54 protein-coding genes and 1 pseudogene (2 of these 55 cut by a window edge) are annotated in these 56,695 nt (G+C 74.4%); 43 read left to right on the top strand and 12 right to left on the bottom strand.

Translation table 11 applies throughout. The annotated features are described in order from the left end of the window. Positions 1-210 carry the final stretch of a CinA family protein gene (locus tag AA0005_RS12845; protein WP_413450562.1) on the top strand. 282 nt of this gene lie to the left of the window's left edge, so 210 of the gene's 492 nt are visible here — the last part of the coding sequence; its start codon lies off the left edge, out of view; it ends in the stop codon at positions 208-210. Between the two features lie 149 nt (positions 211-359). Next, entirely contained in the window at positions 360-668 is a 309-nt protein-coding gene (locus tag AA0005_RS12840; protein ID WP_110852306.1) for a helix-turn-helix domain-containing protein, read from the top strand. Between the two features lie 61 nt (positions 669-729). Here the strand turns inward: AA0005_RS12840 and AA0005_RS12835 are convergent, their stop codons facing one another. Both AA0005_RS12835 and AA0005_RS12830 read right to left on the bottom strand, forming a co-directional pair. Further along, complete coding sequence (locus tag AA0005_RS12835; RefSeq protein WP_413450561.1) at positions 730-1,509, bottom strand: DNA-formamidopyrimidine glycosylase family protein; 780 nt, start codon at positions 1,507-1,509, stop codon at positions 730-732. Continuing rightward, a complete protein-coding gene (locus tag AA0005_RS12830; RefSeq protein ID WP_413450560.1) occupies positions 1,496-6,205 on the bottom strand; it encodes a DEAD/DEAH box helicase in 4,710 nt (1,569 codons plus the stop codon). The genes AA0005_RS12835 and AA0005_RS12830 overlap by 14 nt, the downstream gene beginning before the upstream one ends. A gap of 82 nt (positions 6,206-6,287) precedes the next feature. On the opposite strand from AA0005_RS12830, the gene AA0005_RS12825 reads away from it, so the two are divergent. From AA0005_RS12825 to AA0005_RS12810, 4 genes and pseudogenes are all read left to right on the top strand, one after another. Continuing rightward, positions 6,288-6,518, top strand: coding sequence for a DUF3046 domain-containing protein (locus tag AA0005_RS12825; protein WP_413450559.1), 231 nt, complete (start codon positions 6,288-6,290; stop codon positions 6,516-6,518). Between the two features lie 233 nt (positions 6,519-6,751). Next, positions 6,752-7,792 (top strand): recombinase RecA, encoded by a 1,041-nt coding sequence (gene recA / locus AA0005_RS12820; RefSeq protein ID WP_413450558.1) that lies wholly within the window; start codon positions 6,752-6,754, stop codon positions 7,790-7,792. Then, positions 7,789-7,950 (top strand): annotated as a pseudogene (locus AA0005_RS12815) (recombination regulator RecX); the annotation flags it as partial. The gene recA and the pseudogene AA0005_RS12815, both read left to right, overlap by 4 nt. 102 nt (positions 7,951-8,052) lie before the next feature. Next, positions 8,053-8,376 carry a regulatory protein RecX gene (locus tag AA0005_RS12810; protein ID WP_413450557.1) on the top strand — a complete coding sequence of 108 codons (324 nt, stop codon included), beginning with the start codon at positions 8,053-8,055 and terminating at the stop codon, positions 8,374-8,376. A gap of 16 nt (positions 8,377-8,392) precedes the next feature. On the opposite strand, the gene AA0005_RS12805 is transcribed toward AA0005_RS12810, so the two are convergent. The 4 genes from AA0005_RS12805 to AA0005_RS12790 all read right to left on the bottom strand — a co-directional run bounded on the left by AA0005_RS12805 (position 8,393) and on the right by AA0005_RS12790 (position 11,731). After that, positions 8,393-9,280 carry an amino acid ABC transporter permease gene (locus tag AA0005_RS12805; RefSeq protein WP_413450556.1) on the bottom strand — a complete coding sequence of 296 codons (888 nt, stop codon included), beginning with the start codon at positions 9,278-9,280 and terminating at the stop codon, positions 8,393-8,395. After that, on the bottom strand, positions 9,277-9,951 hold the full coding sequence (locus AA0005_RS12800; RefSeq protein WP_413450555.1) for an amino acid ABC transporter permease: 675 nt from the start codon (positions 9,949-9,951) through the stop codon (positions 9,277-9,279). The genes AA0005_RS12805 and AA0005_RS12800 overlap by 4 nt, the downstream gene beginning before the upstream one ends. Positions 9,952-10,048: 97 nt before the next feature. Next, positions 10,049-10,933, bottom strand: a complete 885-nt coding sequence (locus AA0005_RS12795; protein WP_413450554.1) for a glutamate ABC transporter substrate-binding protein — start codon at positions 10,931-10,933, stop codon at positions 10,049-10,051. A gap of 45 nt (positions 10,934-10,978) precedes the next feature. Continuing rightward, complete coding sequence (locus AA0005_RS12790; protein ID WP_413450553.1) at positions 10,979-11,731, bottom strand: amino acid ABC transporter ATP-binding protein; 753 nt, start codon at positions 11,729-11,731, stop codon at positions 10,979-10,981. 113 nt (positions 11,732-11,844) lie between these two features. Between AA0005_RS12790 and miaB the strand changes: the two genes are divergently transcribed. From miaB to dapF, 3 genes are all read left to right on the top strand, one after another. Next, complete coding sequence (gene miaB, locus AA0005_RS12785) at positions 11,845-13,362, top strand: tRNA (N6-isopentenyl adenosine(37)-C2)-methylthiotransferase MiaB (protein WP_413450552.1); 1,518 nt, start codon at positions 11,845-11,847, stop codon at positions 13,360-13,362. Positions 13,363-13,488: 126 nt separating this feature from the next. Next, complete coding sequence (gene miaA, locus AA0005_RS12780; RefSeq protein ID WP_413450551.1) at positions 13,489-14,412, top strand: tRNA (adenosine(37)-N6)-dimethylallyltransferase MiaA; 924 nt, start codon at positions 13,489-13,491, stop codon at positions 14,410-14,412. Between the two features lie 10 nt (positions 14,413-14,422). Continuing rightward, positions 14,423-15,334 (top strand): diaminopimelate epimerase, encoded by a 912-nt coding sequence (gene dapF / locus AA0005_RS12775; RefSeq protein ID WP_413450550.1) that lies wholly within the window; start codon positions 14,423-14,425, stop codon positions 15,332-15,334. Here the strand turns inward: dapF and AA0005_RS12770 are convergent. Then, positions 15,331-15,939: a class I SAM-dependent methyltransferase gene (locus AA0005_RS12770; protein ID WP_413450549.1), complete on the bottom strand. Its 609-nt coding sequence runs from the start codon at positions 15,937-15,939 to the stop codon at positions 15,331-15,333. The two genes, dapF and AA0005_RS12770, sit on opposite strands and share 4 nt — an antisense overlap. Before the next feature lie 88 nt (positions 15,940-16,027). Between AA0005_RS12770 and hflX the strand changes: the two genes are divergently transcribed. The 3 genes from hflX to AA0005_RS12755 are packed head-to-tail and all read left to right on the top strand — an operon-like array spanning position 16,028 to position 20,505. Beyond that, the gene (gene hflX, locus AA0005_RS12765) at positions 16,028-17,512 is read left to right on the top strand and encodes a GTPase HflX (RefSeq protein ID WP_413453097.1); all 1,485 of its coding nucleotides are present in this window, start codon (positions 16,028-16,030) and stop codon (positions 17,510-17,512) included. Then, a complete protein-coding gene (locus AA0005_RS12760) occupies positions 17,509-19,521 on the top strand; it encodes an ATP-dependent DNA helicase (protein WP_413450548.1) in 2,013 nt (670 codons plus the stop codon). The genes hflX and AA0005_RS12760 overlap by 4 nt, the downstream gene beginning before the upstream one ends. 30 nt (positions 19,522-19,551) lie before the next feature. Beyond that, entirely contained in the window at positions 19,552-20,505 is a 954-nt protein-coding gene (locus AA0005_RS12755; protein WP_413450547.1) for an L-lactate dehydrogenase, read from the top strand. Here AA0005_RS12755 and lexA read toward each other — a convergent pair. Further along, positions 20,502-21,209 (bottom strand): transcriptional repressor LexA, encoded by a 708-nt coding sequence (gene lexA, locus AA0005_RS12750; protein ID WP_413450546.1) that lies wholly within the window; start codon positions 21,207-21,209, stop codon positions 20,502-20,504. The two genes, AA0005_RS12755 and lexA, sit on opposite strands and share 4 nt — an antisense overlap. Positions 21,210-21,378: 169 nt before the next feature. Between lexA and AA0005_RS12745 the strand changes: the two genes are divergently transcribed. Both AA0005_RS12745 and nrdR read left to right on the top strand, forming a co-directional pair. Next, a complete protein-coding gene (locus AA0005_RS12745; RefSeq protein WP_413450545.1) occupies positions 21,379-21,825 on the top strand; it encodes a LysM peptidoglycan-binding domain-containing protein in 447 nt (148 codons plus the stop codon). 93 nt (positions 21,826-21,918) lie between these two features. Then, positions 21,919-22,440 carry a transcriptional regulator NrdR gene (nrdR, locus tag AA0005_RS12740; protein ID WP_413450544.1) on the top strand — a complete coding sequence of 174 codons (522 nt, stop codon included), beginning with the start codon at positions 21,919-21,921 and terminating at the stop codon, positions 22,438-22,440. A gap of 47 nt (positions 22,441-22,487) precedes the next feature. Here the strand turns inward: nrdR and mgrA are convergent, their stop codons facing one another. The 3 genes from mgrA to AA0005_RS12725 are packed head-to-tail and all read right to left on the bottom strand — an operon-like array spanning position 22,488 to position 27,035. Beyond that, the gene (gene mgrA, locus AA0005_RS12735) at positions 22,488-23,519 is read right to left on the bottom strand and encodes an L-glyceraldehyde 3-phosphate reductase (protein WP_413450543.1); all 1,032 of its coding nucleotides are present in this window, start codon (positions 23,517-23,519) and stop codon (positions 22,488-22,490) included. Between the two features lie 38 nt (positions 23,520-23,557). Further along, positions 23,558-24,766 (bottom strand): phosphoglycerate dehydrogenase, encoded by a 1,209-nt coding sequence (gene serA, locus AA0005_RS12730; protein ID WP_413450542.1) that lies wholly within the window; start codon positions 24,764-24,766, stop codon positions 23,558-23,560. Positions 24,767-24,824: 58 nt separating this feature from the next. After that, a complete protein-coding gene (locus AA0005_RS12725; RefSeq protein ID WP_413450541.1) occupies positions 24,825-27,035 on the bottom strand; it encodes a HelD family protein in 2,211 nt (736 codons plus the stop codon). Positions 27,036-27,152: 117 nt separating this feature from the next. On the opposite strand from AA0005_RS12725, the gene AA0005_RS12720 reads away from it, so the two are divergent. The 5 genes from AA0005_RS12720 (at position 27,153) to AA0005_RS12700 (ending at position 31,759) form a co-directional block, all read left to right on the top strand. Beyond that, complete coding sequence (locus AA0005_RS12720; RefSeq protein WP_413450540.1) at positions 27,153-28,274, top strand: SpoIIE family protein phosphatase; 1,122 nt, start codon at positions 27,153-27,155, stop codon at positions 28,272-28,274. Between the two features lie 2 nt (positions 28,275-28,276). Continuing rightward, positions 28,277-29,884, top strand: coding sequence for a sensor histidine kinase (locus tag AA0005_RS12715; RefSeq protein WP_413453096.1), 1,608 nt, complete (start codon positions 28,277-28,279; stop codon positions 29,882-29,884). Beyond that, positions 29,881-30,312 (top strand): response regulator, encoded by a 432-nt coding sequence (locus AA0005_RS12710; RefSeq protein ID WP_413450539.1) that lies wholly within the window; start codon positions 29,881-29,883, stop codon positions 30,310-30,312. Before AA0005_RS12715 ends, AA0005_RS12710 begins: the two co-directional genes overlap by 4 nt. An 81-nt stretch (positions 30,313-30,393) precedes the next feature. Then, positions 30,394-31,353: a proteasome assembly chaperone family protein gene (locus AA0005_RS12705; RefSeq protein ID WP_413450538.1), complete on the top strand. Its 960-nt coding sequence runs from the start codon at positions 30,394-30,396 to the stop codon at positions 31,351-31,353. A 202-nt stretch (positions 31,354-31,555) separates the two neighbouring features. Next, positions 31,556-31,759: a cold-shock protein gene (locus AA0005_RS12700; protein WP_284250509.1), complete on the top strand. Its 204-nt coding sequence runs from the start codon at positions 31,556-31,558 to the stop codon at positions 31,757-31,759. 52 nt (positions 31,760-31,811) lie between these two features. On the opposite strand, the gene AA0005_RS12695 is transcribed toward AA0005_RS12700, so the two are convergent. Beyond that, positions 31,812-32,687 (bottom strand): spermidine synthase, encoded by an 876-nt coding sequence (locus AA0005_RS12695; RefSeq protein ID WP_413450537.1) that lies wholly within the window; start codon positions 32,685-32,687, stop codon positions 31,812-31,814. A 26-nt stretch (positions 32,688-32,713) separates the two neighbouring features. Here AA0005_RS12695 and dinB point away from each other — a divergent pair, with 26 nt between their 5' ends. The 24 genes from dinB to AA0005_RS12575 all read left to right on the top strand — a co-directional run. After that, positions 32,714-33,988, top strand: coding sequence for a DNA polymerase IV (gene dinB, locus AA0005_RS12690; protein WP_413450536.1), 1,275 nt, complete (start codon positions 32,714-32,716; stop codon positions 33,986-33,988). 101 nt (positions 33,989-34,089) lie between these two features. Continuing rightward, entirely contained in the window at positions 34,090-34,470 is a 381-nt protein-coding gene (locus AA0005_RS12685) for a DUF3040 domain-containing protein (protein WP_413450535.1), read from the top strand. 374 nt (positions 34,471-34,844) lie between these two features. Next, positions 34,845-35,276: a division/cell wall cluster transcriptional repressor MraZ gene (gene mraZ / locus AA0005_RS12680; RefSeq protein WP_413450534.1), complete on the top strand. Its 432-nt coding sequence runs from the start codon at positions 34,845-34,847 to the stop codon at positions 35,274-35,276. A 158-nt stretch (positions 35,277-35,434) separates the two neighbouring features. Continuing rightward, positions 35,435-36,436, top strand: coding sequence for a 16S rRNA (cytosine(1402)-N(4))-methyltransferase RsmH (rsmH, locus tag AA0005_RS12675; RefSeq protein WP_413450533.1), 1,002 nt, complete (start codon positions 35,435-35,437; stop codon positions 36,434-36,436). After that, the gene (locus AA0005_RS12670) at positions 36,433-36,816 is read left to right on the top strand and encodes a hypothetical protein (protein WP_413450532.1); all 384 of its coding nucleotides are present in this window, start codon (positions 36,433-36,435) and stop codon (positions 36,814-36,816) included. Before rsmH ends, AA0005_RS12670 begins: the two co-directional genes overlap by 4 nt. Beyond that, complete coding sequence (locus AA0005_RS12665; RefSeq protein WP_413450531.1) at positions 36,813-38,564, top strand: peptidoglycan D,D-transpeptidase FtsI family protein; 1,752 nt, start codon at positions 36,813-36,815, stop codon at positions 38,562-38,564. Before AA0005_RS12670 ends, AA0005_RS12665 begins: the two co-directional genes overlap by 4 nt. A gap of 58 nt (positions 38,565-38,622) precedes the next feature. Then, positions 38,623-40,014, top strand: coding sequence for a UDP-N-acetylmuramoyl-tripeptide--D-alanyl-D-alanine ligase (locus tag AA0005_RS12660; protein ID WP_413450530.1), 1,392 nt, complete (start codon positions 38,623-38,625; stop codon positions 40,012-40,014). After that, positions 40,008-41,099 (top strand): phospho-N-acetylmuramoyl-pentapeptide-transferase, encoded by a 1,092-nt coding sequence (gene mraY / locus AA0005_RS12655; RefSeq protein WP_413450529.1) that lies wholly within the window; start codon positions 40,008-40,010, stop codon positions 41,097-41,099. Before AA0005_RS12660 ends, mraY begins: the two co-directional genes overlap by 7 nt. After that, on the top strand, positions 41,096-42,553 hold the full coding sequence (gene murD / locus AA0005_RS12650) for a UDP-N-acetylmuramoyl-L-alanine--D-glutamate ligase (protein WP_413450528.1): 1,458 nt from the start codon (positions 41,096-41,098) through the stop codon (positions 42,551-42,553). The genes mraY and murD overlap by 4 nt, the downstream gene beginning before the upstream one ends. Then, positions 42,550-43,815 carry a putative lipid II flippase FtsW gene (gene ftsW / locus AA0005_RS12645; protein ID WP_413450527.1) on the top strand — a complete coding sequence of 422 codons (1,266 nt, stop codon included), beginning with the start codon at positions 42,550-42,552 and terminating at the stop codon, positions 43,813-43,815. Before murD ends, ftsW begins: the two co-directional genes overlap by 4 nt. After that, positions 43,808-44,923, top strand: coding sequence for an undecaprenyldiphospho-muramoylpentapeptide beta-N-acetylglucosaminyltransferase (murG, locus tag AA0005_RS12640; protein ID WP_413450526.1), 1,116 nt, complete (start codon positions 43,808-43,810; stop codon positions 44,921-44,923). The genes ftsW and murG overlap by 8 nt, the downstream gene beginning before the upstream one ends. Continuing rightward, complete coding sequence (gene murC, locus AA0005_RS12635) at positions 44,920-46,281, top strand: UDP-N-acetylmuramate--L-alanine ligase (RefSeq protein ID WP_413450525.1); 1,362 nt, start codon at positions 44,920-44,922, stop codon at positions 46,279-46,281. The genes murG and murC overlap by 4 nt, the downstream gene beginning before the upstream one ends. Then, positions 46,278-47,216 (top strand): cell division protein FtsQ/DivIB, encoded by a 939-nt coding sequence (locus AA0005_RS12630; protein ID WP_413450524.1) that lies wholly within the window; start codon positions 46,278-46,280, stop codon positions 47,214-47,216. Before murC ends, AA0005_RS12630 begins: the two co-directional genes overlap by 4 nt. Before the next feature lie 268 nt (positions 47,217-47,484). After that, on the top strand, positions 47,485-48,696 hold the full coding sequence (gene ftsZ / locus AA0005_RS12625) for a cell division protein FtsZ (RefSeq protein WP_413450523.1): 1,212 nt from the start codon (positions 47,485-47,487) through the stop codon (positions 48,694-48,696). A 12-nt stretch (positions 48,697-48,708) separates the two neighbouring features. Continuing rightward, a complete protein-coding gene (locus AA0005_RS12620; RefSeq protein ID WP_413450522.1) occupies positions 48,709-49,458 on the top strand; it encodes a polyphenol oxidase family protein in 750 nt (249 codons plus the stop codon). 124 nt (positions 49,459-49,582) lie between these two features. Then, positions 49,583-50,056, top strand: a complete 474-nt coding sequence (locus AA0005_RS12615; protein WP_413450521.1) for a cell division protein SepF — start codon at positions 49,583-49,585, stop codon at positions 50,054-50,056. Positions 50,057-50,059: 3 nt separating this feature from the next. Further along, positions 50,060-50,353: a YggT family protein gene (locus AA0005_RS12610; RefSeq protein ID WP_413450520.1), complete on the top strand. Its 294-nt coding sequence runs from the start codon at positions 50,060-50,062 to the stop codon at positions 50,351-50,353. Positions 50,354-50,460: 107 nt separating this feature from the next. Further along, a complete protein-coding gene (locus AA0005_RS12605) occupies positions 50,461-51,132 on the top strand; it encodes a DivIVA domain-containing protein (RefSeq protein ID WP_413450519.1) in 672 nt (223 codons plus the stop codon). A gap of 65 nt (positions 51,133-51,197) precedes the next feature. Beyond that, positions 51,198-51,998 (top strand): signal peptidase II, encoded by an 801-nt coding sequence (locus tag AA0005_RS12600; RefSeq protein WP_413450518.1) that lies wholly within the window; start codon positions 51,198-51,200, stop codon positions 51,996-51,998. Next, positions 51,991-52,917, top strand: a complete 927-nt coding sequence (locus AA0005_RS12595; RefSeq protein ID WP_413450517.1) for an RluA family pseudouridine synthase — start codon at positions 51,991-51,993, stop codon at positions 52,915-52,917. The genes AA0005_RS12600 and AA0005_RS12595 overlap by 8 nt, the downstream gene beginning before the upstream one ends. Continuing rightward, the gene (locus AA0005_RS12590) at positions 52,914-53,387 is read left to right on the top strand and encodes a GNAT family N-acetyltransferase (RefSeq protein WP_413450516.1); all 474 of its coding nucleotides are present in this window, start codon (positions 52,914-52,916) and stop codon (positions 53,385-53,387) included. The genes AA0005_RS12595 and AA0005_RS12590 overlap by 4 nt, the downstream gene beginning before the upstream one ends. 38 nt (positions 53,388-53,425) lie before the next feature. After that, positions 53,426-55,024, top strand: a complete 1,599-nt coding sequence (locus AA0005_RS12585; RefSeq protein WP_413450515.1) for a LuxR C-terminal-related transcriptional regulator — start codon at positions 53,426-53,428, stop codon at positions 55,022-55,024. A gap of 119 nt (positions 55,025-55,143) precedes the next feature. Further along, positions 55,144-56,226 (top strand): flavin-containing monooxygenase, encoded by a 1,083-nt coding sequence (locus AA0005_RS12580; protein ID WP_413450514.1) that lies wholly within the window; start codon positions 55,144-55,146, stop codon positions 56,224-56,226. Between the two features lie 117 nt (positions 56,227-56,343). Then, positions 56,344-56,695, top strand: partial view of an FAD-dependent monooxygenase gene (locus AA0005_RS12575; protein ID WP_413450513.1) — the beginning only. The gene runs 830 nt beyond the window's last position; 352 of the gene's 1,182 nt are visible here — the first part of the coding sequence; it begins with the start codon at positions 56,344-56,346; the stop codon falls past the right edge of the window.

The following is a 56,695-nucleotide window of genomic DNA, read 5'->3' as shown; positions in this document are numbered from 1 at the left end:
ACCACCGGCGTGGCCGGGCCCGGTCCGGCCGACGGCGCCCCCGCGGGCACGGCCTTCGTCGCCGCGAGCCTCGCCGGCACGGTGCGGGTCCGCCGGCTGGTGGTCGCCGGAACCCGGCCGGCCGTGCGCCGTGCGGCGGTGGGGGCCGGGCTCGCCCTCCTCCTCGGGCTGCTGGAGGACCGGGAACAAAGTGGTGCGCCCGCCCGTTGACCACACTGATGACGACGAACAGTGTTCCGGGCCGCACCGAGGTGCGACCGACACGCCGCCCTGTGGGACGGCGCCCCGCCCGACCCGCGCCCTCGCCCGGGTCGGGGTACGGTAAGACGACTTTCGGCGAGCGACAGGAGGTGGCCCCGGTGATCGTCCTACGACGCGAGATCGGTGATGTGCTCCGGACGGTGCGCCAGCACCAGGGCCGGACGCTGCGTGAGGTCTCCTCCGCGGCCCGTGTGTCCCTCGGCTACCTCAGCGAGGTGGAACGCGGTCAGAAGGAGGCCTCCTCGGAGCTGCTCGCCTCGATCTGCACCGCACTCAACATCCCCATGTCCTTCGTGCTGCGCAAGGTCAGCGACCGGATCGCGGTCGCGGAGGGCGTCCACGTGCCCGACACCGTGCCCGAGGAGCTCGTCTCCTCGCTCCGTGAGGAGCTTGCCGGCGTCGCCTGACACGCGTCCCAGCACTGCCCGCACCCCCGACGGCCGACCGGCCGGCGGGGGTGTGGTCGTTCTAGGCCGGCTGGCAGTGCGGGCAGAAGAAGGCCGGCCGCTCCTGGCCGGGCGGGCCGACCTGGATCTCGACGATCGGCGTGCCGCAGCGCCGGCACGGTCGTCCGCGCCGGCCGTGGACGTGGCTGCCGCGTCCGGGCCCGGTCTCCCCGGTGGCCGTGGGCAGCGGGGCGTCGGCCGAGCGCAGCATGAGGTGGCGGGCGGTGGCGCACACCGGCTCGGTGACGTCCCGCGCGGGGCGCAGCGGGTGGACGCCGTGGGCCCACAGGGACTCGGCGAGGTAGAGCGTGCCGATGCCGGCGACGACGGTCTGGTCGAGGAGGACCGCACCGATCGGGCGGTCACCCTGGGCGCGGACCCGCTCGCCGCACTCCTCGAGGTCGACGTCGTCGGCCAGCAGGTCCGGTCCCAGGTGCCCGACGACGAGGTGCTCGTCGCGGGTGCGGACGAGGTCGACCATGCCGAGCAGCCGGCCGATGCACGTCCACCGCTCGGTGCCGAGCACGGCTCGCACCCGGTGGGCACGGTCGGCTCCGCGCTCCTGCCCGGCGCGGGTGATCCACCAGCTGCCGTCCATGCGCAGGTGGGTGTGGAGGGTGCGGCCGTCGTCGAGCCGGGTGAGCAGGTGCTTGCCCACGGGGTGGTTGCCGAGGACGACGGCGCCCGCGAGGTCGGTGTCGCCCAGCCGGCCCCAGCGCAGCTCGCCGCGCACGAGCCGCTGGCCGGCGAGGGCGGCGTCCATCCGCCGGGCGACCCGCAGGACGATGTCACCCTCGGGCACGGGTGGCCCCCTCCGCGGCCCGGCGCGCCGGGCCGTCCTCCCGCAGCCGCAACCCGCGCGGGGTGGCGAAGAAGCCGGCGGCCTCGAGCGCCTCGCGCGCCGGGCTCCCCGCGCTGAGCGCCGGCTCGCCGTCGATCCGCTGGAGGGTGAGGCGGCCCAGCGTCCCGCCCGCGGCCGTGGCGGCGAGCTGCTGCGCGGCCGCCGCGAGCCGGCCGGGATCGGCGGTGAAGGACAGGAGGGTGCGCCTGCCCCGTTCGACGTACAGGCACAGCTCGCCGCCGACGAGGACGACGACGGCGCCCGCCGCCCGCCGCGGGCGCGCCCCCTCGGTCGTGGTCTCGGGCCACGGGAGGGCGGCGCCGTAGGGGTTGGCCGGGTCGGTGGCGGCGAGGAGGAGGGCGGAGGGGTCCTCCCGGCGGACGGCGTCGCGCAGGAGGTCGACGCACTCGGGCAGGGCGAACTGGGCGGCGCCCAGCCCCTCGACGAGGTACCCGCGGCGGACCTTGCCGGCGTCCTCGAGCCGGGTGAGGACGGGGTAGGCGGTCCCGAAGCCGCCCGGGAGGTCCTCCAGTCCCGCGGCGCCGCGGGTGAGGACGCCGTGGCGCTCGAGGAGCGCGGCCACCTGGGCGAGCAGCGCGGTCGACGTGTCGCCGCCACGCGCGACGAGCGACCAGCGCCCGGCCGCGGCGGGCGGCTGCGGGCCTCCGGGGCGGGAGCCGGCGGCGGCCATGAGCGAACGACGGCGGGAGAGGGCGCCGTTCGCGCGGGGCGGGCGCCGCGCGGAGTGGTGGGCCGGCCGGCCGCCGGAGAGCCGGGCTCGGACCGGGCCGAGGGAGTCGTTGGTGACGTGCCCGCCCCAGGCCAGCTCCCACAGGGCGTCGAGCACCCGCTCGGTGCTCGCGAGGGCGTCCTCCTCGCGGCAGGCGGCGAGGAGGTCGCGGAAGAACTGCCCGCCGCCGGCGAGCGCCTCGAGGATCGTGTGCTGGAGGGGGTCCTCGGGCACCTCCTGCGGCGGGGGCAGGAGCTCGGGGCTGTCGGCCGGGGCGAGCACGAGGTAGCCGTCGACCCCCGGCAGCGCGCCGGCGCCGCACCACACGACCTCACCGGCGGTGGTGAGCTCGTCGAGCAGGGCGGGCCGGTAGCCGCTCACCCGGGCGGGCAGGACGAGCGACTCGAGCGCGGAGGCGGGCACGCGGGCACCGGCCAGCTGGTCGACCACCGAGCTCAGCGCGGCCGTGCCCGAGCCGGCGGTGCCGACCTGCTGCCAGCGCGGCAGGAAGGTCCCCAGCGTGGCGGCCGGCACCGCCTCGACCTCGGCACGCAGGACCGCGAGACTGCGCCGGCGGATGCGGCGCAGCACCTCGGCGTCGCAGTACTCGTCGCCGGACTCCGAACCGGGGCGCAGCCGCCCGGTGACGAGGGCCGCCGCGGACGTGAGCCGCCGCAGCACCGGCGCGAGCGCGGCCGTGCCCAGGCCCAGGTGGGCGGCGAGCTCCTCGGCGCGGAAGGGCCCGTGGGTGCGGGCGTAGCGCCGCACGAGGTCCCCGAGCGGGTCGGGGACCGGCTCGAGGACGTCCTCGGGCAGCCCGACCGGCAGGGCCACGCCGAGCGCGTCGCGCAGCCGCCCGGCGTCCTCGAGCACCGCCCAGCGCACGCCGCCGGCGACCGTGACCCGGATGACGCGCCGGGCCGCCTCGAGCTCCTCGAGCCACCCCTCGACGGCGGTGGGCGGGTCGCAGCGGGTGGCGAGCTCCGCCGTCGTCGCGGGGCCGAGGCGGCGGACGAGGTCGGCCAGCGCCTCGACGTCCTGCGCGGGGTAGCGGCGCAGGGCGACCTCGGCCTCGATCTCGGCCAGCGCGCCGGCGTCGAGGAGGTCGGCGAGCTCGGTGGCGCCGGGCCCGATGAGCTCGGCGAGGAGGCGGGGGTCGAGGGTGAGGGCGGCGGCGCGGCGCTCGGCCGCGGGGGCGTCGCCGTCGTAGAGGAACTGGCCGACGTAGCCCATGAGGAGGCTGCGCGCGAAGGGCGACGGCGTGGGGGTGGCGACCTCGACGACGCGCAGCTCGCGCCGTGCGACCTGCCCCATGAGCTCGGCGAGGGCCGGGGTGTCGAAGTCGTCCTGCAGGCACTCGCGCACGGCCTCGAGGACGATGGGGAAGTCGGGGTGGTCGACCGCGACGCCGAGCAGCTGGGCCGCGCGGTGGCGCTGCTGCCACAGCGGCTGGCGGCGGTCGGGGCGACGGCGCGGCAGGAGCAGCGCACGGGCGGCGGCCTCGCGGAAGCGCGAGGCGAAGTGCGCGGAGCCGGCCAGCGCGTCGACCACCTGTCCGGTGAGCTCGTCGGGGTCGAGGAGGAGGTCCTCGGCGCTGACGGGCAGCTCCCCGCCCTCGGAGCCGACGTCGGGCAGCCGCATGACGATGCCGTCGTCGGCGGGCATCGCGGCGACGTCCATGCCGAGCTGCTCGCGCAGCCGGGCGGCCAGGACGAGTGCCCACGGCGTGTGGACGCGCGAGCCGAAGGGGGAGTGGATGACGAGCCGCCAGTCCCCGAGCTCGTCGCGGAAACGCTCGAGGACGATCGTGCGGTCGTCGCTGAGGTGGGCGTGCTCGCGCTGCTCGTGGAGGTAGCCGAGGAGGTTGTCCCGGGCCCACTCGTCCAGGCCCTGCTCGGCGAGCCGCTCGTGCGCCTGCTCGGGCGGCAGGGTCGCGGTGGTGCGGACGAAGGCGCCGAGCGCCCGGCCGAGCTCCACCGGGCGGCCGGGGGAGTCGCCCTTCCAGAAGGGCAGCCGCCCGGGCTGCCCCGGGGCGGGGGAGACGAGGACGCGGTCGGGGGTGATGTCCTCGATCCGCCACGTGCTCGAGCCGAGGGTGAAGGTGTCCCCGACGCGGGACTCGAAGACCATCTCTTCGTCGAGCTCGCCGACGCGGCGCCCGCCGCGGCCGGCGGAGGTGACGCCGTCGTCGGCGCTCGCACCCGCGGCGAGGAAGACGCCGTACAGGCCGCGGTCGGGGATCGTGCCGCCGCTCGTCGTCGCCAGGCGCACCGCGCCGGGCCGGGCGCTGAGGGTGCCGGCGGCGCGGTCCCACACGAGGCGCGGGCGCAGCTCGGCGAAGTCCTCGCTGGGGTAGCGGCCGGAGAGCATGTCGAGGACGGCGTGCAGGGAGGCGTCGCCGAGGGACTCGAAGGGCGCGCTACGCCGGACGAGGGCGGCGAGCTCGTCGACCGACCAGTCCTCGACGGCGAGCATGGCGACGACCTGCTGGGCGAGGACGTCGAGCGGGTTGGCGACGACCTGAAGCGCCTCGATCGCGCCCTCCTGCGCGCGCACGGAGGTGACGGAGGCGGCGAGGAGGTCCCCGCGGTGGGTGGGCAGGACGACGCCGCGGGACAGCGCCCCGACCTGGTGGCCGGCCCGGCCGATCCGCTGGAGGGCGGAGGCGACCGACGGCGGGGAGCCGACCTGGACGACGAGGTCGACGGCGCCCATGTCGATGCCGAGCTCGAGGGTGGAGGTGGCGATGACGGCGGGCAGCGTCCCCGACTTCAGGGCCGACTCGATCCGGGTGCGCTCCTCGCGGCTCATCGAGCCGTGGTGGGCGCGGGCGAGCTCGCCGTCCGCGGCGGGGGAGGCCGTCCCGGACTGGCCCGGCACCTGCGCCGCCCAGCCCGGGGACGACGACGGCGCGGACGTGGCGGCCTCGTCGTCCGCGGGTCGGGTGCGCTCGGCCCACACCTCGTTGACGCGGGCGGCGAGCCGCTCGGCCCCGCGGCGGGAGTTGGCGAAGACGATGGTCGAGCGGTGGGAGGTGATGAGGTCGACGAGCCGCTCCTCGACGTGCGGCCAGATCGAGGCGCGGTGCTGGGCGGGCAGGCGGCCCGCGGCGCTGCCGGACAGGTCCTCCTCGGCGGCCGTCTGCTCGCGGCCGGGCGCGTCGGGCAGGTCGGAGAGGTCGGGGACCGGGACGACGACGTCGACCTGGAGCTCCTTGGCGATGTCCGGGCGCACGACGCGGACCGGCCGCCCGCCGTCCTCCGGTGCCCGGGCGCCCCCGAGGAAGCGTGCGACGGCCTCGACGGGCCGCACCGTGGCCGAGAGCCCGACCCGCTGGGCGGGCCGGGGCAGGAGGGCGTCGAGCCGCTCGAGCGTGACGGCCAGGTGGGCCCCGCGCTTGGTGCCGGCGACGGCGTGGACCTCGTCGAGGATGACGGTCTCCACCCCGCGCAGCCCCTCGCGCGCCGCGGAGGTGAGGACGAGGTAGAGGGACTCCGGCGTGGTGATGAGGATGTCCGGCGGGCGGGTGGCCAGGGCACGGCGCTCGGCGGGCGGCGTGTCACCGGTGCGGACGCCGACCGTGACGTCCCGCACGGGGGTGCCCGCCGAGGCGGCCGCCCGGGTGATGCCGACGAGCGGGGAGCGGAGGTTGCGCTCGACGTCCGCGGCCAGCGCCTTGAGCGGGGAGACGTAGACGACGCGGGCGCGCCGCTCGGGTGGCGGGTCCTCCCCGGTGAGCAGGCGGTCCACCGACCACAGGAACGCGGACAGCGTCTTGCCGGAGCCGGTGGGGGCGACGACGAGGGCGTGGTCCCCGGCCCGCACCGCCTCCCAGGCACCGGCCTGCGCGGCGGTGGGGGCGGCGAAGGCGCCCGAGAACCAGGCGCGCGTGGGCGCCGAGAAGCCGGCCAGCGCGTCGTCCACCATCCCGACATTGTGCAGGGCAGGTGTGACATCCACTCCTCGGCAGCGGGGGCGCTGCACGGCGTCGGCGTGGCACGCTGGTGCGGTGAAGCACTCGGAGTTCCGGCAGGCGCTGGAGGAGACCTTCGGCTCGGCGTACGGGCGCACGCTCGCGGCCGAGCTCGTCCTCGTGCCGCTCGGCAACCGCACGGCGGACGCGGCGCTCGCGGACGGCGTGCCCCCGCAGGAGGTCTGGGACGCGGTGTGCGAGGAGATGGACCTCGACGAGCGGGTGCGCTGGCGCCACCGCGGCACCCTGGACCCCAAGCGCCGCTGAGCGGCTCGGAGAACCTCCGCGTGTCGGGGGCGGACTCGAACGCCCGTTCGGTCTAGGCTGGTCCCCAGGGAAGGACGAGCCGCTGGTCTCCACAGCACGTGGGGCCCGCGACCCGGATGTCAGTGGTCGGACATAGCCTCCCCACAGGTAGCCGTCCGGAGAGGGCGGGCCCTGACAGACCAGCCCCGTCCCGCACGGCCGCGCCCCGCCGGCCACGACACAAGGAGACCCACATGGCCGCTCCCGTAGCAGACCGCAGCAAGGCCCTCGAGGCCGCGCTCAGCCAGATCGACCGCCAGTTCGGCAAGGGCTCGATCATGCGGCTGGGGGACGACACCCGTCCGCCCGTCGCCGTCATCCCCACCGGGTCGGTGGCCCTGGACGTCGCCCTCGGCATCGGCGGGCTGCCCCGTGGCCGCATCGTCGAGATCTACGGCCCGGAGTCCTCGGGCAAGACGACCGTCGCGCTCCACGCCGTGGCCAACGCCCAGCGCGCCGGCGGGATCGCCGCGTTCATCGACGCCGAGCACGCGCTCGACCCGGAGTACGCGAAGAAGCTCGGTGTCGACACCGACGCCCTCCTCGTCTCCCAGCCGGACACCGGTGAGCAGGCGCTGGAGATCATGGACATGCTCATCCGCTCCGGCGCGCTGGACATCGTCGTCATCGACTCCGTCGCGGCGCTCGTGCCCAAGGCCGAGATCGAGGGCGAGATGGGCGACTCCCACGTCGGTCTCCAGGCCCGCCTCATGTCCCAGGCGCTGCGCAAGATCACCGGTGCGCTGTCCGCCTCGGGCACCACGGCGATCTTCATCAACCAGCTGCGCGAGAAGATCGGCGTGTTCTTCGGCTCCCCGGAGACCACCACCGGTGGCAAGGCGCTGAAGTTCTACGCCTCCGTGCGCATCGACGTCCGCCGCATCGAGACCCTCAAGGAGGGCACCGCCGCGGTGGGTAACCGCACGCGGGCCAAGATCGTCAAGAACAAGATGGCCCCGCCCTTCAAGCAGGCCGAGTTCGACATCGTCTACGGCCAGGGCATCTCGCGCGAGGGCGGTCTCATCGACCTCGGCGTCGAGCACGGCATCGTGCGCAAGTCCGGCGCCTGGTTCACCTACGAGGGCGACCAGCTCGGGCAGGGCAAGGAGAACTCGCGCCGCTTCCTCAAGGACAACCCCGAGCTCGCCGTCGAGATCGAGAAGAAGATCCTCGACAAGCTCGGCATCGGCGCCAAGGCGGAGGACGCCGCCGACGAGGCGAAGGTCGACTTCTGAGCCCCTCGTCACGACCCGGTGGTCGGAGGCCCGCACCCGAGCCTCCGACCACCGGCGCTGCCGCCGAGGACGTCGAACCGCCCGGTGAGGAGGTCGCGCGCGCGATCCTCCTGCGCCAGCTCGCCGCCGCTCCGCGCAGCCGCGCCCAGCTCGCCGAGAAGCTCGCCGCCAAGGACGTTCCCGAGGAGGTCGCCGAGCGCCTCCTCGACCGTTTCGAGGAGGTCGGGCTCGTCGACGACACCGCCTACGCCGAGATGCTCGTGCGCACCCGCCACCAGGAGCGGGGGCTCGCGCGGCGGGCCCTGTCGCACGAGCTGCGCCGCAAGGGCGTGAGCCCCGAGGTCGCCGAGCAGGCCCTCGAGCAGATCGACGACGACGACGAGCTCACCGCCGCCCGCGAGCTCGCCGTCCGCAAGGCCCGGGCGAGCCGCGGCCTCGACCGCGACAAGCGCCGTCGCCGGCTCGCCGGCATGCTCGCCCGCAAGGGCTACTCACCCGGCGTCGCGATGCGCGCCGTCGACGAGGCCCTCGCCGCGGAGGGCGAGGAGGCCGCGGAGGGCAACCCCGACGACTATCTCGGGTGAACCCGCGTGGGCCGGCTCAGGCGGTCCCGTAGGTGGCGGTGACGTCCACCCCGCCCTTGGGCACCTCGGGGCGGTTCACCCGCGCCGAGGTCCGCCCGCCGATCCGGCGTGCCGCCCGCCCGGCGGCCCAGGCGAGCGCCGCGTTGAGCACGATGTAGATGACCGCGATGACGAAGAAGGACTGGAGCACCGGGAACGGGGCGTCCGCGCCGATGAGCCGGGCCGAGCGGAGCAGCTCGCTGTAGGTGATGATCGCGCCGAGCGCGGAGTCCTTGAGGACGACGACGAACTGGCTCACCAGGGCCGGGAGCATCGCCATGAGCGCCTGCGGCAGCTCCACGGAGCGGATCGACTGGCCGCGGGTCATCCCGATCGCCAGGGCGGCCTCGCGCTGACCGGACGGCAGGCCGTGCACACCGGAGCGCACGAGCTCGGCGATGACCGACCCGTTGTAGAGGGTCAGGCCGATGACCACGCCGAGCAGCGGGCTCAGGGACGGTGCCACCTGGAGGAACTGGGCACTGAAGAACCAGCCGCCGATCATGAGGATGAGCACCGGGACTGCCCGGAAGAACTCGACGACCACACCGCAGAACCACCGGACCACGCGCACACCGGAGAGCCGCCCCACCCCGAAGAGCAGGCCGAAGACGAGCGCGAGGACGATCGAGTAGGCCGCCGCCACCAGCGTGTTCTGCAGGCCCGGCAGGAAGTAGTACAGCCAGGTGCGCGCCTCGAGCATCGGCGCCCACAGGTCACCGGCCAGCTGGCCGTGCACGTGCAGCTGGTAGACCACGAAGACGGCGCCGGCGAGCACGAGGACGGCACCCACGACGTTCCCGACGAGGATGCGGCGTCGGGTGCGGGGCCCCGGCGCGTCGAAGAGGACGGACTGTGTGCTCATCGGGACACCGCCAGACGTCGGGAGAGGTAGGTGACGGCCAGACCGATCGGGATGACGATGACGACGAAGCCGGCTGCCACCGTGAGGAAGATCGGGATGACGTAGTTCGCGTCCCGGTCGAGCATCCCCGCCATGAGCAGGGAGATCTCGTTGACGGAGATCGCCGCCGCCACGGTGGTGTTCTTGATGAGGGCGATGAGCGTGTTGCCCAGCGGCGCGATGGCGCCCCGGAAGGCCTGCGGCATGATGACGAGCCGCGCGGCGGGCACGAAGGGCAGCCCGATCGCCCGGGCGGCCTCCGCCTGCCCCACGGGGACGGTGTTGACCCCGGAGCGGATCGACTCACAGACGAAGGAGGCCGTGTAGACCGACAGCGCCCACACCGCGAGCCAGAAGAAGTTGGCGTCGAAGCGCTCGGCGAACTGGACACCGAGCTGGGGCCAGAGCACGAACGCGGCGAACATCATCACCACGGTGAGCGGGATGTTCCGCACGAGGTTGACGTAGGTGGCCCCGGCCCACCGCAGTGAGGGGAACGGGGAGATGCGCATGAGCGCCAGGACGGTGCCGAGGGCCAGCGAGAAGACCGCAGAGAAGAACGCCAGCCGGAGGTTGGTCCAGTAGGCGCCGGCGATGTCGTAGTTCGAGAGCACCTCGAGGAAGTCACTCACGGGCATACCACCTTGGCCAGGTCAGGGGAGGGACGGGCGCGGCCGGCGGCCCGTGTGGCCACCGGCCGCACCCGGGAGGAGACGGCGCAGCTGCGGGTCAGGCGCACTCGCGGGTCTCGGGCGGGTTGAGCTCGGCGTTCGGGCTGAACCCGGTCCCCTCGGTGTTCGCGCTGATGAACTGCTCCCAGCTGCCGTCGTCGAACATCGCGTTGATGGCGTCCGTGACGTCCTGGCACATCTCCGAGCCCGGAGGCAGGCCGACCCCGTAGTTCTCCTCGGAGAACGGGTTGCCCACGACCTGCAGCTCGCCGCTCCCGTCGGCGGCGGCGAGGCCGGCGAGGATGATGTCGTCGGTGGTCACGGCGTCCACCTGGCCGCCGGCCAGGTACTGGATGCACTCGGAGTACCCGTTGAGCTCGACCAGCTGGGTGTCGGGGGAGAAGTCCTCCTTGACCCGGGCCGCGGAGGTTGACCCGGAGACCGAGCACAGGTTGCGCCCGTCGAGCACGTCGGGCCCGGTGATGGTGCCGGCGTCGTCGGAGCGGATGAGCAGGTCCTGGCCGGCCACGAAGTACGGCCCGGCGAAGTCGACGACCTCGTCGCGCTCGTCGGTGATCGAGTAGGTGGCGACGATCATGTCGACCTGCTCGTTCTGCAGCATCGTCTCTCGCTGCGGGGACGGGGACTCGACCCACTCGATCTGGTCCGCCGTGTACCCGAGCTGCTCGGCGATGTAGGTGGCGACGTCGACGTCGAAGCCGGTGTACTCGTTGCCGTCCTGGTAGCCGAGGCCCGGCTGGTCGAACTTGATGCCGATGCGGATCGAGCCCTCGCCGCCGCCACCACCATCGGTGGCGGACTCGGTCGTCGTCGCGCCGTCGTCGCCCTCCGGCTCCTCGGCGCCGGGCTCCGCCGTACAGGCGGCAAGGGTGAGGGCACCCATGGCCGCCACGGCGGCGAGTGCTGCTCGTGTCGTCTTCATCCTGGTCTCCTTCGTCGGTTACGAGGAACGTGCTGGTCGGGTGGGTCAGTGGGTGAGGATCTTGCCGAGGAAGTCCTTGGCACGGTCCGTCTCGGCGTGGGTGAAGAACTCCTCGGGCGTCTTCTCCTCGACGATCTCGCCGGCGTCCATGAACACGACGCGGTCCCCGGCGCGGCGGGCGAAGCCCATCTCGTGGGTGACGACGACCATCGTCATGCCGCTGCGGGCCAGGGAGGTCATGACGTCGAGGACCTCGTTGATCATCTCGGGGTCCAGCGCGGAGGTGGGCTCGTCGAAGAGCATGACCTTCGGCTGCATCGCCAGCGCCCGGGCGATCGCGACGCGCTGCTGCTGGCCGCCGGAGAGCTGCGCGGGCAGCTTGGAGGCCTGGTTGGCCACGCCCACCCGCTCGAGCAGGTCCATCGCGTGGTCCCGGGCCTCCTTGGCCTTCATGCCCTTGACCTTGACCGGCCCCAGGGTGACGTTGTCGAGGACCGACTTGTGGGCGAAGAGGTTGAAGGACTGGAAGACCATGCCGACGTCGGCGCGCAGGCGGGCGAGCGCCTTGCCCTCCTCGGGCAGCGGGGTGCCGTCGACGAGGATCTCACCCGAGCTGATCGTCTCGAGGCGGTTGATCGTCCGGCAGAGCGTCGACTTGCCCGACCCGGAGGGGCCGATGACGACGACGACCTCGCCGCGGTGCACCGTGAGGTCGATGTCCTTGAGGACGTGGAGGTCCCCGAAGTACTTGTTGACGCCGCGCATCTCGACGAGCGGCTCGGTGGAGGGAGGTGGCATGTCGTGCCTGCCCGGCTGACTCATAGGGGCCAACCTAACCACAGTTGTGTCGGGGGTCACGGATTTCAGGTCACGGTCGGGACACGGCGCGGCAGAACTACACTTGGCCGACGATGACTGCCACCGCGAGCGCGCCCCGCACCTACGTCGTGCGCACCATGGGCTGCCAGATGAACGTCCACGACTCCGAGCGCCTCGCCGGCATGCTCGAGAACGCCGGGTACGTGCCCGCCGAGCCCGTCGCGGGCGAGGTGCTGGGCGAGGGCGCCGACGTCGTCGTCATCAACACGTGCTCGGTGCGGGAGAACGCCGCCAGCCGCCTCTTCGGCAACCTCGGCCAGCTCGCCTCGGTCAAGCGCTCGCGGCCGGGCATGCAGATCGCCGTCGGCGGCTGCCTCGCCCAGCAGATGCGCGACGGCATCGTCGACAAGGCGCCGTGGGTCGACGTCGTCTTCGGCACCCACAACCTCGACGTCCTGCCCACCCTGCTCGAGCGCGCCCGGCACAACGCCGAGGCGCAGGTGGAGATCGAGGAGTCCCTCAAGGTCTTCCCCTCGACGCTCCCGACCAAGCGCGAGTCGCCCTACGCGGGCTGGGTGTCGATCTCCGTGGGCTGCAACAACACGTGCACCTTCTGCATCGTGCCGCACCTGCGCGGCAAGGAGCGCGACCGGCGTCCCGGTGACGTGCTCGCCGAGGTCGAGGCCGTCGTCGCGCAGGGCGCGATCGAGGTGACGCTCCTGGGCCAGAACGTCAACTCCTACGGCGTCGGCTTCGGTGACCGCGGGGCCTTCGCCAAGCTGCTGCGCGCCTGCGGCCAGGTCGAGGGCCTCGAGCGGGTGCGCTTCACCTCCCCGCACCCGGCCGCCTTCACCGACGACGTCATCGAGGCGATGGCCGAGACGCCCACGGTCATGCCCCAGCTGCACATGCCGCTGCAGTCCGGCTCGGACCGCATCCTGCGGGCGATGCGCCGCTCCTACCGCTCGGCGAAGTTCCTCGGCATCCTCGACCGCGTCCGCGCCGCCATCCCCGACGCCGCGATCAGCACCGACATCATCGTCGGCTTCCCGGGGGAGACGGAGGAGGACTTCCAGGCCACGCTCGACGTCGTCGCGGCGTCCCGCTTCGCCAGCGCCTTCACCTTCCAGTACTCCCCGCGCCCCGGTACCCCGGCCGCCGACCTGCCCGAGCAGGTCCCCGCCGACGTCGTCGCCGAGCGCTACCAGCGTCTCGTCGCCCTCCAGGAGCGGATCAGCACCGAGGAGAACGAGCGCCAGGTCGGCCGGACCGTCGAGGTGCTCGTCTCCGACGGCGGCGGCCGCAAGGACGGCGCGACCTCCCGGATCAGCGGCCGCGCCGCCGACAACCGCCTCGTCCACGTCGCCCTGCCCGACGGCGTGAGCGAGCTGCCCCGCCCCGGCGACATGGTCACCGCGACCGTGACCCACGGCGCCCCGCACCACCTCGTCGCGGACTCCCCGGCGCTCGGCGGCACCTACGCGCTGCGCCGCACCCGCGCCGGTGACGCGTGGGACCGCGCCCAGCGGGGCGACCACGACCACGGCGGCGGCGCGCCCGCGCCCGGCGGCGCGGTCACCCTCGGCATGCCGTCCCTGCGCACCCGCTGACCCCGGCCGCGGGCCTGCCGGGCGGCTTGCGTCGCACCTTGCGCTCATCCGCCGCACGTCCGCTCCGGTCCCGTGGGGCGGAAGGGGCGACCCGTCCGCCGTCGCGGGCCGCGTAGCCTGGACGCCGTGCCCCTCCCCGTCCTCGCCGTCGTCGGGCCCACCGCGACGGGCAAGTCCGAGCTCGCCCTCGACGTCATCGAGCTCCTCGGCGGCCCGGAGGCGGCCGAGGCCGTCAACGCGGACGCCATGCAGCTGTACCGCGGGATGGACGTCGGCACCGCGAAGCTGCCCGTGGCCGAGCGGCGCGGGGTGGTCCACCACCAGCTCGACGTCCTCGACGTCACCGAGGAGGCGAGCGTCGCGGCCTACCAGCGCGAGGCGCGCGCCGACCTCGCGGCCGTGGCGGCCCGCGGCCGGCGGGGCGTCCTCGTCGGCGGTTCCGGGCTCTACGTGCGCGCCGTCCTCGACGAGCTCGAGTTCCCCGGCACCGACCCGGAGGTGCGCAGCCGGCTGGAGGAGCGGGCCGAGGAGGAGGGGCCGGGGCTGCTGCACCGGGAGCTGGCGGAGCGCGACCCCGTCGCGGCCGAGCGGATCCCGCGCGGCAACCCCCGGCGCATCGTGCGCGCCCTGGAGGTCATCGAGCTGACCGGCCGGCCCTACTCGGCCACGCTCCCCGAGCACCACTACCACCTGCCCGCCGTGCAGGTCGCCATCGACGTCCCGCGCGAGGAGCTCCTCGTCCGGATCGCGGCGCGCGCCCGGGCGATGCTCGACGGCGGCCTGCTCGAGGAGACGCGCGAGCTGCTCGCCGCCGGGCTGGCGCAGGGGAGGACCGCGTCGCGCGCCGTCGGCTACGCCCAGGCGGTCGCGGTGCTCGAGGGCAGGCTCAGTGTCGAGGACGCGCACGAGGCCATCTCCGTCGCCACGCGCCAGCTCGCCCGCCGCCAGAGCCAGTGGTTCCGCCGTGACCCGCGCGTGCACTGGCTGCCGCCGTCGGCTGACCTCCCGGCACGGGTGGCCGAGCTCCTCGCCCGGCACGACGGCGCGTAGGCTCGACCGCATGTCGCCGCTCGCCCAGCTCCGAGGGGTGCCGCTCACCAAGGGGCACGCCACCGAGAACGACTTCGTGCTCCTCACCGACCCCGACGGCCGCCTCGACCTCGATCCCGCGACCGTCGCCGCGGTCTGCGACCGGCGCGCGGGCATCGGCGGGGACGGCCTGGTCCGCGCGGTCCGCTCCGCCGCCCTCGGCGCGCCCGAGGGGCGTGAGGCGGCCGCGCAGGGCGCGGAGTGGTTCATGGACTACCGCAACGCCGACGGCTCGGTCGCCGAGATGTGCGGCAACGCGGCCCGCCTCCTGGCGAGCTACCTCGTCGACGAGGGCCTCATCGCCCCTGCGGACGGGGAGCCGGTGCTCATCGGCACCCGCGGCGGCGTGCGCACCGTCACGCGCTCGGGCAGCGGCTGGACCGTCGACATGGGCCCCTGGCAGCTGCCCGGCGGCGGTGACGCCGTCACCCGCGGCTTCGACGTCGCCGTCCAGGTGCACGGCCTCGCGGGCACCCGTGCCGGGCTGCGCGTGACGATGCCCAACCCGCACACGGTCGTCGCGCTGCCTGACGAGGAGGAGCTCGCGGGCGCCGACCTCGGCCCGCTCGTCGCCGTCGACCCCGAGCCCGCCGACGGCACCAACGTGGAGATCGTCGTCCCCCTCGGCGAGACGACGACGGACGGCGAGCCCACCGGCACCGTCCGCATGCGCGTCCAGGAGCGCGGCGCGGGAGAGACGCGCTCGTGCGGGACCGGTGCCTGCGCCGTCGCCGTCGCGCTCCACGCGTGGGGCGGGGCGGGGGCACCCCGGCTGTGGCGGGTGCTCGTCCCCGGCGGCGAGCTCGGCGTGCGGCTCACCGACGACGGCCGCGCCCTGCTCACCGGCCCGGCGACGCTCGTCGGCCGCGTGACGCTGCGCTAGGCGCGCCGCACGTCGAGCACCCGGAAGCCCTTCGAGCTCGACAGCCGCTCGGTCGGCAGGCCCAGCTCGGTCTCGATCCACCGGTGCAGGGAGTCGGCGCCGAGGTTCTTGCCGACGACGAGCCGGGCACGGCCATCGGGCGCCAGGCGTCCCAGCCACGTGCGCAGCAGCTCGTGCAGGGCCTCCTTGCCGATCCGGATCGGCGGGTTGGACCACAGCTCGTCGATCCCGCCGGCGACGAGCCCGGCGGCCTGCTCCGGGTCGGCGACGACGACGTTGCCCAGTCCCAGCGCCGCCGCGTTGCGCGCGGTGAGGTCGCGGGCCCGCTCGTTGACGTCGACGGCGACCACCCGCGCCTGCGGGGCGGCGGCGGCCATCGCGAGGGTCACCGGGCCCCACCCGCAGCCCAGGTCGACGAGCGTCCCGGTGGGCACCGGGTCGGGGACGGCGTCGAGCAGCACCCGGGTGCCGATGTCGAGCCGGTCCCCGGAGAAGACGCCCGGCGCCGTGCGGACCTGGACCGCCCGGCCGCGCAGGGTGACGTCGAGGGTGCGGGTCTCGCCGGGGGAGGCCGGCTGGGCCGTGAAGTAGTGCTCGCTCACCACCGAAACCTACCGCGCGCCTGGGGATATCTGGTCGCCGCGCCAGGCCCGACGTGGGACCCTTGGAGCAGTGGACGACGACTGGGAGACCATGGCAGATCAGGACGACGCGGTGCAGGAGCGCGACCCCGCACGGGACGTCGTGGCACGGGTGCTCGCCCGCGCCGGGACGGCCCTGCAGGCGGACGACGCCGAGGGCCACGAGCTCGACGGCGAGCAGCTCGACCGCGAGGAGCGCTCCGCGCTGCGACGCGTGGGGGGCCTGTCCACCGAGCTCGAGGACGTCACCGAGGTCGAGTACCGCCAGCTGCGCCTCGAGCGCGTCGTCCTCATCGGCGTGTGGTCCGGCCCGCAGCCCGAGCTGGCCGAGGTGTCGCTGCGCGAGCTCGCCGCGCTCGCCGAGACGGCCGGCTCGGTCGTCCTGGACGCGGTGCTCCAGCGCCGCGCCACCCCGGACCCGGCCACGTACTTCGGCTCGGGCAAGGCGGCCGAGCTGGCCGAGCTCGTCGCCGAGGTCGGGGCGGACACCGTCGTCGCCGACACCGAGCTCAGCCCCTCCCAGCGCCGCGCGCTGGAGGACGTCGTCAAGGTCAAGGTCATCGACCGGACGGCCCTCATCCTCGACATCTTCGCCCAGCACGCCAAGTCCCGGGAGGGCAAGGCGCAGGTCGAGCTCGCCCAGCTGGAGTACCTGCTCCCGCGCCTGCGCGGCTGGGGCGAGTCGATGTCCCGGCAGGCCGGTGGACGCGTCGCCGGCGGTGCGGGGATCGGCTCCCGCGGCCCCGGTGAGACGAAGATCGAGCTCGACCGGCGCCGCATCCGCACCCGCATGGCGCGCCTGCGCCGCCAGATCGCCGCGATGGCGCCCTCGCGGGAGACCAAGCGGGCCTCGCGCCACCGCGCCCAGGTGCCGGCCGTCGCGATCGCCGGGTACACCAACGCCGGCAAGTCCTCCCTGCTCAACCGGCTCACCGGCGCCGGGGTGCTCGTCGAGAACGCCCTCTTCGCCACCCTCGACCCCACCGTGCGCCGCGCCGAGACGCCGGACGGGCGGGTCTACACCCTCGCCGACACCGTCGGCTTCGTCCGCTCCCTGCCCCACGAGCTCGTCGAGGCCTTCCGCTCCACCCTCGAGGAGGTCGCCGAGGCGGACCTCATCCTCCACGTCGTCGACGCCGCCCACCCCGACCCCGAGGGCCAGGTCAAGGCGGTGCGCGACGTCCTCGCCGACATCCCGGGTGCCGACGACATCCCCGAGGTCGTCGTCCTCAACAAGGCCGACCTCGCCGAGCCGGGCACGGTCGCGGCCCTGCGCACCCGCTACCCCGGCGCCGTCGCCGTCTCCGCACGCACGGGCGCGGGCATCGAGGAGCTGCGCGAGCGCATCGCCGAGCTCCTCCCGCGCCCGTCGGTGCGGGTGGAGGTGCTCGTGCCCTACTCCCGCGGCGACCTCGTCTCCCGCGCGCACGCCACGGGCGAGGTGCTGGCCGAGGAGCACACCGGTGCCGGCACCCGGCTGACGGCGCTCGTCGACCAGACCCTCGCGGCCGAGCTCACGGCCGCCGCCTCCGCGTGAGCGGCACGCCCGAGCTGCTCGCCGCCGCGGTCCGGCGCCTGGGCGGCAAGGAACGCGCGGGCCAGCTGACGATGGCCGAGGAGGTGGCCCGCACCCTGCGCGAGCCGCGAGCGCTGCTCGTCCAGGCCGGCACCGGCACCGGCAAGTCGCTCGGCTACCTCGTGCCGGTCCTCGAGCACGCCGTGCGTCACCACCAGCGCGCCGTCGTCTCCACGGCGACCCTCGCCCTCCAGCGGCAGGTGCTCGCCCATGACGTCCCGCTCGTCGCCGACGTCGTCGCCGCCTCCGGGGCACCGCGCCCGCAGGTCGCGCTCCTCAAGGGCTGGCACAACTACCTGTGCAAGCACAAGATCGCCGGGGGCTACCCCGCCGAGGACGAGCCCGGCCTCTTCGCCGTCGACGCCGCCACGCCCGACGCCGGGAGCGGCACCTCCCGCGGGCCGCTCGCCGAGCAGGTCGTCCGGCTGCGCGAGTGGGCCGAGGAGACCGACACGGGGGACCGTGACGACCTCGACCCGGGCGTCGGGGACAAGGCGTGGCGCCAGGTCTCGGTCACCAAGCTCGAGTGCCTCGGCGCGAGCTGCCCGATGCTCGAGGAGTGCTTCCCCGAGGCGGCACGGCGCGCCGCCCACGAGGCGGACGTCGTCGTGACCAACCACGCGATGCTCGGTATCGCCGCGGCCGGCTCCTCCCGGGTGCTGCCCGAGCACGAGGTCCTCGTCGTCGACGAGGCCCACGAGCTGGCCGAGCGGGTGACGGCCCAGTCGACCCTCGAGCTGTCCACCGCCGTCGTCGACCGCACCGCGCGCCTGGCCCGCAAGCACGTCGGGGTGCAGGTCGACTCCCTCGATGCGGCCGGGCGCGCGCTCGGCGCCTGGCTCGAGACCGCGCCCACGGGGCGGCTGCGCTCGGTGCCTTCCGAGCTGCTCGACGCCCTCACGCTCCTCGAGACGGGCAGTCGCGAGGCGATCAGCGCGATGCGCGGGGAGAGCGACGCCGAGGCCGGCGGGCGGCTCATGGCGCGCTCGGCGATGGTCGTCCTCCACGAGATCGCCGAGCGGCTCCTCGGCGACGGCGTGGCGCAGCGCCGCGAGGTGCTGTGGTGCGAGCGCGGGCGGACCGGCTTCGAGGCCGCGCGTCTCCACCTCGCGCCGCTCGACGTCGCCCGCCCCATCGCCACCGAGCTGCTCGCCGGCAAGGCCGCCGTCCTCACCTCCGCGACCCTCTCCCTCGGGGGCAGCTTCGCGCCCGTCGCGCGGACCCTCGGCGTCAGCCTCCTCGACCACCTCGAGCCCGACGACGACGCGCCCCGGCCCGCGCCCGGCCCGCGCTGGCACGGGGTCGACGTCGGCTCGCCCTTCGACTACGGCCGCCAGGGCATCCTCTACGTCGCCCGCCACCTGCCCGCGCCCGGGCGGGAGGGTCCGGGGGAGGGCGCGCAGCGCGAGCTCGTCGAGCTCGTCCGCGCCTCCGGTGGCGGTGCCCTCGGGCTGTTCTCCTCGCGCCGCGCCGCGGAGGAGGCCGCCGAGCTGCTCCGCGCCGAGCTCGACACCCCCGTCCTGTGCCAGGGCGAGGACCAGCTGCCCTCCCTCGTGCGGCGCTTCGCCGAGGACGAGAGCGCCACGCTCGTCGGCACCCTGTCCCTGTGGCAGGGCGTGGACGTGCCCGGACGCACCTGCCGGCTCGTCGTCATCGACCGCATCCCCTTCCCACGGCCCGACGACCCCGTCCGCTCCGCGCGCTCGGAGGTCGTCGCGGCGAGCGGCGGCAACGGCTTCATGTCCGTGGCCGCCACGCACGCCGCCCTGCTCCTCGCCCAGGGCGCCGGGCGGCTCATCCGCTCCACTGAAGACCGCGGCGTCGTCGCCGTCCTCGACTCGCGGCTCGCCACCGCCCGGTACGGCAGCTTCCTGCGCGGGTCCATGCCGCCGCTGTGGCCGACGACGGACGGCGAGGTGGCCCGTGCCGCCCTGCGCCGTCTGGCGGCGCAGCCGGCGCCGATCGCCTAGGCTCGGAGCCGTCGAGGGAGAGGAGCCGCAGTGGCACGGTCAGGTGGCAGCACGGTCGCGATCGTGGGGGCGGGCGCCGTGGGCGCGACCCTCGCCTTCGCGCTCCTCATGCAGGGCGTGGCCCGGCGGGTGGTGCTCCACGACGTCAACCGGGCGAAGGTCGAGGCCGAGGCCCTCGACCTGGCCCACGGCATCCAGTTCATGCCGCACGCCCAGATCATCGGCTCCGACGACGTCGAGGCCTGCCGCGGCGCGGACGTCGTCGTCATCACCGCGGGCGCGAAGCAGCGCCCCGGGCAGACCCGCCTCGACCTCGCCGCGAGCACGGTCGGCCTCATGCGCACCCTGGTGCCCCGCCTCACCGCCGTCGCCCCCGACGCGACCTACCTCATGGTGACCAACCCCGTCGACATCGTCACCCAGGCGGCCCTGGCGATCTCCGGGCTCCCGCGCGAGCAGCTCTTCGGCTCGGGCACCGTCCTGGACACCTCGCGGCTGCGCTACCGCATCGCCCAGGAGACGGGGATCGCGGCGTCGAACGTCCACGCCTACGTCGTCGGTGAGCACGGTGACTCCGAGCTGGTCCTGTGGAGCTCGGCGATGATCGGTGCCGTCCCGCTCCTCGACTGGAGCAGCACCCACGCGCCGCTCCTCGACGAGCCCTCCCGCGCGGCGATCGCCGAGGAGGTCGTCACCGCCGCCTACAAGATCATCGAGGGCAAGGGGGCGACGAACTACGCGGTCGCGCTCGCCGCCGTCGGCATCATCCAGGCGGTGCTGCGTGCGGAGAACCGGGTGCTGCCCGTCTCCACCCTCCTCACCGACTACGTCGGCATCTCCGACGTGTGCCTGTCGGTGCCCACGGTCGTCGGCGGCGACGGCGCCCAGGAGCGGCTGCTGCCGCCGCTGACGCCGGGCGAGCAGGCCGGGCTGCGCGCCAGTGCCGAGCACATCCGTGCGGTGGCGCGCGAGCTCGGTTTCTAGAGGCTGCGCAGCACCGACACGACGCGGCCGAGGATCTGGGCGGCGTCCCCGTCGATGGGGGAGTAGGCCTCGTTGGCGGGCATGAGCCACACGTGGCCCTCGCGCCGCTGGAGGGTCTTGACCGTGGCCTCGTCGTCGAGCAGGGCCGCGACGATCTCCCCGTTCTCCGCCACGGGCTGGCGGCGCACGACGACCCAGTCGCCGTCGCAGATCGCGGCGTCGATCATCGAGTCGCCGCGGACCTTGAGGAGGAAGAGCTCCCCGTCCCCGACGAGCTGGCGGGGGAGGGGGAAGACGTCCTCGACGGCCTGCTCGGCGAGGATCGGCCCACCCGCCGCGATCCGGCCGACGACGGGCACGAAGGTGGGTGCGGGCGCGTCGCTGGCGTCCTCGGGGCTGCCCAGCTGCGGGCCGCGGACCTCGCTGCCGACGATCTCGATCGCGCGGGGGCGCTTCGGGTCGCGGCGCAGGTAGCCCTTGCGCTCCAGGGTGGTGAGCTGGTGCTTGACCGACGAGGGGCTGGTCAGCCCGACGATCGTGCCGATCTCCCGCATCGTCGGCGGGTAGCCGCGCTCGTCGACGCTGCGCCGGATGGTGTCGAGGACGAGGCGCTGCCGCTCGGTGAGCGCACCGTCGAGCGGCTCCTGGTCCGGGAGCTCGTGCACCGTCGCACCGCTGTCGGGCTCGTCCTGGCCTGCGTTCACGGCTCGTGCTCCTCGAATGTCAGTGGTCGGTGATGGGCTCGTCCTCGACAGCGTAGAAGGCCACCGGGCCGAGATCAAACATCTGTTCGACGGCGTGTCGACAGTGTCGGTCCGAGGCGGTACGGTGTCGCACAGACGTTCGACGTACAGACGTTCGAGGGAGATGACGATGAGTGCACTAGCGATTCCCGCGGTCCCCGTCCGCGAGGTGCCCGCCCGGCGCCGTGGGCACCTCCAGCTCGTGGGCCCCGGCTTCGTGCCCGCGGGTGCCCCCGCCCGCCAGGAGGCCGTCCGACCCGTACCGGCTGCGCGGCCCGCGGTCCGGCTCACGGCGCGCGGCCGCCTCGTCCGCTCGCTGCTCGTCATGGTCCTCGCGCTGACCGCGGCGGTCGCCGGCGGCAGCTGGGTCGGCGGGCTCGTCTCCGACGCCCAGGGCTACACCGGCCCCGTCGAGCGGGTGAGCGTGTCGGCCGGGGACACCCTGTGGGGCATCGCCGCGGCCACGGCGGCGGAGGGCCAGGACGTGCGCGAGGTGGTCGACGACATCCTCGAGCTCAACGGCCTCGCCTCGGGTGACCTCGCCGCCGGCCAGCAGCTGGTCGTCCCGGCCGGTTGAGCGGCGCCAGCCTTGCACCTCGCGCTCGGCCGCCCGTACCGTGCACCCCAGCGGTGCCGTACGGTGGCCCGTCCAAGCAGCGAGGAGCTCAGGGTGCACTGTCCGTTCTGCCGGAACGCGGACTCGCGGGTCATCGACTCGCGGACGGCGGACGACGGATCCGCGATCCGCCGTCGCCGCGAGTGCACGGCCTGCCACCGCCGCTTCACGACGATCGAGACCTCGAGCCTGTCGGTCGTTAAGCGCTCGGGCGTCGTCGAGCCCTTCAGCCGCGAGAAGGTCGTCGCCGGGGTACGCAAGGCGTGCCAGGGGCGGCCCGTCTCCGACGACGACCTCGCCCTCCTCGCCCAGCAGGTCGAGGAGACCGTCCGCGCCGCCGGCGCGGCCCAGATCAACGCCCACGACGTCGGGCTGGCGATCCTCGGCCCGCTGCGCGCCCTCGACGAGGTCGCCTACCTCCGCTTCGCCAGCGTCTACTCCGCCTTCACCTCGCTCGAGGACTTCGAGTCCGCGATCGCAGCGCTGCGCTCGGAGCGCCCCGTCGACCCTCCGTCCGAGGCGCCCGCCGAGGAGGCCTCGGCTACGCTGGACGCCAGCGAGCCCGGCTCGCGCTGACCACCGGTGACGGTGGCGGAGGGGAAGCCGCCACCGTCACCGGTCCTTCACCGGGTGCGTCCAGCCCAGATGTTGATGCCCGCGTCGACCGCGTGCCCGTCGATGCGCTCGAGCTCCTCGGCGCTGATCTCGAGGTTGTCCAGCGCCGCGAGGGTGTCGTCGAGCTGGGCGACGCTCGAGGCGCCGACGAGCGCCGTCGTCACCCGCGGGTCGCGCAGCACCCAGGCGATCGCCAGCTGCGCGAGGGTCTGACCGCGCTCCCGGGCGATCCCGGCCAGCGCCCGCACGTGGGTCAGGGTCCGCTCGGTGAGGAAGTCCTCGCTCAGCGGCCCGCCGCGGGCGGCGCGGGAGTCCGCCGGCACGCCGTCGAGGTACTTCTCGGTGAGCATGCCCTGGGCGAGCGGGGAGAAGACGACGTTGCCCATCCCCGCCTCCTCGGTGACGTCCAGCACGGAGGGCTCACCCTCCTCGACCCACCGGTTGAGCATCGAGTACGAGGGCTGGTGGACGAGCAGCGTCAGCCCGATCTCCCTGGCCACGGCCACCGCCTCCGCGGCACGCTCGGCCGTGTAGGAGGAGATGCCCGCGTACAGCGCGCGGCCGGAGTCGACGGCCGTCTTCAGCGCCCCCATCGTCTCGTGCAGCGGCGTCGTCGGGTCGTCGCGGTGGGAGTAGAAGATGTCGACGTAGTCGAGGCCGAGGCGGCGCAGCGAGGCGTCGAGCGAGGACAGGAGGTACTTGCGCGAGCCCCACTCCCCGTAGGGGCCGGGCCACATGCGGTACCCGGCCTTGGTCGAGACGACGAGCTCGTCGCGGTAGGGCGCGAGGTCCGTCGCGAGCAGCCGCCCGAAGAAGGACTCGGCGGCGCCCGGCGGGGGACCGTAGTTGTTCGCGAGGTCGATGTGCGTGACGCCGCGGTCGACGGCGTGCAGGACGATCTCCCGCTGGGTGTCCTCCGAGCGGCTGTGGCCGAAGTTCTGCCACAGGCCCAGCGCGATCGCGGGCAGGTCCAAGCCGCTGCGTCCGCAGCGGCGGTAGGTCATGGTGTCGTAGCGGTCCGGTGCGGCCTGGTAGGTCATGGCCACACCGTAGTGCCGGGCCGGTGCCCGCGCGCCGGTCAGTGCTCGGCGCGCAGCACCCGCAGCCGGATCGCGTCGGGCACCTCGTCCAGCGCCTGGCGGGCCTCGTCGGGCAGCTCGCCGCCGATGTCGGTGATGACGTAGCCCAGGTCGCCCCGCGTGCCGAGGATCTGGCCCTCGATGTTCGCCCCGCTCTCGGCGAAGGCCTGGTTGACCAGGGCGAGCGCACCGGGCGTGTTGCGGTGCAGGTAGGTCACCCGGTACCTCGCCGCCTCGGCACGGTCCAGGGCGAGCGGCGGGACGTTGACGCTCATCGTCGTCGTGCCCTCGAGGAGGTAGCTGGCGAGCTTGTTCGACACGAACGCGCCGATGCCCTCCTGGGCCTCCTCGGTGGAGCCGCCCACGTGGGGGGTGAGGATGACGTTGGGCAGCCCGCGCAGCTCGGAGTCGAAGGGGTCGCCGTTGCGCTTGGGCTCCTCGGGGAAGACGTCGACGGCGGCGCCGGCGATCGCCCCGGAGAGGACGCGCTCGCGCAGGGCGGCGTAGTCGACGAGGAAGCCGCGCGAGAGGTTGAGGAAGATCGCCCCGGGCCGCATCCGCTCGAACTGGGCGCGGCCGAACATGCCCGCGTTCCCGGCGCGGCCGTCCACGTGGAGGGTGACGACGTCGGCGACCTCGAGGAGCTCCTCGAGGCTGCCCATGCGGCGGGCGTTGCCCAGCGCGAGCTTCTCGGCCGTGTCGTAGAAGACCACCCGCATCCCCAGCGCCTCGGCGAGGACGGAGAGCTGGGTGCCGATGTTGCCGTAGCCGACGATGCCCAGCGTGCGGCCGCGCACCTCGTGGGAGCCGGCGGCGGACTTGTCCCAGCGGCCCTGGTGCAGGGCGCTGTCCTGGACGGTCAGGCGCCGGTTGAGCGCGATGATCTCCCCGAGCGTGAGCTCGACGACGGAGCGGGTGTTGGAGAAGGGCGCGTTGAAGACCGCGACCCCGCGGTGGGCCGCGGTGGCGAGGTCGATCTGGTTGGTGCCGATGCAGAAGGCGCCGATGGTCAGCAGGTCCGGCGCTGCCTCGAGGACCCGCCGGGTGACGGTCGTCTTGGAGCGGATGCCGAGCACCTGGACGCCGTCGAGGGCGGCGATGAGCTCGTCCTCGTCCATGGCACCGGTGTGACGCACCACCTCCAGCCCGGCGTTCTCGAGGGCGGTGTCGGCGTTCTCGTGGGGGTTCTCCAGAAGCAGTGCGCGCACCGGTCCATGGTGGCCCACCGACGGGCGCTGGGGGAAACCGATCCGCCCAGCGGACGGGTCAGTCGGTGAGGCCGGCGGGCAGCTCGCCGCGGTGGAGGACGTGCAGCAGCCGTGTGGGGCGGGTCATCGCGACGTAGAGGTCGCCCGGTCCGCCCGCCGCGACCTCCTGCGGCTCGACGAGCACGACGACGTCGAACTCCAGCCCCTTGGCGGTGACGGCGTCGAGCACGACGACGGGAGCGGCGAGCACGTCCCCGCCGGGCGCCTCGAGCGCGTCGCCCAGGCGCGGGGCGAGGAGCTCGCGGGTGGCCTCCACCCGCTCGGTGGCCGTGACGACGGCGAGGCGGCCCTGGCCCAGCGCGGCGTGCTCGGCGACGACGACCTCGGCCACCTCGCTGTCCGCGGCGACCCGCGTGACCCGCAGCGACCCGGGGACCGAGCGCGCGGAGCGGGCCGGGGCGGCCTGCGCCCCACCGGCGGCGCGCAGCACCCGGACGGCGGCGCTCATGACCTCGGCGGGCGTGCGGTAGTTGATCGTCAGGGCGGCGGTCCGCACGTGCTCGCTGGCAGCGTTCCCGAGCAGCTCGGTCCAGCTGCGGGCGGGCTGGTGGCCCGAGCGCTGGTCGAGGTCGCCCACGAGCGTCATCGAGCGGCTCGGGTTGCGGCGCAGCAACGCACGCCAGGCCATGGGCGAGAGCTCTTGCGCCTCGTCGACGACGATGTGGCCGTAGGTCCACTCGCGGTCCGAGGCCGCCCGCTCGGCGAGGGAGCGGCGCGCCTCGGGCGCGGCGAAGCGGGAGGCGAGCGTCTGGGCGTCGACCAGGCCGCCGCCGATGCCGTCCTCCCGGATGGCGTGCTCGGCGTAGGCGACCTCGGCGGCCCGCTCGGCGGCCCGCGCCAGCCGGGCGCGCTCCTCGTCGGGGTTCTCGAGGCGGCCGAGGAGCACGGCGAGCTCGTCGAGGAGCGGGAGGTCCGCCGCGGTCCACGGCGCGTCCGCGGGGCGCTGCAGCAGCCGGCGGTCCGCGGGGCTCAGGCCGCGGGCGTGGCGGGCGAGGAACGCCGGGTCGGAGTACAGGCGCCGCAGGAGCTGCTCGGGCGTCGTCGGCATCCACCGGAGGTTGATCTCGCGGCGGGCGTCGCGGGACTCGCGCAGGGACTGCAGCAGCCAGCCCTGCTCGGACTCGAGGTCCAGGCCCTTCTCCTCGGCCCAGCGGCGGGTGAGGGCGTCGAGCACGGCGGTGGCGTAGGTCCGGCGGGCCACGTTGTGGGGTCGGGAGCTGCGGCGGGCGCGCTCCTGCGCGGCGCGCACGTCCTCCGGCTCCAGGCGGACCTGCTCGCCGTCGACGTCGAGCAGGACGGTCTCCTCGAGGCGGCGGGGCAGCCCGCGCACCGCGTGGCGCAGCACCTGGGCCATGACGGCGCGCCCCTTGACGGCGGCGACCTCCTCCGGCTCCGTGCCGGTCGCCGGGACGTCGGCGAGGAGGTCCCCGAGGGTCGTCGCGACGACCCCGCTCTCGCCCAGCGAGGGCAGGACCTGCTCGATGTAGCGCAGGAACACCCGGCTGGGTCCCACGACGAGCACGCCGGAGCGCTCTAGGCGCTCCCGGTGGGTGTACAGGAGGTAGGCGGCGCGGTGGAGCGCCACCGCGGTCTTGCCCGTGCCCGGGCCGCCCTCGACGACGAGCACGCCCTCGGAGTCGGCCCGGATGATCTCGTCCTGCTCGGACTGGATCGTCGCGACGATGTCGCCCATGCGGCCCTCGCGGGCGGCGGCCATGGCCGCGAAGAGGGCGCCCTCACCGGTGAGCCCCTCGACGTCGGCCTCGGTGTCGAGGAGCTCGTCCTCCACCCCGGTGACCTGCCGGCCCCGCGTCATGAGGTGGCGCCGGCGCACGACGTCACCGCGCCGGGCCGCCGTCGCCTGGTAGAAGGGCCGCGCCGCGGGGGCGCGCCAGTCGATGAGGAGCGACTCCTGGTCCTCGTCGGCGATCCCGATGCGGCCGATGTACCGCTGGGAGGCGTCGGTGAGGTCGAGCCGGCCGAAGACCAGCCGGTTCTCCACCTGCTCGAGGCGCGCGAGCGTGTCCTCGTAGTGGACCGCGAAGGCGTCCCGCTCCGAGCGGTTCTGCGGCGTGCCGCTCGCCCCCTGCCGCCGGACCTCCTCCAGCCGCTGGCGGTAGCGGCGCCGGAGGTCGTCCAGACGCCCGTAGACGTGGTCGACGAACTCCTGGTCCGCCTGCCACGTCGTCTCTGCCTCGTTCGGCTGCACCGTGTCCCCGCTTCCGTCCTCGACCGGCAGACCATTATGGACGACGGCGCGCCTCCCGTGCGTCCGTCGGGCCCTCTGCCGCTGCGTACGATGTCGGGACCGACCGGAAGGACGACCGTGACCAGTGAGGCCCCCGCAGCCCTCCACCTGCTTCTCGTGGAGGACGACGACGGCGACGCCGTGCTCGTCGAGGAGCTGCTCCACGACGCGGGCATCGACACGGACGTCACGCGTGCGTGGAGCCTGGAGGCGGCCCTGGACGCCCTCGCGATGCCCGTCGACTGCATCCTCCTCGACCTCGGGCTGCCCGACGCCTCGGGCCTGGACGCGCTCCTCCAGCTGCGCCGCGCCTCCAGCGCCGCCGTCGTCGTCCTCACCGGCCTCGACGACGCGGACCGCGGGCTCGAGGCCGTCGGGGCGGGCGCCGACGACTACCTCGTCAAGGGCACCGTCGACGGCGACGGGCTGGGCCGGGCCGTGCGCTACGCCGTCGAGCGGCGCCGCGGCGACCACGAGCAGCGCTCGCAGGAGGAGGCGCGTGCCCGCGCCGAGGCCGTGAGCGAGCTCCTCTCGGCGCTGCGTCCGCAGCCCACGGTGCCCGGCGCCCCGGTGCGTGCGCTCGTCCGCGGGGACGAGCTCGCGCCCCTGACCCCCCAGCTGTGCGACGTCGTCGAGCGGCCCGACGGCTCGGTCCTCGCCCTCACCGGCACTGCCGCGGGCGGGGGCGCCGCGGCCGCCGGGCTCGCGGTCACCGTGCGCGCCGCCTTCCGGGGCCTGGCGCACAGCACCCTGCCCGCCGCTGAGGTCCTGGCCTCCCTGGACCGGGTGGTGGCCGCCCACGGCGGCTCGGTCGGCGCCGTCGTCGTCGAGCTGACGCCGCAGACGCGCACGGCGGTGAGCCACCTGGCGGGCCACCGGGCGCCGCTGCTGCTGTCCGCCGACACCGGTCCGCTCGTGGCAGCGGAGGTGAGCGGCGCGCCGCTCGGCTCCGGCCCGGGCACGCGGCCCGCCGTCCGGACCGAGCTCCGCGAGCAGGACCGCCTGCTCGTCCTGCACACCGCCGTCCTGGAGCAGGTGGGCGGGGGAGCGCCGGAGGCCTCCTCGCTCGGGGCGGTCCTCGAGGCCGCCTCCCGCGGCACCGGGGACGATCCCGCGCTCGCGGACACCGTCGAGCGCGCCGTGCGCGCCTACGGTCCCGAGCTGGAGGTCCAGTTCGTCCTCCTCGGCTGGGCGCCGTGAGGATGGCCCGCAAGGCCTGGACGCTGAGCAGCCGGCTGCGGACCGCGATCATCGCGGCCGGCGTCTCCCTCGGCCTCGTGCTCCTGCTCGCCGTCGGCGCCTTCGGCCAGCTCTCCCGCTACCAGGACGAGGTGACGGGCGTCGTCTTCAACGCCGTCGTCGAGCTCGAGGAGCTCCAGGCCGACCTCATCGACGCCGAGGCCGCGGTGCGGGCCTTCGCCCTGAGCGGGGACGAGGAGCTGCTCCGTCCCTACAGCGAGCTCGCCTACGGGCGCCCGGACCGGGTGCGCGCCGGGCTGGTCCGGATCCTGCCGCGGGTGCCCGAGCTCTCCGCCCACTTCGACCGGCTCGCCACCGCCACCGACGACTGGCGCGCCGGGTACGCCAAGCCGCTCATCGAGGCGACCCGTTCCCCGGACACCGACGTGGACCTGTCGCAGTGGCAGCAGACCGGCGTCGACCTCTTCGGCGACGTCCGCGACGCGCTGCGCGCCGCGCTGACCGACCTCATCGACTACCGCGCCGAGGGCGCCGAGGCGATGCTCGCGTGGCAGCGCGTCCTCCTCGGCTCCGTCCTCACCCTCGCGGTCCTCGGCCTGGTGACCGGCATCCTGCTGACCCACTACCTGCGCCGGTGGGTGACCGACCCGCTCGACGATCTCGCCGAGGCCAGCCGGGCGGTGGCCGAGGGGGAGCTGGAACGGCCCGTGTCCGTGACGGGGCCGAACGAGGTCGTCGCGCTGGGGCACGACGTCGACCTCATGCGCCGCCACCTCGTCGCCCAGATCGCCAGGACCGAGCAGGCCCGCCTCGAGCTCGAGGCCTCCAACCGCGACCTCGAGCAGTTCGCCTACGTCGCCTCCCACGACCTGCAGGAACCCCTGCGCAAGGTCGCCTCCTTCACCCAGCTCCTCGAGCGCCGCTACGGCGACCAGCTCGACGAGCGGGGGCACCAGTACATCGAGTTCGCCTCCGACGGCGCCCGCCGCATGCAGCGCCTCATCCAGGACCTCCTCGCCTTCTCCCGGCTGGGCCGCGGCGACGCCGAACCGACGCAGGTCCAGGTCGGGGAGTGCCTGACCGACGCCCTGGGCAACCTCTCGGAGATGCTCGAGGAGACCGGCGCCGAGGTGACGTCCGACCCGCTGCCGGAGGTCCTCGGCCACGCCGGCCTCCTCACCCAGCTCCTGCAGAACCTCGTGGCCAACGCCGTGAAGTTCCGCCGCCCCGAGGAGACGGCGCGGATCCACGTCGGTGTGCAGCGTGTGGGCTCGGAGTGGCTCTTCCGCTGCAGCGACAACGGCATCGGGATCGAGCCGCGGCACGCCGAGCGGGTCTTCGCGATCTTCCAGCGCCTGCACGCCAAGGACGCCTACAGCGGCACCGGCATCGGCCTGGCGATGTGCAAGCGCATCGTCGAGCACCACGGCGGCCGGATCTGGGTCGAGCACCAGGACCCCAGCGAGGGCACGACCGTGCGGTGGACGCTGCCGGCGTCCGGGCCCGAGGGGCGCGTGAGCGTCGAGTCGCGGCCGGAGGCGAGCGGTGAGCGTGCCATCATGAGCCCGGGCGCCGCCGGCGGCCCGCAGACGAGTGAGGTGGACGCATGACCGACATGATCGAGGTGCTGCTGGTCGAGGACGACCCCGGTGACGTCCTCATGACCGAGGAGGCCTTCGCCGACTACAAGGTCGCCAACCAGCTGACCGTCGTCGCCGACGGCGAGTCCGCCATGGCCTACCTGCGCAAGGAGGGGGAGTACGCCGGTGCCCCCACCCCCGACCTCGTGCTGCTCGACCTCAACCTCCCGCGGATGGACGGGCGCGAGGTGCTCGCCGAGCTCAAGGCGGACCCCGAGCTGCGCCGCATCCCGGTCGTCGTGCTCACGACGTCCGACGCCGAGGAGGACATCCTGCGCAGCTACAACCTCCACGCGAACGCGTACGTCACCAAGCCGGTGGACTTCGAGCGCTTCATCGAGGTCGTGCGCAAGATCGACGACTTCTTCGTGTCCGTGGTGCGTCTGCCCGGACGCTGAGGAGGCGAGCGCGGCGACCCGGGAATGCGGGCCGCCGCGCTCGCGTTCCACCCACAGATCCGAGTCGAGGAGGGAGTGACGGTGGTGGAGCTGTACGAGGTGCACCCCGAGGCAGGTGACGTCCGCGCACGCGTTCTCGTCAACGCGCTGACGGGGGCCATGGACGCCGGCCACGCCGCCGCGCTCGCCGCCCGCCACCTCACCACCACCCTCGAGCACCAGCGGCTGGTGACCTTCCACGCCGACGAGCTCATCGACTACCGGGCCCACCGCCCGCCGATGACCTTCGAGAACTGGCGCTGGACCGACTACGAGGAGCCCTACGTCGTCGTCGACGTCGTGCGCGACGACGAGGGCACCGAGGTGCTCCTGCTCCACGGCACCGAGCCCGACCTGCGGTGGGGCTCCTTCGTCGACGCCGTCATCGACCTCGTCGAGCGTCACGGCGTGCAGCGCACGATCAGCATCCACGGCGTGCCGATGGGTGTGCCCCACACCCGGCCCACGACCGTGACCGCGCACGCGAGCGAGCCCGGCCTCATCGCGGCGCAGCCGGAGATCATCGGCACGATCCAGGTGCCCGGCAGCGTCACCGGGCTCCTCGAGTACCGGCTCGGCCAGGCCGGCCACCAGGCCGTCGGCTTCTCCGCCAACGTGCCCCACTACCTCGCGCAGAGCCACTTCCACCAGGCCGCGGCCGAGCTGGTCCGCCAGACCGCCCGCTCCGGTGAGCTCGCCCTGCCGGTGGGCGACCTCGAGCAGGCGGCCACGGAGGCCGCCGCCGAGATCGAGCGCCAGGTCTCCGCCTCGCCCGAGGTCACGGCCGTCGTCCGGGCCCTGGAGCAGCAGTACGACGCCTTCATGAGGGGCGCGAACCAGGAGACCAAGGCGACGCTGCTCGCGCAGCCGGTCGAGCTGCCCACGGCGGACGAGATCGGTGCCGCCGTCGAGGCCTTCCTCGCCGACCAGGACCTGCCCGGCGGGGACGATCCCGGCCACGACGTGCCCGGCGAGAACCCCTCCACCCACGACGCCGAGTAGTCGTCGACGGCGGCGGACAGGCCGTCGTCAACGGCCTAGTCACGACGGCGCCGACGTGCCAGACTGGGCGCGTTGCAGTTGCAGTTCGCTTACGTATGACCCCTGGCCATGGCTGGGTTTAGCACGACGTGGGACGAGGCATTGCGGCACGACGGAGTGGGCACAGGGCCTGCTCCACAACGTCCCCGGAAGGACACAGCACATGGCACAGGGAACCGTGAAGTGGTTCAACGCCGAGAAGGGCTACGGCTTCATCGCGCAGGACGGCGGCGGCGCCGACGTCTTCGTCCACTACTCCGCGATCGAGTCCGACGGCTACCGCTCCCTCGAGGAGGCGCAGCGCGTCGAGTTCGAGATCACGCAGGGCCCCAAGGGCCCGCAGGCGGAGAGCGTCCGCGCGGTCTGACACCGAGCGTGTGAAGGGCCCGCACCGGGAACGGTGCGGGCCCTTCGTCTGCTCAGCCCTCGCCGGTGACGGCGGCGAGGTCGTCATGACGCGGCTGGTGCGAGCCGGCGAAGTCGGCCAGCTCGTCCCCGGCCACGAGCCGGACGGGCAGCGGCAGGCCGCGCAGCGCACGAGCCAGCCCGGGCGTGGCCACCGGCTGCGCCGAGCCGACGAGCACGACGTTGCCGTAGCGGCGGCCGCGGAGGATCGCGGGGTCGGCGATGAGGGCGACGTGCGCGAAGACCTCGCGCAGCGTGGCCACCTCCGTCCGGGCAACGGTGAGCGGGGGCCGGTCGGTGAGGTTGACGAGGTAGAGCCCGCCTGGCGCCAGGACGCGGCGGGCCTCCTGCGCCGCCTCGACCGTCCGCACGTGGGTGGGGACGGTGACACCGGCGAAGACGTCACGCACGACGACGTCCCACGCGCCGTCGGCGAGCGTCGTCAGGGCGGCGCGGGCGTCCGCCACCCGCACCCGCAGCCGCGGCGCGCGCGGCAGGTCGAACCACAGCCGCGACAGCCGGGCGAGCTCGGCGTCGATCTCGACGACGAGCTGGGTGGACCCCGGCCGGGTGGCCTCCAGCGCCCGGGGAAGCGCGCAGCCCGCGCCCCCGAGGTGGACCGCGCGCAGCGGCGCCGGTGGCGGGGGCCCGGCCTCGTCGAGGACGACGGTCATCTGCTGCATGTACTCGAACTCGAGGTGGCGGGGGTCGGCGAGGTCGACGTAGGAGCTCTCGGCGTCGTTGATGAAGACCGTGACGGCCGACGGGCGCGACGGGTCGCGCAGGAGCTCGACCACGCCCGTGGAGGTACGCACCGGCCCCTCGGGGAGGTCGGGGAGGGCCAGTCGCCTGCTGCGGCCGCGCCGTCGGGAGGGTGGGCGCTCGGGCATGCGCTCCAGGCTAGCCTGGACCCGAGATGAGCAGAGGTGAGCGCAGCGCCGCGGCCCGGCGCGACTGGGGCTCCGACGACACGGGCACGAACGTCCTGCACGTCGACATGGACGCCTTCTTCGCCGCCGTCGAGCTCCTCGACCGGCCCGAGCTGCTCGGGCGCCCGGTCATCGTCGGCGGTGAGCAGCGCGGCGTCGTCCTGTCGGCCACCTACGAGGCCCGCCGCTTCGGGGTGCACTCGGCGATGCCGATGTCCCGGGCCCGGGCGCTGTGCCCGCAGGCCGTCGTCCTGCCGCCGCACCACGACGTCTACACGCGTGTGTCCCGCCAGGTCATGGCGATCCTCGCCGACGTCACCCCCGTCATGGAGAAGGTGAGCATCGACGAGGCCTTCCTCGACGTCTCCGGGGCGCGGCGCCGTCTCGGCTCACCGGTGACCATCGCCCAGGCGGTGCGCGAGCGCATCCACCGCGAGCTCGGTGTGCCGGCCTCCGTCGGGGTGGCCGCGACGAAGTTCGTCGCCAAGCTCGCCTCGAGCCACGCCAAGCCCGATGGCCTGCTCCTCGTCCCGCGCGACGCGACGGTGCCCTTTCTCCACGCCCTGCCGGTGGGGGCGCTGTGGGGCGTGGGGGGGCGCACCCGGGAGCGGCTGCACGTCCACGGCATCGACACCGTGGCGGCGCTCGCGGCGCAGCCGGTCCGCACCCTGCACCGCATCCTCGGCGTGGCCGCGGGCCAGCGTCTCCACGACCTCGCCAACGGGCGCGACCCGCGCAGCGTCGAGCCCGAACGGGTGGAGAAGTCCGTCGGCACCGAGACGACCTTCGCGGCGGACGTCACCGACCGCGCCACTCTCGAGGCGGTCCTCCTCGACCAGGCGCACCGCACCGCCGCCCGGCTGCGGACGGCCGGTCTCGTCGGGCGGACGGTGGCGATCAAGGTGCGCTTCTCGGACTTCCAGACGATCACCCGCTCGCGGGCCGCGGAGGCGACGGACGTCGCGCACGACGTCTTCGCCGTCGCCCGTACCCTGCTCGACGACGTGAGCCTGCCACCGGGCGGCGTGCGGCTCCTCGGGGTGCGGGTCGAGCAGCTGCAGCCGGCGGGCGAGGGCGTCCAGCTGCGCCTTGGCGAGGACGACAACCGCCGTGAGGCGGAGACCGCGATGGACACGATCCGGCAGCGTTTCGGCCCGTCGGCACTGCGCCCCGCCTCGCTCCTGGACCGGTCTGCGGCGCCGCCGGACGACGTCGGTGAGGGGCGGGGGAGCGCTGCGGGCGACGTCCGGCGCGGGCGCTGAGGAGAGTCGGTCGCCGGTCGGCTTTCCCCCGGCGCTTCGGCGACCTAAACTTGGGTCAGTCGCCCTCGTGGAGGGCACCCCTCGACCGGATCGGAGGACCGATGCCTCTTTCTGAGTATGAGCAGCGGGTGCTCAGCCAGATGGAGCAGCAGCTCCGTTCCGACCCCCGCCTCGTCAGCACCTTCACCTCCGAGCAGCGCTACTCCGCGCGTCGTCTGGTGCTGGGCGCCCTCGCGGTTGTCGCCGGCCTCGGCATGCTCGTCGGGGGCGTCGCCGCCTCCCTCGTCTGGCTGGGTGTCCTCGGCTTCGTCGCGATGCTCGGTGGCGTCATGCTCGCCATCTCCAAGCCGCGGGGCGTCGCCCCCAAGGCCGCCCCCGCCGGCCGGCCCCGCACCGGATCCGCGCCGCGCCGCAGCAGTGCCGGCTTCATGCAGCGTCTCGAGGAGCGCTGGGACCGGCGCCGCGAGCAGCGCGGCCGCTGACGCCCCACCCCACCCCATACGCCGAGAGCCGGATTCCTCCAGGAGGAATCCGGCTCTCGCCGTATGAGGGGATCGGGCGCCTCCACACTCCTCCACCGGGGCGCTCCACATCGCTCCACCGGGGCGCTCCACATCGCTCCACCGGCACCCCCGGACCGCGATGACCGCGCCGTCGCGGGCCCGGTGACGCCCGTACGGCGCCGCGCCGCGGTCGCGGCCGCGGATTTCTCCTCCACTTCCAACCACAGCTGCTGACCTGCGCGGATGCACCCCGAACGGCGTGGCGTAGGGCGTCCAACCGTTGACGGGGGAGGGAAGTGGAGTAATGTGGGGCGCATTGGCGGCCAGTGGTTCGGGAAGGGTGGTGACCTTGCGTGTTTCTCGGCACCTACCACCCGCGCCTCGACGACAAGGGCCGCCTCATCCTTCCCGCCAAGTTCCGCGACCAGCTCGCCGGCGGGCTCGTCCTCACCAAGGGGCAGGAGCGCTGCCTCACCGCCTACCCGATGCGGGAGTTCGAGGAGATCCACGAGCAGCTGCGCAAGGCGCCGATCACCGACCGCCGCGTGCGTGACTACTCCCGCGTCCTGCTCGCCGGGGCCACCGACGAGCAGCCGGACAAGCAGGGGCGCATCACCATCCCGCCCCACCTGCGCCAGTACGCCGGCCTCGAGCGCGAGCTCGCCGTCATCGGCACCGGCTCGCGGGTGGAGATCTGGTCCGCCTCCGCGTGGGAGGAGTACCTCGCCGCCTCCGAGGACGCCTTCTCCGACACCGCCGAGGAGGTGGTCCCCGGACTCTTCTGACGACCCGACCTCCGCACGACGAGGTCTCTCACCGCGACTCTGACGCACTTCCCCGGCGCCAGAGCCCGGCGGCGGGAGTCCTGGTCGGGTGGTGGAGGGCCCCCGACCGCCCCGGTGGCGGAACCACGAACGACACGACCGAGACACGGAGGAGGGGCATGACCGACGACCGCAGCGCCGCAGAGCGCCACGTCCCCGTGCTCGCCGCACGCTGTCTCGACCTCCTCGCCCCCGCCGTCGAGCGCCCGGGCGCGGTCCTCGTCGACACGACCCTCGGCATGGGCGGCCACAGCGAGCTCGCCCTCCAGCGCTTCCCGCAGCTGCGGGTCGTCGGCATCGACCGTGACCCCCAGGCCATCGCGCTCGCGAGCGCTCGCCTCGCCCCCTTCGGGGAGCGCTTCACCGCCGTCCACGCCGTGTACGACGACGTCGACCGGGTCGTCGCCGAGCACGCGGGCGGGGGAGTGGACGGGATCCTTATGGACCTCGGCGTCTCCTCCCTCCAGCTCGACGAGGCCGACCGCGGCTTCGCCTACGCCCAGGACGCCCCGCTCGACATGCGGATGGACCCCACGCGCGGCACCAGTGCCGCCGAGCTCCTCGCCACGGCGTCCGTGGGCGAGCTCACCCGCATCCTGCGCGACTACGGGGAGGAGCGCTTCGCGAAGCGCGTGGCCTCCTCGATCGTCCGTCGCCGGGAGCAGCAGCCGATCCTGCGCACGGGCGAGCTCGTCGAGCTGGTTCGCGCCTCCATCCCGGCCGCGACGCGGCGTACCGGGGGCAACCCCGCCAAGCGGACCTTCCAGGCGCTGCGGATCGCCGTCAACGACGAGCTGGCTGTGCTCGAGCGCACGCTTCCCCGGGCGCTGGAGTCGCTCGTCGTCGGCGGGCGGATCGTCGTCATGGCCTACCACTCGCTCGAGGACCGCGCCGTCAAGCGAGCCCTCGCGCGCGGGGCGACCTCCTCCGCACCACCCGACTTCCCGGTCGAGCCCGAGACCCACAAGCCCTACCTCCGCCTCCTCACCCGGGGCGCGGAGGAAGCCGACGACGACGAGCGCGCCGCCAACCCGCGCGCCACCTCGGTGCGGCTGCGCGCCGCCGAGCGCACCCGCCCAACCCCCGACCACATGCGTCCAGGACCAAGGAGCGCCGCATGAGCGCGATGCCCGCACGTACCGCCGCCGTCGAGCCGCGCCGGTCCTGGCGCCCGCGTCTCCAGGTCGTGCGCAGCCCCGCGCCGGCCCGGTCCCTCGTGCCCTACCTCGTGCTGTGCGCGACGATCCTCCTCGGCTCGCTCGTCGCGGCGCTGCTCATCAACACCCAGATGGCCGTGGACGCCTACGCCATCCACGACGCCCAGCGCAGCCTCAACCGGCTCGTCGAGGCCGAGACCAGCCTCGTCCAGCAGGTCGAGGAGGCCGGTTCCCCCGCCTCGCTCCAGCGCAAGGCCGAGGAGCTGGGCATGGTGCCCGCCGAGCGCGTCGACTTCATCTCCCTGCGGGAGGGCACGATCCTCGGCGGGAGTGACCCGCAGTGAGCGGGCGCACCCTCGTCCGGCGCCACAACGCGGTCCTGGCCGTCCTCCTCGCGATCGTCATCGTCTTCGCCGGCCGCCTCGTCTACGTCCAGGCCCTCGAAGGCCCGCGCCTGGCCGAGGACGCGCTCAACAGCCGCCTGTCGCACTCGACGATCCAGGCCATGCGCGGGGACATCCTCGACGCCAACGGGGAGGTGCTCGCCACCTCCGTCCAGCGCTACAACATCGGCGTCAACCAGCTCAAGGTCCGTGAGTTCACGACGGAGATCGACGGCGAGACCAAGGAGGGCGCGGTCGCCGCGGCCGCCCTGCTCGCCCCGCTCCTGGACCGCGACCCGGCCGAGCTCGGCGCCGAGATGGTCGGCGACTCGACCTTCGCCTACATCGCCCGCGGCCTCACCCCCGAGCAGTGGCGCGAGATCCAGGCCCTCGGCATCCCCGGCATCGAGCCCGAGCAGACCTCCGAGCGGCTCTACCCCAACGGCAACACGGCCGGCAACATCCTCGGCTACGTCGGGCGCGACAACGAGGGGCTGGCCGGACTCGAGCTCACCTTCGAGGAGACCCTCCGGGGCGTGCCGGGCAGCAGCGTCGTCGAGATCGGCCGCACCGGGCAGTCCATCCCCACGGGCCTGCGCGAGACCGTCCCCGCCGAGCCGGGCGACGACGTCCACACGACGATCGACCGCGACATCCAGTTCCGCGCCCAGCGGGTCATCGACGAGACCGTCGACCGCTACCGCGCGTCGTGGGGTGCCATGGTCGTCCAGGAGATCGGCACCGGCCGGCTCCTCGCCGTCGCCGACTCCGACGCCGTGGACCCCAACAACTACCAGGCGAGCCCGCCGGAGAACCGCGGCTCGCGTGCCGTCCAGGCCGCTTACGAGAACGGCTCGACCGGCAAGCTGCCCACCTTCGCCGCCGCCATCGACGTCGGCGCGGTGACGCCGACGACGACCTTCACCACCCCCGACCGGTTCACGACGCCGTCGGGCCAGACCTTCTCTGACGCCGACCCGCACGCCACCGAGCAGATGACGGTCGCCGGCATCCTCGCGACGTCGTCGAACACCGGCACGGTGATGATCGGTGACCGGATGAGCGACGAGGAGCGCTACGAGTACTTCCGCGCCTTCGGGATGGGCGAGCGCACGGGCATCGAGCTGCCCGGCGAGACGCCCGGCATCCTCGGCTCCCCGGACACGTGGGACGGCCGCCAGCGCTACACGACGATGTTCGGCCAGGGCCTGGCCGTCAACCTCGTCCAGAACACCGCGATCGCCGCGGCGCTCGGCAACGGTGGCGTGTACCACGCCCCCCGCCTGGTCGACGGCACGACCGACGCCTCGGGCCGCTACCACGCCGCCGAGGTCCCCGAGGGCCGACAGGTGGTGAGCGCGGAGACCGCCGAGCAGATGATCACGATGATGGAGGGCGTCATCACCCAGGAGGGCACCGGTGTCCTCGGGCAGCTCGAGGGCTACCGGCTCGCCGGGAAGACCGGAACGGCGCAGGTCCCGGACGAGAACGGCAACCTCACGCGGACCGTCGCCAACTTCGTCGGCGTGGCCCCGGCGGAGGACCCGAAGTTCGCCGTCGGCATCGTCGTCTACCACCCGCGCCACCAGGTGCCGTCCTCGATCATCGCCGCGCCGGCCTTCAAGGACATCGCCGGCTACACCCTGCAGCACCTCGGCGTCCCGCCCTCGACGACGCCAGCATCACTCTTCCCCATGCGGGCAGAGTGAGGTCCCTGCGGATAGATTGTCGAGACGTGACTTCAGACCAGCTCCGGTGGGGGCAGCCGTGATCCAGCTCACCGTCGCCCAGCTCGCTCGAGCCGTCGGCGGACGCCCGGTGGGCGTGGACCCCCAGCTCCTCCTCACCGGGGGCGTCGTCACCGACTCGCGCCTCGCCGGGCCCGGCTCGGTCTTCGTCGCCGTCCGCGGGGAGCGGACCGACGGCCACGACCACGCCGCCGCCGCGCACGCGGCCGGGGCGGCCGTCGTCGTCGCCGAGCGCGCCGTCGACGCCCCGCACGTCCTCGTCGAGGACTCCGTCACCGCCCTTGGCGAGCTCGCCCGCGAGGTGCTCGCCCGGCTGCGGGCCGAGGGCTCCCTCCAGGTCGTCGGGCTCACCGGCTCGGTCGGCAAGACGACGACGAAGGACCTCCTGGCCCAGGTGCTCGCCCACGCCGGGCCCACCGTCGCGCCGCGCGAGTCCTTCAACAACGAGATCGGCCTGCCGCTCACCGTGCTCTCGGCCACCCGCGAGACCCGCTACCTCGTCCTCGAGATGGGCGCCAGCGGCCCCGGGCACATCGACTACCTCACGCGCATCGCGCCGCTGGACGTCGCCGTCGTCCTCGTCGTCGGGCACGCCCACATGGGCGGGTTCGGGACGATCGACGCCGTCGCGCGCGCCAAGGCCGAGATCGTCGCCGGCCTCCTGCCCGGCGGGACCGCCGTCCTCAACGCCGACGACGCGCGCGTGGCCGCCATGGCCGCCGGCGCGCCCGGGCCGGTCACCTTCTTCGGGCGCGGCGAGCGGGCCGACGTGCGCGCGAGCGACGTCACCCTCGACGAGCAGGCCCGCCCCTCCTTCATCCTCCACACCGACGCCTCCGGCGTGCGCGCCAGCCACCCGGTGCGCCTGGCCCTGCACGGGGAGCACCAGGTCGCCAACGCGCTGGCCGTCGCCGGCGCCGCACTCGCCCTCGGGCTGGACGCCGGCGCGGTCGCCCACGGGCTCAGCTCCGCCGAGCGGGTGAGCGCCCACCGCATGGCGATCACCGAGCGGCCCGACGGCGTCGTCGTCCTCGACGACGCCTACAACGCCAACCCCGACTCGATGGCCGCCGCCCTGCGCGCCACGGCGGCGATGCCCGCCCGCCGCAGGATCGCCGTCGTCGGGGAGATGCTCGAGCTCGGCCAGGAGGCCGAGCGCGCCCACGAGGACGTCGGCCGTCTCGCCGCGGAGCTCGGGATCGACGTCATCGTCGCCCTCGGCCCCGCGGGCGAGCCGGTGCGCCGTGGGGCGGGCGCAGGCCCGCAGGTCCACTGTCCCGCCGACGCCGATGCCGCCGCGGCCCTTCTCGACGAGCTTCTCCAGGAGGGTGACCTCGTGCTGCTCAAGGGGTCCAACGGCTCGGGCGTGTGGCGCCTGGCGGAACGGCTGGGGGGTGGCACCGCGTGGTGACCATCCTCGTGGCGGGGGGCACCGCCCTCGTCGTCGCGCTCTTCGGCACGCCGCTGTTCATCCGCTTCCTCACCAAGCGGAACTACGGCCAGTTCATCCGCCAGGACGGCCCCACCGCGCACTACACCAAGCGCGGCACGCCGACGATGGGCGGCGTCGTCATCATCCTCGCCACCGTCATCGGCTACGCGGTCGCCAACCTCACCGCCGGCCGGCCCCCGAACGCCTCCGGCCTGCTCCTGCTCTTCCTCATCGTGGGCCTGGGCGTCATCGGCTTTGCCGACGACTACATCAAGATCAGCCGGCAGCGCTCGCTCGGCCTCAGCGCCCGGTGGAAGATCATCGGCCAGGCCTTCGTCGGCATCACCTTCGCGGTCCTCGCGCTGCAGTTCCCCAACGAGAACTTCCGCACCCCCGGCTCGACCCACATCTCCGGCGTGCGCGACACCTCGATCGACCTCGCCTTCGCCGGCGCCTTCCTCGGGCTCGTCCTGTTCGTGCTGTGGGCCAACTTCCTCATCACCGCGTGGTCCAACGCCGTCAACCTCACCGACGGGCTGGACGGCCTGGCCACCGGCGCCTCGGCGATGGTCTTCGCCGCGTACACGGTCATCGCGATGTGGCAGTCCAACCAGAACTGCCAGTTCCTCTCCGACCAGAGCGCCGCCTGGTCCGCCTGCTACGAGGTCCGCGACCCCCGCGACCTCTCGCTCATCGGCGCGGCCCTCATCGGCGCCTGCCTCGGCTTCCTGTGGTGGAACGCCTCCCCGGCGCAGATCTTCATGGGCGACACCGGCTCCCTCGCCCTGGGCGGCGCGATCGCCGGCTTCTCGATCCTCACCCACACCCAGTTCCTCGCCATCGTCATCGGCGGCCTGTTCGTCATCATCGTCATGAGCGACGTCATCCAGATCGGCTTCTTCAAGGCGACCGGTAAACGCGTCTTCCGCATGGCCCCGCTCCACCACCACTTCGAGCTCGGTGGCTGGGGAGAGGTGACGATCGTCATCCGCTTCTGGCTCATCGCCGCCCTGTGCGTCGCCCTGGGCCTGGGCATCTTCTACGCGGAGTGGGTGACGGCGTGAGCGGGCTCGGCGACGCGCACGTCGTCGTCGTCGGGCTCGGCACGTCCGGGCGCGCCGCCGCCGACGTCCTCACCACCCTGGGCGCGCGCGTCACCGGGGTCGACCGGAGCGAGGCGACCGTCGAGGCCGCCGCCGCCGAGCTCGGCTCCCGCGTGGAGCTGCTCGCCGCCGCCGACGACGCCGCCCTCGCCGACGCCGTCCTCACGGCCGGGGCGGACCTCGCCGTCGTGTCCCCGGGCGTGCCCGCCGGCTCCCCGCTCCTCACCCGGGCGGCCGCGGCCGGCCTGCCGTGCTGGAGCGAGGTCGAGCTCGCCTGGCAGGTGCAGCGGACGGCGACGACGACGGCGCCCGCCTGGCTCACCCTCACCGGCACCAACGGCAAGACGACGACTGTCGGCATGCTCAGCTCCATCCTCACCGCCGCGGGCCTGCGGGCACCGGCGGTCGGCAACGTCGGCACCCCCGTGGTGCAGGTCGTCGCCGGGGGCGGCGTGGACGCCCTCGCGGTCGAGCTGTCCAGCTTCCAGCTCCACCTCACCCACAGCGTCGAGCCCGAGGCCTCGGTCTGCCTCAACCTCGCCCCCGACCACCTCGACTGGCACGGCTCCCTCGCCGCCTACCGCGACGCGAAGGCCCGCGTCTACGCGCGCACCCGCAAGGCCTGCATCTACACCGACGCGACGACCCGCGCGATGGTCGAGGAGGCCGACGTCGCCGAGGGGGCCCGCGCCGTCGGCACCGTCCTCGGCACCCCCGCGGTCGGGGAGCTCGGGATCGTCGAGGACGTGCTGTGCGACCGCGCCTTCGAGCCGCGCCGGCAGACCACCGCCGCCTCCCTCGCCACCCTCGACGACCTCGCCCACCTCGCCCCGCTGCCCGGCGGGCAGGTGCCCGGGCACGTCGTCGCCGACGCGCTCGCCGCCGCCGCACTCGCCCGCGCCCACGGGGTGCCCGCCGCCGCGGTCGCCGCCGGCCTGCGGGACTACGACGGCGGACGGCACCGGATCGAGCTCGTCGCCACCCGCGGCGGGGTCACCTGGGTCGACGACTCCAAGGCGACGAACGCGCACGCCGCCCGGGCCAGCCTCGGGGCGCTGTCGGAGGGCCGCGGCGTGTGGGTGGCCGGGGGGCTGGCCAAGGGGGCCCGCTTCGACGACCTCGTGCGGGACGTCGCGGACCGGCTGCGCGCCGTCGTCCTCATCGGCGTGGACCGCGCCCCGCTGCGCGAGGCACTTGCACGACACGCACCGGATGTGCCGGTCACGGAGGTCGAGGCTGGTGACACTGGGGGCGTGATGTCCCACGCCGTCTCCGCCGCCGCGCGGCTCGCCCAGCCGGGCGACACCGTGCTGCTCGCGCCGGCGTGCGCCTCCATGGACCAGTTCGCGAGCTACGCCGCCCGCGGGGACGCCTTCGCCGCGGCCGTGCGCGCGCTGCCGGGGGAGCGGGGATGACCGCCCTGCAGCCGGGGCGCCTGGGGCGGGCCGCCGCGCCGGTCGCACCGGCCGTGCGCCCCGGCGCCCGGGACACCGCCCACCCCGCGACCCGCGGGCCGGCCGTCCTCAGCTACTACCTGGTCGGCGGAGCCGTGGCGCTCCTGCTCGCGATCGGCGTCGTCATGGTGCTGTCCGCCTCCTCGATCGCCTCGATCCGGGACACCGGCAGTCCGTACGGCCAGTTCTTCAGCCAGGCGACGTTCGCACTCATCGGGGTGCCGCTCATGCTCGTCGCCAGCCGCATCCCGGTCGCCTGGTACCGCAAGCTGGCCTGGCCGGCGCTCGGCCTCGGGATGCTGCTCCAGGCGCTGATCTTCACGCCGCTCGCCCGCGGCGAGAAGGGCAACACGAACTGGATCTACATCGGCGGGGGCCAGACCATCCAGCCCTCGGAGTTCCTCAAGCTCGCACTCGCCGTGTGGCTCGGGCTCGTCCTCGCCCGCAAGGCCCACCTCCTGGACCGCTGGCAGCACGTCCTCGTGCCCGGACTCGTCGTGTCCGCCGCCGCGCTCGGGCTGGTCCTCGGCGGGCGCGACCTCGGCACCGCGCTCGTCGTCGCGGCGGTCGTCGCCGGGGCGATGTTCGTCGCGGGCGTGCCGCTCAAGTGGTTCGGTGCCGCCCTCGTCGCCGGAGCGGGAGCCGTCGCCTTCCTCGTGGTCCTCTCCGAGAACCGGATGCAGCGCATCACCGCCGTCTTCGGCGGCGACTGCGACGAGTCCGCCGCGTGCTACCAGACCCTCCACGGCCTCTACGGCCTGGGCACCGGGGGCATCTCCGGGCTCGGGCTCGGCGCCTCCCGCGAGAAGTGGGCCTACCTGCCCGAGGCGCACAACGACTACATCTTCGCGATCGTCGGCGAGGAGCTGGGCCTGTGGGGCACCCTGCTCGTCCTCGGCCTCTTCACCGTCCTCGCCGTCGGGATGTTCCGCATCGTGCGGCGCCACCCCGACCCCTTCGTCAAGATCACCACCGGTGGCATCACCGCGTGGATCCTGGGCCAGGCACTCATCAACATCGGGGTCGTCATCGGCTTCCTCCCCGTCATCGGCGTGCCGCTGCCGCTCGTGTCGGCCGGTGGCTCCGCCCTCATCGCGATCCTGCTCGCCATGGGCGTGGTCCTCGCCTTCGCGCGCGACGAGCCGGGCGCCGCCGCGGCGCTGCGCGCCCGGCGCGGGGTGGTCCGCCGCTCGCTGGCGGTCGTGGGACGTGGCCGTGGCTGAGCTGCGCGCCCTGCTCGCCGGTGGAGGCACCGCCGGCCACGTCAACCCGCTGCTGGCCACGGCCACCGCCCTGCAGAACCTGCCCGGAGGCGCGGAGATCACCGTCCTCGGGACCACCGCAGGGCTGGAGGCGCGCCTCGTGCCCGACGCCGGGCTGCCGCTGCGCCACGTCCCGCGCGTGCCGCTGCCGCGCCGCCCCTCCCCGGACCTCCTGCGCCTGCCCGGCCGGCTGCGCTCCGCCGTCGCCGCGGCGGCGCAGGCGATCACCGAGTCCCGGGCGCAGGTCGTCGTCGGCTTCGGCGGCTACGTCGCCACGCCCGCCTACCTGGCCGCGCGGCGGCTGGGGGTGCCCGTCGTCGTCCACGAGCAGAACGCGCGCCCGGGGCTGGCCAACCGGCTCGGCGCCCGCTGGGCCCGGCACGTCGCCGTCTCCTTCCCGGGCACGCCGCTGCCGCGCGCCGTGCTCACCGGACTGCCGCTGCGCGCCGCCATCGCCGAGCTCGTCGCCGAGCGCGAGACCGACGCCCCGGCGCGCCGCACCGCCGGCGCCGCCGCCCTCGGCCTCGACCCGCAGCGGACCACGCTCCTCGTCACCGGAGGCTCCCTCGGGGCCCAGCGGGTCAACGAGGCCGTCTCCGCCGGCGCCCGCGCGCTCACCGAGGCCGGGGTCCAGGTCCTCCACCTCACCGGCCAGGGGAAGGACGAGCCCGTCCGCGCGGCCACCGCCGGGCTGCCGGGCTACCACGTGCGCCCGTACCTCGACGACATGGCCAGCGCCTACGCCGTCGCCGACCTCGTCCTCGCCCGCTCCGGTGCCGGCACGGTGAGCGAGCTCGCCGCCCTCGGGATCGGCGCCGTCTACGTGCCCCTGCCGATCGGCAACGGGGAGCAGCGGCGCAACGCGGCCGACGTCGTCGCCGCCGGTGGCGGGACGATCGTCGCCGACGCCGAGCTCACCCCCGCCTACGTCACCGGCCCGCTCCTCGAGCTGCTCACCGACCGCGACCGTCTCGCCGCGATGGGCCGCGCCGCCGCCGGCGCCGGGGTGCGCGACGGCGCCGCCCGCCTCGCCGAGCTCGTCGTCGACGCGGCCGGGGTGACGCCGTGAGCCGCTACCACCTCATTGGGATCGGCGGGGCGGGCATGGCGCCCGTCGCCGAGCTGCTCGCCGCCCGCGGGCTCGCGGTCTCCGGCTCCGACGCCCGCGACAGCGCCACTCTCGAGCGGCTGCGCGGGCTCGGGGTCCGGGCCCACGCCGGGCACGCCGCCGCGCAGGTCCCGGACGACGCGACCGTCGTCGTGTCCACCGCGGTCCGTCCCGACAACCCCGAGCTCGTCCGGGCCCGGGAGCTCGGGCTGCCGGTCATCCACCGCTCCGAGGCGCTCGTCGTCGCCGCGGGGGACCAGGACTTCGTCGCCGTCGCCGGCGCGCACGGCAAGACGACGACGTCGGCCATGCTCGCCGTCGCCCTCACCGAGGTCGGTGCGGACCCCAGCTACGCCATCGGCGGACAGGTCGCCGGGCTCGGCACCGGAGCGCACCTGGGCAGCGGGCGCGCCTTCGTCGCCGAGGCGGACGAGTCCGACGGCTCCTTCCTCAACTACCGCCCCGCCGTCGCCCTCGTGACGAACGTCGAGCCGGACCACCTCGACCACTACGGTTCCCGGGCCGCCTTCGAGCAGGCCTTCGTCGACTTCGCCGGCCGCGTCACCGGCCTCCTCGTCGCCTGCGCGGACGACGACGGCGCCCTGCGCCTGGCCCGCCGCGCGAGCGGGCGCGTGCTCACCTACGGCACCGGCGAGGCGCCGGGCGTGGGGGAGGGGCACGTGCGGATCACCGGGCTCGACGTCGGTGCGGCCGGCGCCTCGGCCACCCTCGAGCGCGAGGGCGAGGAGCCGGTGCGCCTGGAGCTCTCGGTCACCGGCGCCCACAACGTCCGCAACGCCGCGGGTGCCTGGTGCGCCGGCGTCGCCCTCGGCGCGGACCCGCGGGCGCTGGCCGCCGCGCTCGGGGCCTTCCGCGGCACGGGCCGCCGCTTCGAGGCGCGCGGGGAGGCCGCCGGGGTGCGCGTCGTCGACGACTACGCCCACCACCCCACCGAGGTCGCCGCCACGCTCGCCGCCGCCCGCCTCGCCGCGGGCGAGGGCCGGGTGCTCGTCCTCTTCCAGCCCCACCTGTACTCGCGGACGCAGACCTTCGCGGCCGAGTTCGCCGCCGCGCTCGGTGCCGCGGACGAGATCGTCGTCACCGACGTTTACGCGGCGCGCGAGGACCCGGTCGACGGCGTCGACGGCTCCCTCATCACCGCGCGGGCCGAGGGCGCGCACTACGTCGCCGACCGGGAGGACGCCGCCGCGGCGGTGGCCGCGCTCGCACGCCCTGGCGACCTCGTCCTCACCATGGGCGCCGGGGACGTCACCGAGCTCGGTCCCCGCGTCCTGGCCCTGCTGGCGGAGCGGGCGTGAGGCCCCCGGCAGCGCCGCGTCAGCCGCGCCGCGAGCCGGGAGCGGACGAGGCGGCTGCGGCACCCACGTCCGAGCGTCCCGGCCAGCCGGGACGTCGGCCCGGGACGCCGGCCGAGCGTCCCGGCGCGCAGGTCGAGCAGCCCGAGGAGCGCCGTCGCTGGCTGCCCGTGCGCGCCCAGCCGGCCCCAGACGGCCCGCCCCGGCCCGGCTTCCTCGAGCGCCTGGCCGAGCGGGCCCGCGCCCAGCGCCGCCTCGCGTGGCGCAAGGTGCTCCTCGCCGCCGGGATCCTCGTCGCCGTCGGGGCGGTCGCCTGGGCGCTGCTCGCCTCGCCACTGCTCGCCCTCGACGTCGCCGAGGTCACCGTCACCGGTGCGGGGGAGGGCACGACCGTGCCCGAGGCGGAGGTCATGGCCCTCGTCGAGGAGCGGGCCGGCACGCCCCTCACCCGCCTCGACACCGGGGGGCTGGCCGAGGACGTCCGGGCGATCACCACGGTGCGCTCGGCGTCCGTGACGCGCGACTGGCCACGCGGCCTGACCGTCGACGTCGAGGCGCGCGTCCCGGTGGCCGCGGCGACCGCCGAGGAGGGGCTGGCCCTGCTCGACGTCGACGGCGTCGTCGTCGGGACCGCGCAGGAGCCCCCGGAGGGACTCCCGCACGTCACCGTGCCGCTGTCGGGGGAGCGGGCCGGGCAGACGCTCGGGGCGGTGCTCACCGTCCTTGCCGAGCTGCCCCCGGACCTGCGGGCGGAGGTCGCCACCGCCGGCGCGGTCAACCCGGCCTCGATCACCCTCCACCTCGTGAACGGTGCCGAGGTCCTGTGGGGCGGGCCGGAGGAGTCCGAGCTCAAGGCCGCGGTCCTCGCCGTGCTGCGCGAGCGGGAGGCGGCCGTCTACGACGTCACCGTCCCGCGCGCCCCGACGATCTCCAGCTGAGCGCCCGGAGGGATCCTGCGCACAAGTCGGCAACGCGCGGCCGACACGCCGGGACACTTTGCCGATCAGCGGCCCCACCGCGGCACTTGCGCGCAGACCAGCGACACCCGGCCGGCGACATCCGCGCGCGACACACCCACAGCGGTCGTTGCCGGGGTGCCACCGGGCACCTAGCGTTCCGGGTGCGCAAGAATGACATAAGTCTAACGCTCAACTTGAGGTTGAGGGTTGGCCGAGGACCAGCAGCAGACAAAGTGAGGGGGCCGACGTGGCGGCACCGCAGAACTACCTAGCAGTGATCAAGGTGGTGGGCATCGGGGGCGGCGGTGTCAACGCCGTCAACCGGATGATCGAGGTCGGGTTGAAGGGCGTGGAGTTCATCGCCGTCAACACCGACGCACAGGCGCTCCTCATGAGTGACGCCGACGTCAAGCTCGACGTCGGCCGTGAGCTCACCCGTGGGCTCGGCGCCGGCGCGGACCCCGAGGTGGGCAAGAAGGCCGCCGAGGACCACGCCGAGGAGATCGAGGAGGTGCTGCGCGGGGCGGACATGGTCTTCGTCACCGCCGGCGAGGGTGGTGGCACCGGTACCGGTGGCGCCCCCGTCGTCGCCCGCATCGCCCGCTCGCTCGGCGCGCTGACCATCGGCGTCGTCACCCGGCCCTTCACCTTCGAGGGACGCCGGCGCTCCACCCAGGCCGAGGCCGGCATCGAGGCGCTGCGCTCCGAGGTCGACACCCTCATCGTCATCCCCAACGACCGCCTGCTGTCGATCTCCGACCGCAACGTGTCGGTGCTCGACGCCTTCAAGAGCGCGGACCAGGTGCTCCTGTCCGGTGTCCAGGGCATCACCGACCTCATCACCACCCCCGGTCTCATCAACCTCGACTTCGCGGACGTCAAGTCCGTCATGCAGGGCGCCGGCAGCGCCCTCATGGGCATCGGCTCCGCCCGCGGCGAGGACCGCGCGGTCCAGGCCGCCGAGCTGGCGATCTCCTCCCCGCTCCTCGAGGCGAGCATCGACGGCGCCTACGGCGTCCTGCTCTCCATCCAGGGTGGCAGCGACCTCGGCCTCTTCGAGATCCACGAGGCCGCCCGCCTCGTCCAGGAGGCCGCCCACCCCGAGGCGAACATCATCTTCGGCAACGTCATCGACGACGCCCTGGGCGACGAGGTGCGCGTCACCGTCATCGCCGCCGGTTTCGACGACCCCGGCCCCAAGGCGGCCACGCCGGCCGCCCCGCAGCGCCGGGCCGCCGCCCCGGCGCCGGTCTCGCTGCCGAGCGCGCCCAGCGCCCCCGAGCCGCCCGTCGCGGCCAGCCCCGAGCCGGCCAGGGAGGAGCAGCCCGCCGAGCCGGTCCCGGCCTACGCGGGCAGCGAGGGCGAGCGCCGCGGACTGGAGGTGCCCCGGGTCTTCGACGAGGAGCCGGTGCGCAGCCGCCGCGAGGAGGACCTCGACATCCCCGACTTCCTGCGCTGACCGGTCGGGCACGTGCTCGAGCCCGCTGACCTCGGCCCCGGCGCGCGTGGTGGCTTCACCACGCGCGCCGGTGGCGTCTCCACCGGCCCCTACGCCGCAGCCGACGGCAGCGGGGGCCTCAACCTCGGCCTGCACGTCGGCGACGACGAGCGGGCGGTCCGCGCCAACCGGGACCTCCTCGACGCCGAGCTCGGCTCGCGCGTCGTGTGGATGGACCAGCGGCACACGGCGCTCGTGCGCGTCGTCACCGGCGAGGCCGACGACGGCGCCGGCCAGGGGGAGTGCGACGCCCTCGTGGGCCGTCGCAGCGACCCCGGCGCGCCCGCCGTCGCCGTCATGGTCGCCGACTGCGTCCCCCTCCTGCTCGCCACCCCCGACGGCGGCCTCGTCGCCGCCGTCCACGTCGGCCGCCAGGGCCTGGCCGACGGCGTCGTGCACGCCGCGCTCGCGACCCTCGCCCGCGAGGGCGCCTCGGTCCCCGACCTGTACGCCTCCCTCGGCCCCAGCATCTGCGGCCGCTGCTACGAGGTTCCCGCCGCGCTGCGCGACGAGGTCGCGGGCGTCGTCCCCGCCGCGCGTGCCACGACGGCGTGGGGCACCCCCGCCCTCGACATCCCCGCCGGCGTGCTCGCCCAGCTCGCCGACGGCGGCGTGCGGCGGGTGCAGCGGCTGGACGTGTGCACCCGCGAGGACGAGCGCTTCTACTCCTACCGGCGCGACGGCCGCACCGGCCGCTTCGTCGGCGTCGTCCGCCCCGCCTGAGGAGGCGCAAAATCCCGCGACGACACGCCGCGAGTCGGTGCGGCGGGCGGGGCCTGGCCTGGTCTAGCGTCACCCACAGGAGCGGCACGAGGTGTGATCGCAGAACTCGACGACGGGAGCAGTCATGGCCGGAGCACTGCGCAAGACGATGGCGTACCTCGGACTGTCCGAGGACGAGGGGGACTACGTCGACGAGCTCGACGTCCCCCGCCACGAGGAGCCCGCGGCGGCCGAGGCCCGTCCCGAGCGGGAGGAGCCCCGGGCTCAGGTGACCCCCATGCGGGTGGTCCCCACGCCCGAGCCCGTCGAGCACGACCTGCGACGCATCAGCACCGTGCACCCCGCCACCTACAACGAGGCGCGGGTCATCGGCGAGGCCTTCCGTGACGGCACCCCCGTCATCATGAACCTCACCGGCATGAGCGAGACCGAGGCCAAGCGCATGGTGGACTTCTCCGCCGGGCTCGTCTTCGGCCTCCACGGCTCCATCGAGCGGGTCACCAACCGTGTGTTCCTCCTCTCCCCGGCGAGCATCGAGGTGGCCACCGACTCGGGTCAGCCCGAGACCGGTCCGGGCCGTCTCTTCAACCAGAGCTGAGACGTGGGGCTCCTCTTCTCGATCGTCTACCTGCTCCTCCTGCTCTACCTGGTCGTCCTCATCGGCCGGCTGGTGCTGGACTGGGTGCAGGTGTTCTCCCGCGACTGGCGGCCCAGGGGTGTCGTGCTCGTCATTGCCGAGCTCGTCTACACGCTGACCGACCCGCCGCTGAACTGGCTCCGCCGCTACATCCCGCCGCTCCGGCTGGGGCCCGTGGCACTCGATCTGGGCTTCATCATCCTGTTCCTGGCCGTGAGCATCTCGATGCAAGTGGCCGCTTCTCTGTCACTCGCGTGACTTATGTGACCCCCGTGGTGTGCTGGCTCTAGTAACGTTCCGCTAACGTGGACCCGTGAGTCGCGCGACGCTCACGACCGAACGACTGAACTACTGAGGTGACGACTATGGCGCTGCTCACAGCAGACGACGTGCTGAACAAGAAGTTTCAGCCGACGAAGTTCCGGGAGGGCTACGACCAGGACGAGGTCGACGACTTCCTGGACGAGGTCGTCAACACGCTGAGCACGCTCAGCAGTGAGAACGAGGAGCTCAAGGCGAAGCTCGCGGCCGCGGAGCGCCGCGTCGCCGAGCTCAGCAGTGGCGAGCCGGCCACGGCCGTCGCCCCGGCCCCGGCCCCCGAGCCCCAGCCGGAGCCCGAGCCGGAGCCGGAGCCGCAGCAGTCCTACGCGCCGCCGGCCGCCGCGGCCGCCCCGGCCGAGAGCGTGACCGAGACCGCCGACGAGCCGACCTCGGCCACCGGCATGCTCGCCCTCGCCCAGCGTGTCCACGACGAGTACGTGAACAACGGGCGCGAGGAGGGTGAGCGCATCATCCACGAGGCGCGGGCCGAGGCGGAGCGCATCGTGCGCGACGCCGAGGAGCAGCACAACCGCACCCTCGCCCAGCTCGAGCAGGAGCGTTCGCTCCTCGAGCGCAAGATCGACGAGCTGCGCGTCTTCGAGCGCGACTACCGCACCCGCCTCAAGAGCTACCTCGAGTCGCTCCTGTCGGACGTCGAGGGTCGGGGCAACGTCTCCGGCCGCGGTGACTCCGGCTCGGCACAGTTCGGTCGCTGAGCACGACACGACGGCGGCGGCCCACCGGGCCGCCGCCGTCGCTGCATGCCGAGGAAGGAACACCCATGAGCGAGCAGCAGCGGGGCAGGCGCGGGACGGTCGTCCTGCTCGTCGCCCTCGCCCTCGGCATCGCCGCGGTCGACCAGGTCACCAAGTTCCTCGCCGAGGACCGGCTGACCCAGGGCGTGTACGTCCCGGTCATCGGTGACCTCCTCGGCTGGCAGCTCATCTACAACCCCGGCGCGGCGTTCTCCTTCGCCACCGGGATGACGTGGGTCTTCACGCTCATCACGCTCGTCGTGGTCGTCGTCGTCCTGCGCGTGTCCCGGCGCCTGCGCTCCCGCGGCTGGGCGGTGGCCCTGGGCATGCTCCTCGGTGGGGCGCTCGGGAACCTCTACGACCGGCTGCTGCGCGAGCCCGGCTTCGCCCGTGGGCACGTCGTCGACTTCATCAGCTACAACGGCTGGTTCGTCGGCAACGTCGCCGACATCGCCATCGTGCTCGCCGCCGTCCTCATCGCCGTCCTCGCCCTCCTCGGCATCGAGGTCGACGGCACCCGCGTGACCTCCCGCCGCGAGGAGGACGACGCCCCCGCCAGCGACATCGACGGGGAGGACGTGAGCGAGGAGCCGCTCGTCGACGAGTCCGACTTCTCCCCGGAGGTCCCGCGACCCGCCGACGACGGCGTCGACGTCGCCACCTGGGTCGGCACCACGTCCGACGGCGCGGCCCCCAGCACGGCCGACGAGCCCGGGACGACGCCGGCTCCCGCCGGCCCGCCCGTCGCGGAGGAGTCGGCGACGCCCACCCGCCGTCCCCGGACCCGCCGCGAGATCCGCCTCGCCGGCAGCGACGACGATGCCTGAGACCCGCTCCCTTCCCGTCCCCGACGGCCTGGCCGGCGAGCGCGTCGACGCCGCCCTCGCCCGGCTGCTGGGCCTGTCGCGCACCCGGGCGGCCGAGCTGGCCACCGAGGGCGGGGTCGTCCTTGACGGCCGCACGCTCGCCAAGTCCGACCGGCTCGTCGCCGGCGGCTGGCTCGAGGTCACGCTCCCCGACGCCCCGTCGGCCCCGCCGCCCGAGCCCGTGGCCGGCCTGGCGGTCGCCTACGAGGACGAGGACGTCGTCGTCGTCGACAAGCCCGTCGGCGTGGCCGCCCACGCCAGCCCGGGGTGGCAGGGACCGACCGTCGTCGGCAGCCTCCACGCCGCCGGGTACCGCGTCTCGACGTCCGGGGCGGCAGAGCGGCAGGGCATCGTCCACCGCCTCGACGTCGGAACCTCCGGGCTCATGGTCGTCGCCAAGTCCGAGCTCGCCTACACCGTCCTCAAGCGCGCCTTCAAGGAGCGCACGGTCGAGAAGGTCTACCACGCACTCGTCCAGGGGCACATGGACCCGTTCTCCGGGACGATCGACGCGCCCGTGGGGCGCGACCCGCGGCACGACTACCGCTTCGCCGTCGTCGCCGACGGCAAGCCCGCCGTCACCCACTACGAGACCCTCGAGGCGATGTCCGGCGCGTCCCTCCTCGAGATCCACCTCGAGACCGGCCGCACCCACCAGATCCGGGTGCACACCTCCGCGGTGCGGCACCCCTGCCTGGGGGACACGACCTACGGGGCCGACCCCGTGCTCGCCCAGAAGCTGGGGCTGACCCGGCAGTGGCTGCACGCCGTGCGCCTCGGCTTTGCCCACCCGCGCGACGGCCGCGAGGTCGTCGTCGAGAGCGAGTACCCGCAGGACCTCGCCGCGGCGCTCGAGATGGTGCGGGAGGGACGCCGGTGAGCGTCGTCGTCCGCACCGTGACGACGCGGGAGGAGCTCGAGGCCGCCTGGGCGGTGCGCTTCGCCGTCTTCGTCGACGAGCAGGGCGTGCCCGTCGAGCTCGAGGTCGACGAGCTCGACGAGGCGCCGACGACGACGCACGTGCTCGCGGTCGACGAGGTCACCGGCGAGGTGCTCGGCACCGGCCGGCTCCTGCTCGACGCCCCCGGCCACGTCCACCTCGGGCGCCTGGCCGTCCACGCCGCGGCCCGTGGGCGCGGGGTGGGGGCACTGCTCGTCACCGCGCTCGTCGAGCTGGCTCTCGAGCGCCACGCGGCGGGGGAGCCGCCCGCCGTCGAGGTCGTGCTCAGCGCGCAGGAGTCGGCGATGGGCTTCTACGAGCGGCTGGGCTTCTCGGTCGTGTCCGGCGAGAGGTACCTCGACGCGGACATCTGGCACCAGGACATGGCCCGCACCGTCGCCCGCGCCTGACCCGCCGCAGCCCCACGCCTGCGCGCGATACTGGGGAGGTGAGCAGCGACGCCCTCGCCCGGGCCCGGTCGGCGCACACCGACCGGCGCTGGGCCACGGCCTTCGCGGCGTTCGCCGACGCCGAGCGCGCCGCACCGCTCCACCCGCGGGACCTCGACCACATGGCGGAGTGCGCCCACCTGCTCCACCGGATGGACGAGTACTTCGCCGCCCGGGAGCTCGCCTACCAGCGGCACCTCGATCGTGGCGACGACGCCGCAGCGGCTCTGAGCTCGTTCTGGATCGCGGCGCAGCACCTCCACGACGGGGAGGTCGCCCACGGCACCGGGTGGCTGCAGCGGCTCGAGCGACTCGCCTCCGAGGCCGACGACGAACGGCTCACGGGCTACCTGTCCCTCGCCCGGTCGTTCCCCGCCGTCGCCGGCGGCGACCTCGACGCGGCGGCCAGCCTGACCACCGCGGCCGCACGCGCGGCTCGCGAGTCCGCCGACACCGACCTCGCCGCCCTCGCACTGCACCAGGCCGGGCTCGTCCGGCTCGCCGCGGGCCGCGTGCAGGAGGGCTGCGCGCTCCTGGACGAGGCCATGGTCGTCGTCACCGCCGACCGGGCGTCCTCGATGGTCACGGGGATCGTCTACTGCGGGGTCATCTCGGGGTGCTGGGAGATCTACGACGTCGGCCGCGCGCGTGAGTGGACCGACGCCATGTCGGGCTGGTGCGCCACCCAGCCGGAGATGACTGGCTTCGTCGGTGAGTGCCGGGTCCGGCGGGCCGAGCTCCTCCAGCTGGTGGGGGACTGGGACAGGGCCGACACCCTGCTCGTCGGCCTGGACGACGACGTCGACCGCACCTCCGCAGCGCTCGCCGCATGCGTGCGGGGCGACCTCGCGCGGCTCCAGGGCAGGTGGGAGGACGCCGACGCGGCGTACGCCGCTGCCGCTCGTGACGGGTGGGAGCCGCAACCGGGGCTCGCCCTGCTCCGTCTCGCCCGGGGCAGCACGCAGGCGGCCGCCGCCATGGTCCGCCGCGCGCTTGCCGAGAGCAGCACGGTGGCGCGGCGAGTGCCCCTGCTCGCCGCGGGGGTGGAGGTCCTCCTCGCCGTGGGGGACGAGACCCGGGCGCACGCGTTGGCGGAGGAGCTGACGGCGCTCGGTGAGCGCCAGGACAGCGACCTCGTCCGCGCGGTCGCCGCCCAGGCGCAGGCCCGCCTCTCGCTGTCGGCCGGGCGCCCCGAGGACGCCGGGGCGGCCGCGCGCCGCGCACTCGCGACCTGGGTGCGGGTGGCGGCACCCTACGAGGAGGCCCGGACCAGAACACTCGTGGCGGCGGCCTGGCACGCCCTCGGTGACCACGAGTCGGCTGACCGGGAGCGGGCCACCGCCCGGGAGATCTTCACGAGCCTCGGCGCCCAGCCCGACCTCGAGGCGCTGGACCGCCGCGCCCGGGAGGTGCTCACCGCGAGGGAGGTCGAGGTGCTGCGGCTCGTCGCGACCGGGGCCACCAACCGGGCCATCGCCGAACGGCTGGTCCTCAGCGAGCGCACGGTCGACCGGCACGTGAGCAACATCCTCACCAAGCTCGACGTCTCCAGCCGCGCGGCGGCCGCGGCGCGCGCGGCCTCGTGGCAGCTCCTGTGAGACCGCCACCGGCGGTACCCACGCCCGGTGCCGGACACGGTTGGGTAGTTCCACCGATGTGGAGCCCCCCTGCCCCTTCGTAGCGTTCGAGCCGTCGGACCGACCGAGGGAGCAGCGCCATGGACCACACGATCGTCATCGGTGCCGGACAGGCGGGACTCGCCGCTGGCTACCACCTCGCCCGCCGCGGGCTGCCGTTCACCGTCCTCGAGGCCGACGACCGGGTCGGCGGAGGGTGGAACCACCGCTGGGACTCGATGCGGATGTTCACCCCGTCGACCAGCCTCGGGCTGCCGGGTGTGCCGTTCCCGCGCGACGAGCTCTTCCCCTCCGGTGCGCAGATGGCCGCGTACCTCAGCTCCTACGCACAGCGGGTCGGCATGGACGTGAGGACCGGGGTCGCCGTCGACGGGCTCTTCCGGGACGGCGACCGGTTCCAGGTGACCGCCGGTGCGGCCGCCTTCACCGCCGCCAACGTCGTCCTGGCGACCGGGGCCGAGCGGGTCCCGAACGTCCCGGCCCTCGCCCACCGGCTCTCGTCCGGGATCGTGCAGCTGCACTCGGTCGACTACCGCAACCCTGCCCAGCTGCAGCCGGGCGGTGTCGCCGTCGTCGGTGCGGCGAACTCCGGGGCGGACATCGCCCTCGAGCTCGCCGCCTCCCACGACGTCGTGCTGTGCGGACGCCACCCGGGTCACGTCCCGCTCCGTATCGAGTCCCGGACGATGCTCACCGTCTTCCCCCTCATCGCCTTCACCTGGAACCACGTCCTCACGCGGGACACCCCGCCCGGCCGCAGGTCGAGGGAGAAGCTGCTGTCGGGCCACGGCACGCCACTCATCCGCGTCAAGCCCCAGGACCTCGCCGACGCCGGTGTGCGCCGAGCCGCGCGTGTCACCGACGTCGTGGAGGGCCTGCCCGTCACCGCGGACGGTGAGGTGCTCGACGTCGCCAACGTCGTGTGGGCCACCGGTTTCCTCCCCGGCCACGACTGGGTCGAGCTGCCCGGGCTCGACTCCGCCGGCTTCCTCGACAACGACAGAGGCTCCGTCACGGACCAGCCCGGGCTCTACGTCCTCGGGCAGCTCTTCCAGCACCGGTTCTCCTCGCACAACTCCGTCGGCGTCGTCCCCGACGCCGAGCTGGTGGTCGGCGACATCGCCCGCCGGGCCGTCCGCGCCGGGGCGTCCGTCCGCCCGTGACGGGGAGACGGCGGCGCCCGCCACCGCGACGGGGGGCCGTCGAACCGGGCTGCGGCATGATGGACGTCCTACCGGACCCGAGCCCGCCGGGGGCGCTCAGGGCGGAGGGGAGTCGTCGTGGCGGACAGTGGACGCACCGGGGTCGTTGTCGGCGGCGGCATCGGCGGGCTCGCCGCGGCGATCGCGCTGGGGCGGGCGGGATGGGACGTGACCGTGCTGGAGCGCTCCGCCGAGGGCGGGGAGATCGGCGCGGGCCTCACGGTCATGGCGAACGGGCAACGGGCGCTGCGCGAGCTCGGCCTCGCCGACGCCGTCGGCGCCTCCGCAGCGCCCCAGGGCGGCGGAGGGCTCCGCGACCCCACGGGACGCTGGCTCGCGCGGGTCGACAGCGCCGTCCTCGAGCGGGAGCTGGCCACCTCGGTCGTCGGGATCCACCGTGAGCAGCTGCACCGGGTGCTCCGTGAGGTGC

The sequence above is a fragment of the Georgenia phoenicis genome, assembly GCF_047302425.1.
GTDB lineage: Bacteria > Actinomycetota > Actinomycetes > Actinomycetales > Actinomycetaceae > Oceanitalea.
This window is presented reverse-complemented; position numbering and strand designations above follow the sequence as displayed.

Coding starts and splice junctions, on each gene's coding strand:
- AA0005_RS12830 (WP_413450560.1), bottom strand. CDS start 6,205: ATGGTGGACGACGCGCTGGCCGGCTTCTCGGCGCCCACGCGCGCCTGG.
- recA (WP_413450558.1), top strand. CDS start 6,752: ATGGCCGCTCCCGTAGCAGACCGCAGCAAGGCCCTCGAGGCCGCGCTC.
- AA0005_RS12805 (WP_413450556.1), bottom strand. CDS start 9,280: ATGAGCACACAGTCCGTCCTCTTCGACGCGCCGGGGCCCCGCACCCGA.
- AA0005_RS12795 (WP_413450554.1), bottom strand. CDS start 10,933: ATGAAGACGACACGAGCAGCACTCGCCGCCGTGGCGGCCATGGGTGCC.
- AA0005_RS12790 (WP_413450553.1), bottom strand. CDS start 11,731: ATGCCACCTCCCTCCACCGAGCCGCTCGTCGAGATGCGCGGCGTCAAC.
- miaB (WP_413450552.1), top strand. CDS start 11,845: ATGACTGCCACCGCGAGCGCGCCCCGCACCTACGTCGTGCGCACCATG.
- dapF (WP_413450550.1), top strand. CDS start 14,423: ATGTCGCCGCTCGCCCAGCTCCGAGGGGTGCCGCTCACCAAGGGGCAC.
- hflX (WP_413453097.1), top strand. CDS start 16,028: ATGGCAGATCAGGACGACGCGGTGCAGGAGCGCGACCCCGCACGGGAC.
- AA0005_RS12745 (WP_413450545.1), top strand. CDS start 21,379: ATGAGTGCACTAGCGATTCCCGCGGTCCCCGTCCGCGAGGTGCCCGCC.
- mgrA (WP_413450543.1), bottom strand. CDS start 23,519: ATGACCTACCAGGCCGCACCGGACCGCTACGACACCATGACCTACCGC.
- AA0005_RS12715 (WP_413453096.1), top strand. CDS start 28,277: ATGGCCCGCAAGGCCTGGACGCTGAGCAGCCGGCTGCGGACCGCGATC.
- AA0005_RS12710 (WP_413450539.1), top strand. CDS start 29,881: ATGACCGACATGATCGAGGTGCTGCTGGTCGAGGACGACCCCGGTGAC.
- AA0005_RS12700 (WP_284250509.1), top strand. CDS start 31,556: ATGGCACAGGGAACCGTGAAGTGGTTCAACGCCGAGAAGGGCTACGGC.
- AA0005_RS12695 (WP_413450537.1), bottom strand. CDS start 32,687: ATGCCCGAGCGCCCACCCTCCCGACGGCGCGGCCGCAGCAGGCGACTG.
- dinB (WP_413450536.1), top strand. CDS start 32,714: ATGAGCAGAGGTGAGCGCAGCGCCGCGGCCCGGCGCGACTGGGGCTCC.
- AA0005_RS12685 (WP_413450535.1), top strand. CDS start 34,090: ATGCCTCTTTCTGAGTATGAGCAGCGGGTGCTCAGCCAGATGGAGCAG.
- rsmH (WP_413450533.1), top strand. CDS start 35,435: ATGACCGACGACCGCAGCGCCGCAGAGCGCCACGTCCCCGTGCTCGCC.
- AA0005_RS12670 (WP_413450532.1), top strand. CDS start 36,433: ATGAGCGCGATGCCCGCACGTACCGCCGCCGTCGAGCCGCGCCGGTCC.
- ftsW (WP_413450527.1), top strand. CDS start 42,550: ATGACCGCCCTGCAGCCGGGGCGCCTGGGGCGGGCCGCCGCGCCGGTC.
- AA0005_RS12615 (WP_413450521.1), top strand. CDS start 49,583: ATGGCCGGAGCACTGCGCAAGACGATGGCGTACCTCGGACTGTCCGAG.
- AA0005_RS12605 (WP_413450519.1), top strand. CDS start 50,461: ATGGCGCTGCTCACAGCAGACGACGTGCTGAACAAGAAGTTTCAGCCG.
- AA0005_RS12600 (WP_413450518.1), top strand. CDS start 51,198: ATGAGCGAGCAGCAGCGGGGCAGGCGCGGGACGGTCGTCCTGCTCGTC.
- AA0005_RS12595 (WP_413450517.1), top strand. CDS start 51,991: ATGCCTGAGACCCGCTCCCTTCCCGTCCCCGACGGCCTGGCCGGCGAG.
- AA0005_RS12580 (WP_413450514.1), top strand. CDS start 55,144: ATGGACCACACGATCGTCATCGGTGCCGGACAGGCGGGACTCGCCGCT.